The 57,671-nt window shown below is 54.0% G+C and carries 50 protein-coding genes (1 of these 50 running past the window's edge); 19 read left to right on the top strand and 31 right to left on the bottom strand.

Annotated elements, in window-relative coordinates; genetic code table 11:
- Window positions 1-50 precede the first annotated feature (50 nt).
- From RDV48_20005 to RDV48_20020, 4 genes are all read left to right on the top strand, one after another.
- Window positions 51-968: a hypothetical protein gene (locus RDV48_20005; GenBank protein ID MDQ7825096.1), complete on the top strand. Its 918-nt coding sequence runs from the start codon at window positions 51-53 to the stop codon at window positions 966-968.
- A gap of 112 nt (window positions 969-1,080) precedes the next feature.
- Window positions 1,081-1,428: a hypothetical protein gene (locus tag RDV48_20010; protein ID MDQ7825097.1), complete on the top strand. Its 348-nt coding sequence runs from the start codon at window positions 1,081-1,083 to the stop codon at window positions 1,426-1,428.
- Between the two features lie 118 nt (window positions 1,429-1,546).
- Window positions 1,547-1,771 (top strand): hypothetical protein, encoded by a 225-nt coding sequence (locus tag RDV48_20015; GenBank protein MDQ7825098.1) that lies wholly within the window; start codon window positions 1,547-1,549, stop codon window positions 1,769-1,771.
- Entirely contained in the window at window positions 1,765-2,121 is a 357-nt protein-coding gene (locus RDV48_20020; protein MDQ7825099.1) for a type II toxin-antitoxin system PemK/MazF family toxin, read from the top strand. The genes RDV48_20015 and RDV48_20020 overlap by 7 nt, the downstream gene beginning before the upstream one ends.
- Window positions 2,122-2,195: 74 nt before the next feature.
- Here the strand turns inward: RDV48_20020 and RDV48_20025 are convergent, their stop codons facing one another.
- The 4 genes from RDV48_20025 to RDV48_20040 all read right to left on the bottom strand — a co-directional run bounded on the left by RDV48_20025 (window position 2,196) and on the right by RDV48_20040 (window position 7,252).
- The gene (locus RDV48_20025; protein ID MDQ7825100.1) at window positions 2,196-2,333 is read right to left on the bottom strand and encodes an ice-binding family protein; all 138 of its coding nucleotides are present in this window, start codon (window positions 2,331-2,333) and stop codon (window positions 2,196-2,198) included.
- A gap of 33 nt (window positions 2,334-2,366) precedes the next feature.
- Window positions 2,367-2,564 (bottom strand): hypothetical protein, encoded by a 198-nt coding sequence (locus tag RDV48_20030; GenBank protein ID MDQ7825101.1) that lies wholly within the window; start codon window positions 2,562-2,564, stop codon window positions 2,367-2,369.
- A gap of 356 nt (window positions 2,565-2,920) precedes the next feature.
- Window positions 2,921-5,701 (bottom strand): Ig-like domain-containing protein, encoded by a 2,781-nt coding sequence (locus RDV48_20035; protein MDQ7825102.1) that lies wholly within the window; start codon window positions 5,699-5,701, stop codon window positions 2,921-2,923.
- 438 nt (window positions 5,702-6,139) lie between these two features.
- Window positions 6,140-7,252 carry a hybrid sensor histidine kinase/response regulator gene (locus RDV48_20040; protein ID MDQ7825103.1) on the bottom strand — a complete coding sequence of 371 codons (1,113 nt, stop codon included), beginning with the start codon at window positions 7,250-7,252 and terminating at the stop codon, window positions 6,140-6,142.
- A 489-nt stretch (window positions 7,253-7,741) separates the two neighbouring features.
- Between RDV48_20040 and RDV48_20045 the strand changes: the two genes are divergently transcribed.
- Window positions 7,742-7,987 carry a DUF433 domain-containing protein gene (locus RDV48_20045; GenBank protein ID MDQ7825104.1) on the top strand — a complete coding sequence of 82 codons (246 nt, stop codon included), beginning with the start codon at window positions 7,742-7,744 and terminating at the stop codon, window positions 7,985-7,987.
- Between the two features lie 127 nt (window positions 7,988-8,114).
- On the opposite strand, the gene RDV48_20050 is transcribed toward RDV48_20045, so the two are convergent.
- The 9 genes from RDV48_20050 to RDV48_20090 all read right to left on the bottom strand — a co-directional run bounded on the left by RDV48_20050 (window position 8,115) and on the right by RDV48_20090 (window position 16,118).
- Window positions 8,115-8,849, bottom strand: a complete 735-nt coding sequence (locus RDV48_20050) for a hypothetical protein (GenBank protein MDQ7825105.1) — start codon at window positions 8,847-8,849, stop codon at window positions 8,115-8,117.
- A gap of 583 nt (window positions 8,850-9,432) precedes the next feature.
- Window positions 9,433-9,816, bottom strand: a complete 384-nt coding sequence (locus tag RDV48_20055) for an STAS domain-containing protein (protein ID MDQ7825106.1) — start codon at window positions 9,814-9,816, stop codon at window positions 9,433-9,435.
- A gap of 165 nt (window positions 9,817-9,981) precedes the next feature.
- Window positions 9,982-10,323, bottom strand: coding sequence for a hypothetical protein (locus RDV48_20060; protein MDQ7825107.1), 342 nt, complete (start codon window positions 10,321-10,323; stop codon window positions 9,982-9,984).
- A 38-nt stretch (window positions 10,324-10,361) separates the two neighbouring features.
- Complete coding sequence (locus RDV48_20065) at window positions 10,362-10,511, bottom strand: lmo0937 family membrane protein (protein MDQ7825108.1); 150 nt, start codon at window positions 10,509-10,511, stop codon at window positions 10,362-10,364.
- Between the two features lie 60 nt (window positions 10,512-10,571).
- Window positions 10,572-10,841: a GlsB/YeaQ/YmgE family stress response membrane protein gene (locus RDV48_20070; protein ID MDQ7825109.1), complete on the bottom strand. Its 270-nt coding sequence runs from the start codon at window positions 10,839-10,841 to the stop codon at window positions 10,572-10,574.
- Window positions 10,842-11,100: 259 nt separating this feature from the next.
- Window positions 11,101-12,759 carry a copper amine oxidase N-terminal domain-containing protein gene (locus RDV48_20075; GenBank protein MDQ7825110.1) on the bottom strand — a complete coding sequence of 553 codons (1,659 nt, stop codon included), beginning with the start codon at window positions 12,757-12,759 and terminating at the stop codon, window positions 11,101-11,103.
- An 85-nt stretch (window positions 12,760-12,844) separates the two neighbouring features.
- Window positions 12,845-13,372 carry a hypothetical protein gene (locus tag RDV48_20080; protein MDQ7825111.1) on the bottom strand — a complete coding sequence of 176 codons (528 nt, stop codon included), beginning with the start codon at window positions 13,370-13,372 and terminating at the stop codon, window positions 12,845-12,847.
- 564 nt (window positions 13,373-13,936) lie between these two features.
- On the bottom strand, window positions 13,937-15,295 hold the full coding sequence (locus RDV48_20085) for a hypothetical protein (protein MDQ7825112.1): 1,359 nt from the start codon (window positions 15,293-15,295) through the stop codon (window positions 13,937-13,939).
- A gap of 70 nt (window positions 15,296-15,365) precedes the next feature.
- A complete protein-coding gene (locus RDV48_20090) occupies window positions 15,366-16,118 on the bottom strand; it encodes a DUF6263 family protein (GenBank protein MDQ7825113.1) in 753 nt (250 codons plus the stop codon).
- A 528-nt stretch (window positions 16,119-16,646) separates the two neighbouring features.
- On the opposite strand from RDV48_20090, the gene RDV48_20095 reads away from it, so the two are divergent.
- Window positions 16,647-18,167 (top strand): bifunctional UDP-sugar hydrolase/5'-nucleotidase, encoded by a 1,521-nt coding sequence (locus tag RDV48_20095; protein ID MDQ7825114.1) that lies wholly within the window; start codon window positions 16,647-16,649, stop codon window positions 18,165-18,167.
- A 5-nt stretch (window positions 18,168-18,172) separates the two neighbouring features.
- Here the strand turns inward: RDV48_20095 and RDV48_20100 are convergent, their stop codons facing one another.
- Window positions 18,173-19,228 (bottom strand): hypothetical protein, encoded by a 1,056-nt coding sequence (locus RDV48_20100; GenBank protein MDQ7825115.1) that lies wholly within the window; start codon window positions 19,226-19,228, stop codon window positions 18,173-18,175.
- Window positions 19,229-19,333: 105 nt separating this feature from the next.
- The gene (locus tag RDV48_20105) at window positions 19,334-20,452 is read right to left on the bottom strand and encodes a hypothetical protein (protein ID MDQ7825116.1); all 1,119 of its coding nucleotides are present in this window, start codon (window positions 20,450-20,452) and stop codon (window positions 19,334-19,336) included.
- A 202-nt stretch (window positions 20,453-20,654) separates the two neighbouring features.
- On the opposite strand from RDV48_20105, the gene RDV48_20110 reads away from it, so the two are divergent.
- Both RDV48_20110 and RDV48_20115 read left to right on the top strand, forming a co-directional pair.
- Window positions 20,655-20,879 carry a type II toxin-antitoxin system prevent-host-death family antitoxin gene (locus tag RDV48_20110; GenBank protein MDQ7825117.1) on the top strand — a complete coding sequence of 75 codons (225 nt, stop codon included), beginning with the start codon at window positions 20,655-20,657 and terminating at the stop codon, window positions 20,877-20,879.
- Window positions 20,876-21,304, top strand: a complete 429-nt coding sequence (locus tag RDV48_20115; GenBank protein ID MDQ7825118.1) for a type II toxin-antitoxin system VapC family toxin — start codon at window positions 20,876-20,878, stop codon at window positions 21,302-21,304. Before RDV48_20110 ends, RDV48_20115 begins: the two co-directional genes overlap by 4 nt.
- A 16-nt stretch (window positions 21,305-21,320) precedes the next feature.
- On the opposite strand, the gene RDV48_20120 is transcribed toward RDV48_20115, so the two are convergent.
- Window positions 21,321-24,890 carry a tetratricopeptide repeat protein gene (locus tag RDV48_20120; GenBank protein MDQ7825119.1) on the bottom strand — a complete coding sequence of 1,190 codons (3,570 nt, stop codon included), beginning with the start codon at window positions 24,888-24,890 and terminating at the stop codon, window positions 21,321-21,323.
- Window positions 24,891-25,206: 316 nt separating this feature from the next.
- Here RDV48_20120 and RDV48_20125 point away from each other — a divergent pair, with 316 nt between their 5' ends.
- The gene (locus RDV48_20125) at window positions 25,207-25,980 is read left to right on the top strand and encodes a lytic transglycosylase domain-containing protein (GenBank protein ID MDQ7825120.1); all 774 of its coding nucleotides are present in this window, start codon (window positions 25,207-25,209) and stop codon (window positions 25,978-25,980) included.
- 22 nt (window positions 25,981-26,002) lie between these two features.
- Here the strand turns inward: RDV48_20125 and RDV48_20130 are convergent, their stop codons facing one another.
- From RDV48_20130 to RDV48_20145, 4 genes are all read right to left on the bottom strand, one after another.
- Window positions 26,003-26,752, bottom strand: coding sequence for a hypothetical protein (locus RDV48_20130; GenBank protein ID MDQ7825121.1), 750 nt, complete (start codon window positions 26,750-26,752; stop codon window positions 26,003-26,005).
- 135 nt (window positions 26,753-26,887) lie between these two features.
- On the bottom strand, window positions 26,888-28,087 hold the full coding sequence (locus tag RDV48_20135; GenBank protein ID MDQ7825122.1) for a YgeY family selenium metabolism-linked hydrolase: 1,200 nt from the start codon (window positions 28,085-28,087) through the stop codon (window positions 26,888-26,890).
- Between the two features lie 11 nt (window positions 28,088-28,098).
- Complete coding sequence (locus RDV48_20140) at window positions 28,099-28,821, bottom strand: protein-L-isoaspartate(D-aspartate) O-methyltransferase (GenBank protein MDQ7825123.1); 723 nt, start codon at window positions 28,819-28,821, stop codon at window positions 28,099-28,101.
- Between the two features lie 11 nt (window positions 28,822-28,832).
- Window positions 28,833-29,636, bottom strand: a complete 804-nt coding sequence (locus tag RDV48_20145) for an ankyrin repeat domain-containing protein (GenBank protein ID MDQ7825124.1) — start codon at window positions 29,634-29,636, stop codon at window positions 28,833-28,835.
- A gap of 639 nt (window positions 29,637-30,275) precedes the next feature.
- Here RDV48_20145 and RDV48_20150 point away from each other — a divergent pair.
- Both RDV48_20150 and RDV48_20155 read left to right on the top strand, forming a co-directional pair.
- Window positions 30,276-30,917: a hypothetical protein gene (locus RDV48_20150; protein MDQ7825125.1), complete on the top strand. Its 642-nt coding sequence runs from the start codon at window positions 30,276-30,278 to the stop codon at window positions 30,915-30,917.
- A 51-nt stretch (window positions 30,918-30,968) separates the two neighbouring features.
- The gene (locus tag RDV48_20155; protein ID MDQ7825126.1) at window positions 30,969-32,135 is read left to right on the top strand and encodes a Gfo/Idh/MocA family oxidoreductase; all 1,167 of its coding nucleotides are present in this window, start codon (window positions 30,969-30,971) and stop codon (window positions 32,133-32,135) included.
- Window positions 32,136-32,163: 28 nt separating this feature from the next.
- Here RDV48_20155 and RDV48_20160 read toward each other — a convergent pair whose 3' ends face one another.
- Together RDV48_20160 and RDV48_20165 are read right to left on the bottom strand one after the other, a co-directional pair.
- Window positions 32,164-35,082, bottom strand: a complete 2,919-nt coding sequence (locus RDV48_20160; protein ID MDQ7825127.1) for a bifunctional YncE family protein/alkaline phosphatase family protein — start codon at window positions 35,080-35,082, stop codon at window positions 32,164-32,166.
- Window positions 35,083-35,579: 497 nt separating this feature from the next.
- Window positions 35,580-37,757 carry a carboxypeptidase regulatory-like domain-containing protein gene (locus tag RDV48_20165; protein ID MDQ7825128.1) on the bottom strand — a complete coding sequence of 726 codons (2,178 nt, stop codon included), beginning with the start codon at window positions 37,755-37,757 and terminating at the stop codon, window positions 35,580-35,582.
- 316 nt (window positions 37,758-38,073) lie between these two features.
- Here RDV48_20165 and RDV48_20170 point away from each other — a divergent pair, with 316 nt between their 5' ends.
- Complete coding sequence (locus RDV48_20170) at window positions 38,074-39,417, top strand: sigma-54 dependent transcriptional regulator (GenBank protein ID MDQ7825129.1); 1,344 nt, start codon at window positions 38,074-38,076, stop codon at window positions 39,415-39,417.
- A 12-nt stretch (window positions 39,418-39,429) separates the two neighbouring features.
- On the opposite strand, the gene RDV48_20175 is transcribed toward RDV48_20170, so the two are convergent.
- The 6 genes from RDV48_20175 to RDV48_20200 all read right to left on the bottom strand — a co-directional run bounded on the left by RDV48_20175 (window position 39,430) and on the right by RDV48_20200 (window position 47,915).
- Window positions 39,430-40,539 carry a hybrid sensor histidine kinase/response regulator gene (locus RDV48_20175; protein ID MDQ7825130.1) on the bottom strand — a complete coding sequence of 370 codons (1,110 nt, stop codon included), beginning with the start codon at window positions 40,537-40,539 and terminating at the stop codon, window positions 39,430-39,432.
- Between the two features lie 128 nt (window positions 40,540-40,667).
- Complete coding sequence (locus RDV48_20180) at window positions 40,668-43,178, bottom strand: response regulator (GenBank protein ID MDQ7825131.1); 2,511 nt, start codon at window positions 43,176-43,178, stop codon at window positions 40,668-40,670.
- Window positions 43,166-43,633: a response regulator gene (locus RDV48_20185; GenBank protein MDQ7825132.1), complete on the bottom strand. Its 468-nt coding sequence runs from the start codon at window positions 43,631-43,633 to the stop codon at window positions 43,166-43,168. Before RDV48_20185 ends, RDV48_20180 begins: the two co-directional genes overlap by 13 nt.
- Before the next feature lie 16 nt (window positions 43,634-43,649).
- A complete protein-coding gene (locus tag RDV48_20190; GenBank protein ID MDQ7825133.1) occupies window positions 43,650-45,452 on the bottom strand; it encodes a PAS domain-containing protein in 1,803 nt (600 codons plus the stop codon).
- A gap of 227 nt (window positions 45,453-45,679) precedes the next feature.
- Window positions 45,680-46,312, bottom strand: coding sequence for a response regulator transcription factor (locus RDV48_20195; GenBank protein ID MDQ7825134.1), 633 nt, complete (start codon window positions 46,310-46,312; stop codon window positions 45,680-45,682).
- Window positions 46,313-46,316: 4 nt separating this feature from the next.
- Window positions 46,317-47,915, bottom strand: coding sequence for a PAS domain S-box protein (locus tag RDV48_20200; GenBank protein ID MDQ7825135.1), 1,599 nt, complete (start codon window positions 47,913-47,915; stop codon window positions 46,317-46,319).
- Window positions 47,916-48,184: 269 nt separating this feature from the next.
- On the opposite strand from RDV48_20200, the gene RDV48_20205 reads away from it, so the two are divergent.
- From RDV48_20205 to RDV48_20220, 4 genes are all read left to right on the top strand, one after another.
- On the top strand, window positions 48,185-49,369 hold the full coding sequence (locus RDV48_20205; protein ID MDQ7825136.1) for a SpoIIE family protein phosphatase: 1,185 nt from the start codon (window positions 48,185-48,187) through the stop codon (window positions 49,367-49,369).
- Window positions 49,370-49,388: 19 nt separating this feature from the next.
- On the top strand, window positions 49,389-49,763 hold the full coding sequence (locus tag RDV48_20210; protein MDQ7825137.1) for a DUF1018 domain-containing protein: 375 nt from the start codon (window positions 49,389-49,391) through the stop codon (window positions 49,761-49,763).
- A gap of 124 nt (window positions 49,764-49,887) precedes the next feature.
- Window positions 49,888-51,465: an alkaline phosphatase family protein gene (locus tag RDV48_20215; protein ID MDQ7825138.1), complete on the top strand. Its 1,578-nt coding sequence runs from the start codon at window positions 49,888-49,890 to the stop codon at window positions 51,463-51,465.
- A 161-nt stretch (window positions 51,466-51,626) separates the two neighbouring features.
- Window positions 51,627-52,574: a hypothetical protein gene (locus tag RDV48_20220; GenBank protein MDQ7825139.1), complete on the top strand. Its 948-nt coding sequence runs from the start codon at window positions 51,627-51,629 to the stop codon at window positions 52,572-52,574.
- A 66-nt stretch (window positions 52,575-52,640) separates the two neighbouring features.
- On the opposite strand, the gene RDV48_20225 is transcribed toward RDV48_20220, so the two are convergent.
- Genes RDV48_20225 through RDV48_20235 form a run of 3 tightly spaced genes read right to left on the bottom strand, consistent with a single transcriptional unit; the run spans window position 52,641 to window position 54,380 of the window.
- Window positions 52,641-53,342 carry a hypothetical protein gene (locus RDV48_20225; protein ID MDQ7825140.1) on the bottom strand — a complete coding sequence of 234 codons (702 nt, stop codon included), beginning with the start codon at window positions 53,340-53,342 and terminating at the stop codon, window positions 52,641-52,643.
- A gap of 13 nt (window positions 53,343-53,355) precedes the next feature.
- Window positions 53,356-53,604 carry a type II toxin-antitoxin system RelE/ParE family toxin gene (locus RDV48_20230; protein MDQ7825141.1) on the bottom strand — a complete coding sequence of 83 codons (249 nt, stop codon included), beginning with the start codon at window positions 53,602-53,604 and terminating at the stop codon, window positions 53,356-53,358.
- A gap of 20 nt (window positions 53,605-53,624) precedes the next feature.
- Entirely contained in the window at window positions 53,625-54,380 is a 756-nt protein-coding gene (locus tag RDV48_20235) for a nucleotidyltransferase family protein (protein ID MDQ7825142.1), read from the bottom strand.
- Between the two features lie 186 nt (window positions 54,381-54,566).
- Here RDV48_20235 and RDV48_20240 point away from each other — a divergent pair, with 186 nt between their 5' ends.
- The 3 genes from RDV48_20240 to RDV48_20250 all read left to right on the top strand — a co-directional run.
- Complete coding sequence (locus RDV48_20240) at window positions 54,567-55,337, top strand: NTP transferase domain-containing protein (GenBank protein ID MDQ7825143.1); 771 nt, start codon at window positions 54,567-54,569, stop codon at window positions 55,335-55,337.
- Complete coding sequence (locus tag RDV48_20245) at window positions 55,322-56,059, top strand: MBL fold metallo-hydrolase (GenBank protein MDQ7825144.1); 738 nt, start codon at window positions 55,322-55,324, stop codon at window positions 56,057-56,059. The genes RDV48_20240 and RDV48_20245 overlap by 16 nt, the downstream gene beginning before the upstream one ends.
- 186 nt (window positions 56,060-56,245) lie before the next feature.
- Window positions 56,246-57,671 carry the 5' portion of a PQQ-binding-like beta-propeller repeat protein gene (locus RDV48_20250; GenBank protein MDQ7825145.1) on the top strand. Its footprint extends 2 nt past the window's final position, so the window shows 1,426 of its 1,428 coding nt (coding positions 1-1,426); its start codon is at window positions 56,246-56,248; the stop codon is cut by the window's right edge — 1 of its three bases falls inside, at window position 57,671.

A 57,671-nucleotide genomic window follows, 5' to 3' on the forward strand; every position in this document is an offset into this window, starting at 1 on the left:
CCACGTTGGTCTTGACAAAAAGTAGCCTTCTCATGTAAGAGTATCCCGATATGCTCGACCTCGCCAAGGAGGGAAAGCTCACCCCAGAGCAGGCGCGGCATCTTGCCAAAGTCTTCAATGAGGGGACCCGCGTCCAGGGGGCGTGGCTTGACTACGCCCAGGAGGTCCCGGTGGCCACCCTCATAGCTGCCGTCGAGGGGTTTCTCCGCTTCGCGAAGAGGGCTGTCCACAAAAAGTGGGATATCGCTCCCGAGGCTTTCGAGGTGGCCGTCACGGGGAGGTCCGTTAAAAGGGTTTCCCCTGCACTCTCTAATGCCACGGAACGCAGTGGGGATAAGGGTTTGGATGCGCCAGTCCAGAAATTCGCACACGAGGTGGGGGGACACTTTTCAGGGGAAGTCACAGTCTGGCAGGTCACCGGGGGCGGGGAGCATCCGGAGCTCCCCGAGATTCTGTCAATCCTCTCGGGAGAGACCCACAAAGCGGGGACCTTCGGATCAAACCTCTCTGAGAGAGGCGCCCTCATCCGCTTCTTTCTCAAAAGAGACATTGTCCCTCTCTGGAACCATGCGGTAAGGCTCTGGGCCGCCAACAGGACGGAAGCGGCCGCTCCTGGCGGAGAGGAACTCGCCCTCTTCATCGAGGCCCTCCTTGACGCCTTCCTCTCAACCTGGGACCACCCCGAAAAAAGAGACCTCCACCACCGCACCCTGGCCCGGGACCATTACCAGTGCCAGGCTCCCGGCTGCCGCTCGCGCCGCAATCTTCACTCCCATCACATCATCTTCCGCTCCCACGGGGGAAGCGATAAGCTTCACAACAGAATCACCCTCTGCATGGCCCACCACCTGAGGTGCGTCCACGAGGGGCACCTCATCATCAGGGGCACGGCGCCCCACCGTCTCACCTTCATCTTTGGCTCCCAATCAATGGCGGCGTTGGCGTTGTTGACGGCTGCCTGCCTGTAATCCCCCCCCGGCGCTCCTTTTGTCAATTTTGAAACGCAGGCCTGTAAAAAACGATGGATATACATTGACCCGGGCATGCATATCTGTTATTCTTATGGAGAGGGATTGAAATATGGACGATGTGAAAGAAATAGCGAGGAAAATGGTTGAGAAACTTGCAAGGAGTACGCTGTTAATAAACAGGTGGAAAGAAGGAGATAAGGCTCAAAGGTCACTGGACACACCTGAGCAGAGCAGGGAAAGAAAACAGAGGGAAGAAGATGCCCATGATGCGCGCCGGGCAGAAGAAGCCAGGGAGTCCAGGGAGAGGGTCAGACGCAGAACCCTGGAAGCAGAAAGTGAAGCGACCCAGGCAAGGCAGGGGGCGATAAATACTTTTTTTACTATTGTTATCACCCTGTTTGGAATTGCTCTTGTCATATGGTTTGTCCTGTGGATCTTCTCTTTATTTAAGAAATGAAGATGGAGCCGCCAGGCCGGCTCAAAATTCTCAGTAATCACGCGCTTATGGATCTGCACTCATTAAAAACGCATTGACATATTTATATGCTGTATAGTTTATACAGGAGATGATGCACATGAAACGCCTGAACATCACCCTGCCCGATGATATCGCGGCCGAACTGAAAACGCTACCCCATATCAGCAGGTTCATCGCAGACACACTGCGTGAGAAGCTGGATCGTGAAAGAATGAAGAAACTGGACGACGCGCTTGTCGAAGGATACAGAGCCGTCGCCGCAGAAGACCGCGCGCTCGATGGTGAATGGGAGAGCGCTACGCTGGAGGACCGGGGATGGTAGATGATTATCCGAAAAGAGCGGAGTTGTGGATGGTTTCTCTCGAAGCGGTCCAGGGGAGCGAGATAGGGAAAAAACGCCCGGCACTCGTTGTTTCCAACAATCGGAACAACCAGTTTGCAGAGACAATCACGGTGATCCCCCTTACCTCGAGGGCTGATAAGTCCTACCCTTTTGAGGCTTCCATCAAGCCGGGAACAAGCGGGCTTTCCGTCGAATCCAGGGCAAAGTGCAACCAGATAAGGACTGTCTCCGGGACACGTCTCCTTCATCGAATAGGCCATATCTCCCCTGAAGAGATGCAGCGCGTGGAGCAGGCTCTTCTCATACATCTGGCAATTTTTCTGCATTGAGTAATCCAGAAAAAGGGGACAGGCGGAATGCCTGCCCCCTTTTCCTGTCGTGCTTTTACACTGGATACCTCATCTTAAGGCAGATTAATGACGGTGTTCACCAGTGTGACCGCAGCGTTAAGGCCAATTGCTCTGCCATTAAGTGTCACTATATTGACGTTGTCGGCAGTAGAGAACGTGACTCCTGCTTCAGCAATGATGGTTCCCTCCATGGTGCCGCCCGGCAGGCTCAGAATTCGTGGTAGTCATGCGCTTTTAGAATATTTTCTTATCTTATCTGCCTCTGAGCTGATATACTCGCAAAAACTCAATCCCGCTTTTTCCGCCTCCATAGATATGATGCTCCTGGCAATATGGATCTGTTGCAACGCGGGGTCACAGGGGAAATCTTTTTCAGCAGCCTTTACGATGTCTTCGAGATCTTCATTTCTTCTGCTCTCCATAGTTCATCCTCCTACATCAGTTCTGGGGGGGGCATAATCTCAATCTGTTTAAGGCTCTTTAAAGTATTTATCATCCTCACAATATCTTTTGTTCTTCTCCTTATGATGAAAAGCATTGATGCCTGTAAGGATATTGTACATTGAGATATCAGGGAAGTCAATATTCCGGAGTCCACTATGATAATGGCCGAAGTTGGCGGCGGGCATTCTCTTCCCTCTTCTTCTCTCCCGATGGTGTCGCTCATGGGTGAGTGGGGATAAAGGGGCAGTAAAGAACATACGGAGCAGCAAAAAGGGGACAGGCGGAATGCCTGCCCCCTTTTCCTGTCGTGTTTTTACACCGGATACCTCATGCCTTACGGGAGAGGTATGTTAATGATGGTGTTCACCATGGTAACCGATTCAGTCAGGGTCATTGCTCTCCCATTCAGTGTCACTATATTGACACTGCCGGCAGTAGAGAAGTTGATCGCAGTTCCTGCGATTATGGTTCCCTCCAGGGTACCGCCCCCCCCGGGGTTAAGATATGCTCTGGTGCCGACCTGCCAGAAGATGTTCTTGGCCTTGGCGCCGTTAATCAGCTTGATGCTTCGAGGGGCTCCCGAGGCGCCCACGGTGAGCGTGGTCCCCATCTGGAATACCCAGACAGCATCTGCGTCGCCCCGGCCGTCGAGCGTGAGATCTCCTTCCGTCATAAGGAATCCCGCCGCAGCCTTATATATGCCCGGAGGAAGCGTTTTTCCGCCCAGCTGGTCGCCGGCAACTGCCACACCTCCCGCCAGATTAGCGAGGGTGGTAAAGGCTGTTTGTGTAGCGGCTGCGCCTGCTGCTGCCGGATCGCCGGTACCAAAGTATATCGTACCATTCACATACCCATTATTAAGATCTGTTACTGTATAATTAGCGCCCGTCTTGTCGTGGAGTCCGGTGATCTTGGTGGCTACCCCGGTGGTGCCGATATCCCCGTTAATCACCGTAAGAAGCCCCTCGTTGGTCAACCCGGCACCGCTGCCAAAACTCCCAAAGGGCGCCATTGCTCCAAGTGGCGGTGCCACGGGTACTGTCCTTGTACCGGTGGTAAAGGTCCACGTGTAATCTGCCGCCATTGCATTATGCGCAAGGTCCTGGACTCCAGTGGTGATCGTGGCGGTGTAGGTGGTGTTGGGTGCGAGATTGCTTGCCGGGGTGAAGGTTGCAATCTTGGTTATCAGATCATAGGTGACTGCAAGTCCTACTACGCTCGTGCCTGCTGAGTCTTTCACCGTGAAATTCAGGTTGGTGATCGTTAAAGGATCCATCTCCTCGCTGAAGGTCGCGTTGATTTTCTTGTTGATGGCCACATCTATTTCAGCATTAGAAGGGCTTACAAGAATCACGGTGGGTGGAGTGGTGTCGGGGGCCGCACCGGTGGTAAAGGTCCACGTGTAATTTGTGGCCAGCGCATTGCCCGCAAGGTCCTTGGCCCCGGTGGTAACCGTGGCAGTATAGAGGGTGTTGGCTGCGAGATTGCTGTCTGGTGTGAATGTTGCAATCAGGCCCACATAGGTCGCCTGGCCTGAAACAGGAGCACCTCCTTGACTCAAGGTATAAGTGAGGTTGGTGATCGTTGCAGGGTCCATCACTTCGCTGAAGGTTGCGGCAATTTTCTTGTTGGTAGCCACACCTGTGTCACCTTGAGCGGGGGAAGTGAAAGTCACGGTAGGTGCGGTGACGTCCGTGGACGCGCCGGTGGTAAAGGTCCACGAGTAATTTGCCGCCAGCGCATTGCCCGCAAGGTCCTTGGCCCCGGTGGTGATTGTGGCAGTATAAGTTGTGCTGACTGCGAGATTGCTGTCTGGTTTGAAGGTTGCCACCAGGCCCACATAGGTCACCGTGCCTGTAACCGGCGTTGCCCCTTGCTTCAAGGTAAAGGTGAGGTTGGTGATTGTCAAGGGGTCCATCGCTTTGCTGAAAGTTGCGGCGATTTTCGTGTTGATAACCACCCCGGTGTCACCTTGAGCGGGGGCGGTGAAAGTCACGGTGGGTGCGGTAGCGTCCGTGGAAGAACCGGTGGTAAAGGTCCACGTGTAATTTGCCGCCAGCGCATTGCCCGCGAGGTCCTTGGCCCCGGTGGTAATTGTGGCAGTATAGCTGGTGCCGGCTACGAGATTGCTTACCGGTGTGAAGGTGGCCACCAGGCCCACATAGGTCACCGTGCCTGTAACCGGCGTGGCTCCTTGCTTCAAGGTAAAGGTGAGGTTGGTGATCGTCAAGGGGTCCATCGCTTTGCTGAAGGTTGCGGCGATTTTCCTGTTGAGAGCCACACCTGTTTCACCTTGAGCGGGGGCGGTGAAAGTCACGGTGGGTGCGGTAGTGTCCGCAGACGAACCGGTGGTAAAGGTCCACGTGTAATTTGCCGCCAGTGCATTGCCTGCAAGGTCCCTGGCACCGGTGGTAATTGTGGCCGTATAGACGGTGTTGACTGCGAGGCTGCTTGCCGGTGTGAAGGTTGCAACCAGGCCCACATAGGTCACCGTGCCTGAAACAGGCGCTGCGTTGGGCCCTGTCACCGAAAAAGTGGTGCTGCTGATCGTTGTAGGGTCCATCGCTTTGCTGAAGGTTGCGGCGATTTTCCTGTTGATAGGCACACCTGTGTCACCTTGAGCCGGGGCCGTGAAAGTCACGGTGGGGGCGGTGGTGTCTATGGAAGAACCTGTGGTAAAGGTCCAGGTGAAATTTGCCGCCAGTGCAGTGCCCGCGGTATCCTTTGCCCCGGTGGTAATCGTGGCAGTATAGGCGGTGTTGACTGCGAGGCTGCTTGCCGGTGTGAAGGTTGCAACCATGCCAACATAGGTCACCGTGCCTGAAACAGCCGTGGTCCCGGGTCCTGTCACCGTGAAGGTGGTGGTATTTATTGTTGAAGCGTTCATCTCCTTGCTGAAGGTCGCGGCGATTTTCCTGTTGATGCCCACACCGGTGTCACCTTGAGCCGGGTCGGTGAAAGTCACGGTAGGTGAGTCTGGAGATGTGTTGCTTCCGGTTCCGACATAATAATATCCTGCCGAGCTTCCGCTTCCTCCCCCGCATCCGGCCATTAAAACAGCCATCAGCAGCAGCGCAATAAACCCCGTCCTTCCATACCCTTTGCATTTCAACATGCGAGTCCCCTCCTTGATTTAATTTAATATTTGAACATTTTACCCCATTGTTAATAATACCATGCATGATAGTAGCAAATTATCTGCCGGTTTTCTATAAGAAAAAGTCTAGTTTTTTATATCGGATGAAAAAAATTTTTTTAGAGGATTTTTCAGAAAATACAAAGTCCTGGTGACTGCGGATTAATGACTACCAGATAAATGTAGGGCTTCAGCGTGTTCTTCATCTTTCCCGCTGATGGCACAGCAGGAACTGACAGATTTATTAATGGTAATGCTATTGCGTGTAGCCGTATATCAGGCCCCCTCCCCTTTTATATCTGTGATACCTGATATATTGGCCATACGTGATATCATTTCCTTTTTTAACTTCTTTTCAATGATAAATCTTCCATGTTCTTTGCCAATGCAAGATCCTTAAGTGCGCCGGGTATTTACCTACATGATCACCAGTGAAAGATGGACTGTGGTCTCCTGGCCGGGTATGCTCTCGATATTCAATTCTCCCTCGTAGGTTTCGATCAGGCACCTCGCAATTTCAAGACCCAGTCCCACTCCCTGCTGCTCGTAAGTATCCCGCTCGAACTGCATATAGGCGCCGATGCGTGCGATCTGTCCCGCGGTCATGCCGCGCCCGTGGTCAGTGACAGAAAGTACGAATCTGTTGTTTTCGGAAACACTTTTCACATGGACGGGAGTTCCCGTCCTGGAGTATTTGAAGGCGTTATCCACCAGTTCCTTGACAATCTTGCTGAGATCCTCTTCCAGAATCTCAATGGCTGCCGCGGAAAGCACAAGATTCAAGTCTCTCTCCCTGGCCGCCTCCTGCGCGATCTCCGATGCAGTGCGTGAGATAACGGCTTCCGAAGGAATGCCTTTCCCTCTGAGCAGCTCACTGCGGCTTTTGCGGAGCGCTTCAAGCCTTACCGGGTTCTGTGCCGTTATCGCAAGCTGGGCGAACTGCAGGTAATTCTGTATAAACCTGTTAAGCCGCTCCGCAGAGGTATAGATGAGCTCTATCATGGTTTTGAGCTCATCCTCGCTGAGCGATTTATGACTGTCTCTGATGAGACTCGAAGCACCCATAATCCCCGAAAGGGGCGTCCGCAGCTCATGGGGCAGGGAGCGGGTGACATAGCTCTGCAGGTGATCAATTTTTTCCTGGAACTTTTTCATCAGGGCATTCTGTTTCGTTTCCTGAAAGGCAATCGCTTTGAGCAGCTCATCAGCGGTGAAAGGCTTGGTAAGGTAGTCGTCGGCTCCTAATGCCATATCATGGCGCGCACTGGACATCATCTCCTGCGCAGTAAAAAAAATAAAGGGGATCGTAGCCGTGAGGGGATCGCTTCGCAGCTCTCTCAGCACCTCGTAGCCGTCCATAATGGGCATTGCAATGTCGCAGATAATCAGGCCGGGGTAGTGAGCCCGTATCGCGAGCAGGCCTTCCCAGCCATTTTCCGCGGTCTCAACGGTGTATCCCTCGGATTTGAGTATCCTCATGACGGTTTCCCTTGAGGCTTCTTCATCATCAATGACCACAATGCGCTTCACCTTTTTGCCTCCTTAGCAGCTTTGCACCTTTCAATCTGAGTGTCAGACAAAATGAACAGTCACCGCACATAATAATCATACCAAATCAACTGCCCGGTTTTCTATAAGAAAAAGTCCGGTTTTTGAGATTTGTCACCATATTCCAGGCTCGGCGGCATCAAGGAGCTGCCATCTGAATTTGCTGTCCTTGACGTTCACGATGATTCCTCTTTCAATCATCTCCTCAGCCCCTTTATCTCCTTTACCATGGGATGAGCTGCGAGCTGATTTGACGCCATGAAGGCAGATCCACCGTAAAGGCGAATACCTACAGAGGCAAGTGCCCTGGCCACAGGAGAGAGAGCTTCAAAAATGGCAAAATGCTGTTGAAAGTCACAGGACATTTGACATCCCTCATTTTTCTGGTATGATGAATTCATATAAAGCCTTTCAAATGGAATATATTCCTGAGATAGTGCCTCATTGGATTATTACATGGAGGAAACAGATATGAAAGAGCTCGACAGGATTACCATTGATCCGGAAATATGCCTCGGTCAGCCGATAATCCGGGGAATGAGGGTGACAGTTTCCGCCATTATAAGACAATTCGCAAGTGGAATGACAAAGCAGGAAATTCTTGAGGCTTATCCTGAGCTTGAAGAGGAGGACATTGTTCAGGCACTGCATTATGCAGCCTGGCTTTCTTCAGAGAGAACAAAGTACATGCCGATGAAAGGGCTGAAAAGTGCCTAAACTCAGCTTTCTTGCAGATATGAACATATCGCCCCTCACCATAGAACAACTCAGAAGACTTGATTGGGATATCCTTCCCATTTTCTGAGGAAAAGACATGCGCTCTCCTTGTAAATATCAGTAGCGGTCACCATATTCCAGGCTCGGCGGCATCAAGGAGCTGCCATCTGAACCTGCTGTCCTTGATGTTCACGATGATTCCTCTTTCAATCATCTCGTCAGCGGTGACGGAATCGCCGGCTCTGATGACCTGTAAGAGCGGAGCGTGAGCATCTGCAGTATCACTGTTGACCGCGGAGGCATTCACGGGGTCATTCATCATGTCAAGCGGTACAAAGACGCGGAAAGAAGTGCCGTATTTGGTGATCTGGTCTCTTACCTTGTCGCTTACCTCTTCTCCGTTCCCGAGGGAGATTGAGATATGACCATGGATATGATAGTCGCTCCGGTTCCACACCACTATCGTGCCTTGAGGAAGCCCGCTCAGTTGTCCCGCCCTCAGTCCCTTTATCTCCCTCACCATGGGATGAATTGCGAGCTGATTTGACGCCATGAAGGCAGATCCGCCGTAAACATTGATGCCTGCAGAGGCGAGTGCCCTGGCTACATATTCATAACAGTAGCGGCCGCTGCCCAGGGCCCTGTTCTCGGCATAATCTGCAATTGCCGTACCCGTAGGTGACGAGTGCCTCAGCACGCCATTGCTGATCCTCTCAATTTCTCTCATTCCTTCGGTATCGCCCAGTACTGCGGCCCGGACCGCAAGAGTGCGAAGCCGGTACTGCACAAACTGGTCATAGGGATCGTAATTATTGAGGCCCATCAGCTCTCTGATCTCGCCGGGGAGCTGTTCTTTTATCATCCCTTCATAGTCTTCATCTATAATCTTTCTCCAGTATGCCCTGAGCTTTTCGCGGGCCTTTCTCGACTCTGCCCTGGAACCCGACTTTATGGCGAACTGGAGCTGTGCCTCCAGGAGAGCTTCCTCGGTAGAGTCGTGATAGAATATTCTCTGTTTTATGAGGGGCAGAATACTTTCCTCAACCGGTGGTATCGTGGTGTCATCTGAGCGCGGCGGTATTATGGGGAGTGCCTCAAGAATCTCCTGAGGCAGCGGCGTAGCAGAGAGCTCCGGAAGGACAGTGAAAGCTCCGGGCTCTAAGAAAGTTGTGCTGTAAGGTATTTTAGCATAATCGTAAAACGCAACCGCGCCCTTTCTGTTTTTCTATCCGAGCATTCCATGCAGTACCGGGAATCCTGAAGCTGCCGGAATTTATTTATTTCTCTGTCTCTTACTCTCATTATACCTCTTCAGGGTCACGATTGATATATGAAAAAGTCTCATAAAAAAACCAGGCTGGAACCATTGTTGAGGAACCTGCCTGGCGCACTCCCTGGACCCGAACTTAAATCTGATAAAAACCCGGGAGCTCCCCTGGCTTTCTCTAGTGACCTTCCGAGAATGCGCAAAGGGCATCAACTTCGTTCTCGAAAATCAAGAGGAATCCATAGAGCTTTGCAATGCTGAGCATTCTTTTCATAGAGCTTTGAGGAGAGCACAGGCCGAAAAAATTTCCTTTTTCACGCTGCTTTTTATGGAAAGCAATGAGAAGAGAAAGACCTATACTATCCATGTAGCAGGTCTTCAATAAATTCAAGAGGATATGTTTTTCTTTGCATATCAGCTTCTCGAGCTCCCTGCCCAGATATTTTGCACTATGTATATCCACATCACCCATGATTTCCAGCACGATTACCTTATCATGCTTTCTCATGGCAAGCATCATTTCTCCAGCCGCTAATTCTTCGCCCACTTCTTTGTACGCCATTTCTTCCAGCCCTCCCCATATAATGAGCGTCAGTATATATAATTATACTCTTATAACTACCGGTTTCATATAGGAAAAAGTCTAGAAAAAAAACCAGGCTGGAACCATTGTTGAGGAACCTGCCTGGCGCACTCCCTGGACCCGAACATGAAATTTAAAGCTGCCTTACCAGTATATCTGCTTTGCCTTGACGTGACCTCCCATTGTATAGCCGCCCTTCACCCTGATCATCATATCTTCGTGAAAGCTCCTCCAGGCCCCTGAGTGCGAGATGGACTGCATGTTATGGGAGAACCTCGTGTTATTGTCTATCTCCACATATTGCACATCCTTGTTTCCCCCCTCATGGACTCTTACCTGAAGGCGGTTGCTGTTCTTTTCCACCTCCACAATCTTCACCTTCATGTTGACCAGCACGAGCTGGGCGCTCACGGTGACGGAGAGAACAATGGATACCAGCAGAAGGGTAAGTATCGCATAGAGAAAAATGTTCCTTTTCCTTTTCATTGCATGACCTCCTTTTACTATTGACTATGAACAGGTAGTCATACGGCTCTTCGCCCCTGGATGACTCTGACCAGAAAGACCACAATCGCGACGACAAGCAAAACATGAATGAATCCGCCCACTGTGACGCCGCTGACCATGCCAAGCAGCCAGAGTACGGCAAGTATCGCAAATATTGTCCAGAGCATGTCCATAACCTCCTTTCACTTCAGAACATTAGTGAAGACCTGTAAATCCGGCACTGTCCGTTATCTTCTTCTCGTTATGAGGTTGAGCAGGGCTACGCATATAATCGCCCCTCCGATGGCCCAGATTATGGGATAGGCATGACCTCCCACCTGAAGGGCAAAAATGACAGGGAGGTGTAATTTTGCCGCAACAAAGCTTCCCACATAACTGCCGAGAAATCCGATGAATATTGCTCCAAGGCATCCAAGCCTGGAGCCGCCTCCGCCTGCAAGGCCGGCTCCTATTGAGCCGGTGATAAACGCTATGATGATACGTATCAATAGATCCATGGTATCATTCCTTTCTCCTGAAATAGCTGCCTGAAGACTGATATTCCTGATTGAAGAGGGCTATCTCTCTCTCCTGACTTCATTATACCTCGTTATTGCCGAGGTTTATATGAGAAAAAGTCCAGTCTTCGCGGTGAATAGCAGAGTAAAGAGGTTTCGGGATAAGAGGGGGGCGGTATGGCGTGATAGGGGCCGCCCCAGTAAATTACTGAGACGGCCCCTTGGGCGGGGGCTCCGGAAAGAGGGAAGCACTATGATCTTATCTCCTGTTCACCTTCAATGTCACTATTGAGGACTGCAGCCCCTGGGCATCCTGAGCCACTCCTGTGATCGTGTACGATCCGCCATTCACAGGAAACCAGTCGCTTATCGCGTATTGAAAGTTTCCTGCCTCGTTCGCCTGAACCTGGGATTCCATGAGCTTGTTGTCCATGCCGATACCCAAAACCCCCATGTAGACGCTTACATTAAGAGAGACCTTTGCATAGGGACTGGTCTGGCCGGAGATTGTAAAATTCTTGTCAACCGTTGATCCTGACTGCGGAGAGGTAATCTGAAGCCCGAGCTGGCTTGATCTCACCGAAACGGACGTGGTGGTATTGAGTGATATGGTGGAATGGCCGGGCAGCGTGAGATATCCTGTCACGGGAGCGTTTTGAAAGATATCACCCTGCTGAATCTGATAGTTGCCCATATATACTCCCGATGACGTCTCAGCCATTGCATTGTTCGTGCGGTAGGTGCCTATGCTATATGCTGCTGTTCCTCCAGGGTCGCCCTGCATCCTGACCTGCAGCACTTCTCCGACTGCAAGAGGCGCAGTCGCGCTGTGCGTGATTGATTGTATCCTGTCCATGGTCTGCACGTTGAAATACCAGGTCTTACTTACAGGATTCCCTGAAGTGTCGGTAGCCGAGAAGGCTATCGAGGTCTGCCCCTGCGGCAGGTCAAAGGGCACCGCATAAGACACGAGCTCATTGCTTACGGTGGGGTACCCGACGCGTTGATTGTTGATCATGAGATTCACTGATGAGCTCTGGAGAGATGAGCTCCCTGTGGACTCGAGCACAATGAGGATATTCGGGCGGTTTGTCTTTATCGTGCTGTTTTCATCAGGAAGGACTTTCATGATTTTCACGTACTTCGCATCAATTCCCACCCCCGACTGCGCCTGAAGCATGGTTTCGCGGCCGTTCCGGGTGAGCCTTCCAAAGATGGAGGCATTCCGGATATTTCCTGCAGACTCAGGAATTCTGAAGCTGCCTGAATATATTCCCTGCGAGGTCTCATTCATCAGGTTGTTCACCGAAATACCCGCGATATCAAAGGTTGCCGTGCCGCCGGAATCCCCGGCGAGAGTGACCGTGATGACACTCCCCGGCTGGATCGGTCCCGAGGCATTATGAGTCACGCTCGATATCTTCGGCCCCTGTGACGATTGCGTCTGGGGAGGCGTATACTGCTGGGAAGACGGATACTGCGGTTCAGCGCTGCCGGCTGTTGAGCTTATCATCACCGTTCTGGAGGCGGCCTGCCACTCCACGTCCGCCCCGAGAGCTTCGCTTATGAACCTCAGGGGCACTAATGTTCTTCCCCGCACCATGGCCGCCGGGGCGCTCAGCTGCTGTGAGTTTCCATTTACCGATGCAAAATTTGAGCCTATCTGGATGATGATCTCGGTGGAATCTTTTACGGCAGTGATGGTCTGTGTTGCTGACCTCCACTTCACATCAGCCCCGAGCTCTTCGAAGACTCCTCTCATAGGCACCATTACATTTCCATTGATCATCACCGGCGGCTGATCGAAGGAAATTATCCTGTTGTTGATAAAGACTCTTATTCCCTGCGCCATGACGGGACAGAGCATAATAAGAATGAGCAGTAGAGTGACTGGCAGTAAAATCCATAGTTTCTTCATCGGAGCACCTCTTTCTTGACAAATGGGAGCAGGAAATAAAAGCTTAAGAAGAAAGGGAGGTCTCCCTCCCTTTCTTTACGACTGGTTAGGGTTGCTTGATTGAGTCTATCGGGTAAGTGCCTTCTATGATACCTTTTGATATCGTTACTTTACCCGGTCTCTGCAGAACAATCTCCGCCTGAAGAGTAAATGCGTTTGACAGAACTTCTGAATTCACCGATTTGACGGGCGTGCGATCGCGTGCCACTGTCTCCCCCGCCTTGATTGAATCAATGTTTGTCCATTTCTGCAGCTCGTCCCAGTTGCCTGTAGTAGGATTCTTGACGCGAAGATAGACCACGAGATTATCAGCGAGGTTGCCTGCTGAAATGGTCCCGGTGTTCTTGACTCTTACTCTGAAATTGACTTCCGGACCCTCTCCGAACTTTCTGATCACGATATCCTGCAGCTCAAGATTGGCGCCTACTTTCGATATGAGCATTCTGCTGTCCTGAGGTGAGTCATCCTCTACCGTGGACAGAACCATTGCTGCAGACGCCACCTTTGCCGTCTGAAAGGCCGCAGCGACAATCAGAATTGCCAGGGCGATGATTAAAAGCTTTTTAATGTTCATTTTCACTATTCTCCTTTTGCTATGATTCTTCAATGCCGGATATGAACCGCATCTCATTTTCTGTCCTTACGCCTCCTCTCTTATCGATCCCGGGCCACTGGCTGATCTCTCATCGAATGAGCGCTCTCTGGCTTATACCGGGGAAACCTCTGCGGAACTTGGCGTTCCTGACCGCGAGTAACGGGAGAGACTATGATAGGCCATCATTGCACAGTGCCGGCACTTTGATTGAAGAGGGATATCTGTCTCCTGCTCTCATTATAGCTCTTTATGATCCCGGTTCATATAAGAAAAAGTCCAGTCTTCGGGGAGGTGGCATTTAGTTTACCGGAGGCTTCACCCCTTTGTGCCCTGCGGTACAGACTTCAGAGGGTCAGTCCTGTATAATAAAATCAGAGAAGGAAAACCGAGAGAGAGGAAAACAAAAAAGTCACGATATGGTCCTCCGAACCTGCACGCAAGCGCGTTGCCCCCACCCGGAGGACCTACATGGGAAGCAAGAAAAGTTCATATAAAAGCCTGCCGTCACCTCCGGGAAATGCGGCAGGCTCTTTCTGTCCTCATTTAAAGCACCTTTGACAACACCAGCGCGTAAGCTATCATTGTGGCTGCCGGCACGCACCACAAGGCCGCCACATAAGTCTTCCTCACGGCCTCTTCGTTCTCTTTCTCGTGTTGATTTATCATAAGCACGGTGAAAAGCACGGTGAGGAATATGCTCACATAGCTGGAGATGAAAATCTTGTCGGTGAGGTTGAGATGGTTCCCCAGGGGCGGGATTGAAGAGGTGCTGTTGATATGAGCCATCACGCATGCAAGCAGCATGCCGGAGACAATTGTCAGCCTGCTGCTCAGCACGGTGGACCCCAGGAACAGTGAAAGAAACGAGATGAGCATTATTATGACAAGGGGCATGAATATCTTTATGAATGATGCCACAGGGCTCCGCTCTATTGTCATGGGAAAAGTGAAGGTGGAAAACTTGTCTCCCATATAGGAATCCCGCCCGATCACAGGGATTCCCTCCTTTATCTTCCAGCCTGGAAGGATCACCCTGGAGCTGATTAAAGTGTTGAATCCTATGGAATTCAATATATTCTTGACATTTCTCTCCTTTTCATCGGATAAATCTCTCAATTCGTAGGAAGTCTTCTCGGCATTGAGCCGGTAGGCCTCGCTCAGCACCTCTTTCTCTTTCGGCTTCAGCCTGTCGGCAATTTCTTTTTCAAAGAGCTCACGGGGTATCTGAGCCGGCAGCATGACATAATTTTCAAGCGGCTTGAAGACTGCTTCAGTGACGAGATACTTACTGGCAAGGACTATCGAGAGATCCTGGCTGTCGAAGGGGAAGTCCCGGAAATTGAGCGACGAGGTGATTTCCGCATCAACGATGTAATAGATGAGGCCCGGGCTCTCAGGGTCCAGCTCCCTGCGCTCTATTTTGGCTTTCCCCTGCTTTTCATCGGTTTCCACCTTACCGTTCACAATCTCAAAGGGGAGAAGCCCCTCGTAGTAGCCGGCCTTGTTGAGCAGCGCAGAGATTTTTATCTGGTCATCGACCGGCAGAGCATCATTCAGCACATAGCTGCATTTTTTTTCGTCAGGGCGGTACCACTTCAGCAGAAGCTCCTTCAATTCTTTCCTGGTAATCCTCCTGAGGATCTTTTCCTTAAAAGTGTCTATATCAATCTCTTCAGGGATGTCTATATAGGGATATCTTACCACCACTCCAAATTCGACATTGTATTTTCCCGCGGCCATGTCGAATCTGCTGATGTTGAGTATCTCCATGGATATCTCAATGAGGGCGGGCCTGGGAGCCACATTTGCGCCGCCCTTTTCACCCTGCGCACATGGGGCTGATGCGGTGACGACAAGCATCATGCAGAAACAGAAGAATGCCTGTGCCATATTCTTTTTCATGAGCTTTGTTTTACCTTTCTCCTTGGGAGCAATTCCCGGGGCACACCACAATTTTAAACCGTTGAACTGTTCACTGGTATTGTACAGCATATTGCATGGTCAGGCCAGTCTTTACCTTCATAGTCTTCGCACCTTCGGAAATTGACATCACCCTCTGTGTTTCCGCCGATGATTCCATGATATTTCCCTTCTCAAGGTCAAACAATATCCATCCCTCAAATTTATCAGAATCAATGCCTGCTTTCACCGGCCCTGAAGAAGCCACCTTCAGGCTGCTCCTGCATATGGGCTTTATCACTGCCTGCTTTTTATCTCCTGAAACTGAAAGGATCCTGTAGCTCACGCTTGTGCTTATCTCCCCAATCTTTGCCAGGGGCTGCACGATTACTCCCGCGTCATAGGTATCGCCGGCCTTGACAGGATCGCGACACAACTGAATAAAGGAGCTCTTGGTCATGTATTCAATATTCTCACGGAGCTTGTCTTTCATCGCGGTATCAATGCCGCTTTCAAGAGCCTTGTAGAAAACCTGCATATCTATCTCTTTGACTTCTCCCCGGTCTGTCACTTTCACAGGGATGTCCTTACCGGTTATCAGCGACAATGAGGTGAATTGCGGGTTCTTCATATCGGCATCATTATCGGAATCGAAAGAGACCGGCGAGGGCTCCGTGCAGTTCATCGTAATCCTTGTGAAGCTCATGTCAAAGGAAGCCACGCCCTCCTTGCTTATTTCCTTCACTTTCATGAGGCCTTCCATCATCATATCCATGGAAATCCTGAGCTTTTTCTCACCGAGGGACATCTCATTCGACAATTTCACGCTGACCTTGCTTTTAAACTGCTGCCCCGGGCTGAATCTGTACCGGAGAAGCACTGCTTCCGGACTTGTGGACTTAAATGAAGGCATGCTTTTCATGAAGTCCGCAGCGGGGGTGGCTCCCTTTTCAGAAACAGGGCTCTCGCTGCCACGCAACGGCAAGGTTATTGGACCCATGACCGCACAGAGGAGAAGAATCACTACCAGCACCCTTTTCATCGGTCTCTGCCTCCTTTTCGACATTTCCTTTCCCTGCGGAATGGATACAAGACTCTTCTGCGTTGAAGAGGAGAATTCATCTTTCCCGGCTCACCGGCGGCAGGAGAGGAAGTGCTGTCACTCTTCTATCTTATTACAGCTTCAGCCTGAAATGCCGGGAAGTGATCACTTCGAGGGTGCCTTCGGCTATGACAATTATTGAAGGAGAGGGAGCAGAAACTCCACCGAAAGAATGGCAAGGGCAGGGAGCCCGGGCTTTGTGAAGAATTTATCAATAGTAATAACTATCCCTACTTTTGAGGAATAAGGTGTATGAAAAGGATTGTGCCGGCCCTTCTTGTTCCTGTACTCTTTATGCTGCTCTCATGCTGCCCTCTCCGGGCAGGCGGGCAGATTGAGCTTCTCATACTCCACACCAATGATTTCCACGGCTCCCTGCTCCCTGTGAGCGATATCCATATCGCTCCCCCGCCTGCGAAGATTGGCGGCGCCGCCTTCATAGCCGGAAAAATAAGGGAGCTTAAGAATGGGAACGCCGGCCGCACCGTGCTTGTGGACAGCGGCGACTGCGCCACGGGGACTGCCCTTTCCAACGCCTTTTACGGCATTCCCGTCATTGAGTATATGAATCTCGCCGGCTACGATGCCATGGCCCTGGGAAACCATGAGTTTGACTGGGGGGTGGGAAAGCTCATGGCCATGCGCACGCATGCGAAATTCCCCTTCCTGGCCGCAAATCTCATCGACAGAAGGACAGGAAAAGTCCCTCCCTATGCACAGCCTTACTCAATTGTTGAAAAAGAGGGTGTGAAGATCGGCCTCGTGGGACTCATCACAATGAATACCACAATCCTGCAGAATCCCAACAGGATAAAAAATCTCCTCTTTCTTCCCCCTGAAGAGCCCGCCAGGAAGGCAATCGAAGAGCTTCACCGGAAAGGTGTCAGGATAATCCTGGTGCTCTCGCACCTGGGCGTCGAGGACGACAAGGCGCTGGCCCGCAAAGTCCCCGGCATCGCCTGCATCATTGGCGGCCACAGCCACACCGCCCTGCAACAGCCCCTGAAAGTTGATGAGACAGTGATTGTCCAGACCGGCTGCCACGGAAGCTCTCTCGGGAAAGTGAAGCTCATCCTGGACAGCGACTCCGGCAGCGTCAAGAGCTTCGCCGGAGAATTGATCCCTGTAATCGACAGCATTATCCTGCCCGATAAAGAGGTCGAGGCCATGGTGGCGCCTTACCAGAAAAAAATCCAGGCCTCCATGGATGAAGTCCTGGGGACCGCCGAGGGCGATCTGCTCAATGAGCCCCTGGGGGATACGGAAAGCACCCCCCTGGGCAACTTCATCACTGACGCTCTTCGCATCACCTGCAAGGCCGATATGGCACTCTACAAATCGGACGGCATACGGACAGATATCCTGAAGGGGGCCATCAGGAAAGGTGACCTCTACCAGGTCCTCCCCTATGACAACAAGGTCATCAAGGCAGAGCTCACCGGCAGGGAGATCCGGGGGATGCTCGAATTGATTGTCGAATCGCCCTTTCTCACCCAGGTCTCAGGCCTCAGGGTGCTCTATCATGGCAGCAAACAAAAGGGAGAGAGAATCGAGGCCTTCCTCCCCGGCGGCGAGCCTCTCGCCGATGAAAGAAGCTACTGCCTTGCAACTACGGATTATCTTTTTTACCTCAACATGGTTGGCGGCGGGTTCGATGTGCTGAAGAAGAAGCACCGCAGCGAGCTTTTTTCCCGGGAAATCGTGGAACGCTACATTACAAAGCAGAAGAAGGTCGTGCCGTCACGGGAGGGCAGGGTGAAGAAGCTGCCCTGATTATTTTACTTATTGATGGAGCGGATTGTATGCCTGAGTGATTTGACGAGCCACTCCGTAAGGGGCCCGTCAAGGTTCCTGATCCTCACGATGAGATCGTCGCTCACGATGAGGAGATCGGTGCCGAAGGCCATTCTCACGTCTTCCACCTTGAGCAGGGGGATCTTCATCTCCTCTCTTCTCATTCCCAGAAAGAAACTGGCATAAACAACCTGCCGGGGGCTCACTGTGATCTCTCTCCCGGTGTACGCTTCAACGAGGGCGGAGCCAATCAGGGGAATGAAAAAGATGAGAGGTATTATCAGGAGCACCGCAAAGGGGGTAACGCTTTTCACCGGCCCGTGCATGAGGACTACCGGAGTTAAAAGAAGAAAGAATACTCCAAGAGTTATCGCCATCTTTCCAATCAGGGAGGCGCACTGGTTGAACCCGCCGGGAATAATGGTGTAGTGCCACTCCTCTCCTTGTATCTCTCTTCTTACCGGGAGGCCCGGCGGGGGATTTCCTCCCCCGCCGGGGTCCGCAGCGGCCATTTTGCGCGCAAGGGGAACATCAAGGCTGTCAGGCGGAGTGACTGTTTTGCCCGCGGCGGTCATCTCCACGAGGGGAAGACCGGTGAACCGGGCAATGTCTTCCGCGGCCTTCCTCATGGACTGATGGGAGTCCCCTTCAATGTCCAGGGAAAGGTCTTTCAGTTTCAGGGTGATCCCCCATTCCCTGCCCTCGCCCTTGGGGCTCGAAAGGTATATCTCCAGCAGGTCCCCCAGCGGGAAAGACTCCCTGCTTTCCCAGAAAGGGCTCCTGCGCAGAAGGAAGATTTTCATCTGCCTGCGGTCAATGACAAGAGAGACCCTTGAGAAAAACTGTCCTTTCCCATAGCACAGGGAGAGAATCCCCCAGAGAAGGGCGATGACGCCCGCGCTCAGATTGAGCAGCACCTTTGCCGCGCTGCCCGTCCTGGAAAAAGAGCCGTTGAGTGCTATGGCCTGATGGTCCCCCCTGAGGAAAAAGACAAAGAATACGATAAGAAAGGGGAACAGGAAAAACAGCGCTATCGCCACATACTCCGCCCCCGCCTTCCTGTCACCGGAGGAGCGGAAGCGGAGGATATCGCCGGTCTTCTCATCGAGCTGGGGGCCTCGGATTACTGTCCTGAACAGAGAAAATCACCTCCCCTGCTCTTTCAGGCCTTCTTTGTATTCCCCCGCCGTCCCGTTGCCAAGGACCAGCACGTAAGGGCCTTCGCCTCCATGATGCATCACCCTTATATGCACATAATAGGTGCCGGCGGGGAGCTCTTTCTCAAGAGTGAAATTCGCGCCTCCCTCCTGGCCTGCCCTCGCCATGGAGCGTCCCCTGGCATCCCACAGGTCGGCCACCAGGTCCAGGCTCCCTTGCGATGATGCTTTAAAATGGCCGCCCTTGAAGTCCACGCGGAACGTATCATAGTCGCCTTTATTGATATATGCCTTTACCTTGCAGTTATAGGGCACAACCGGGGCTCCGGTACCGGAGATGGGAGCCTCCTGAAGGAAGATGCCACCACCCGGGGGCGGGGTTGCCGGGATCACTGCGGTGGGCGTCGGCGAGGGCCCGTGTGTCGGCTTTACCGTCGGCGAAAGCTTCGGCGTTGCGGCAGGCTCTGATGTGCCCGGCACGTTTTTCAGCAGCAGCGGCTCTTTAAGGGCGACACCCCAGATCCGCTTTGAGGAGTCGCTGAGGCCCTCGTCGCTGTCGGCGGGGTGCTTGAGGGTGATATAGTTCTCGATGTCGGGCCTGTCGAAGACGGCGACCACATAGAGCGTATTGTGCCCGCTCCCGGGAGCGATGGTGAAATTGGTGCGGTAAGTATCCCATTTTGAGGGAAGCTTCCCCACCATTGACCGGTGGGTCGGAAACCGGCTCCAGTATTTGCTGTCTTTATCGGTATAAGCATCCTTGTCGGTGAAGGGCGTCTGTCCCATCAGGTGGATGTTTCTCTCCACGCCGTCACAGGGAAAGGTTTCATAGACCGTGTATCTCTGGCCGGGCTGGACCTTGAAGGAGTATACGCCGACGTATTTCCCGTCGTGAAAGCAGCGTGCGAGCATCTTTGGCACCTCCTTCTGCTTGAGAGGGCCTCGGGATGGCTTGAGGGCAACCTTTTCATTCAGGGGCAGCTCCTGGATGGTCCACTGCGCATATGCCGGGCTCCACGCCGCGGAAAGCAAAAGCGCCGCCGCGAGAAGCGCTTTGCCAAGGATCCGGGCCACCGACCTGAGAAAAAGTGATTTTTTCCTGTTCATATACCCCCCTTATCATCGCGATACCTGCTCCTAATTCTTTCTTCCGGATCATGGCAAATCCTTTTCATGGGGCTTAACGTTGTTGATTGCCGGCAGAGCGGAACTTTCTGTGCACATAGCTTTCTTATCTCTGTGCCCGTTTATTTTTCACTCTTGACTGTACACCTTTTTGTACATTATAATGTACAGAGAGGTGAAAGGCATGATCTCGGTCACTTTTTCTGAGCTGCGCAACAATGCAAAGAAATATATTGATGCCGTGGAAAAGGGTGAGATAATAGAAGTGTACAGGAGGGGGAAGCCTGTTGCGATGCTGACGCCGATAAGCCGGAGGTCTTCGGTATGGTGGAAAAAGAGCTCCCCGCTGAATTTGAGCGGCATTGCACTGAGCGGCATCATAATCGCCCAGCGCGAGGAGCGCCCATGAAGAGGCTTTTTCTTGATTCTTCGGCGCTGGCAAAACGGTACGTAAAGGAATCAGGCACGGAAAGGGTCCTGGCTCTTTTGAGCAATGCCGACGAGGTTCTCCTCTCGGTGCTGGCGGTGCCGGAGCTTATTTCCGCCTTCAACCGCCTGCGCAGGGAAAAAAAGATCTCCCACGGGCAATACCTCTCTCTTAAGAACAGCCTGGCAGCAGATATTCCCCAGGCAACGTTGATTGACATAAGCACCGCGGTGATTGAATGCGCGGTGCGCTCCCTGGAAGAAGCTCCCCTCAGGACTCTTGACGCCCTCCACATAGGCTCTGCAATCATCTCTTCGGCAGATCTTTTCGTTTCCGCTGATGCGCGCCAGTGTGAGTCAGCTGAGGCCATGCACCTGAAAGTGGAACATGTGGGGGAGCAAGCGTGAGGAGCAGAGAGCTGTTTTACTTTCCAATTACTATGAAGGGAGCCCAGTGAAAGGGGTGAGGATACTCCGTCATTACTTTCAGCTGAGCCTCTCGAAGAGCATCCGCTCTTGATTTTCCCTCCTTCAGGGATCGGTAGAACTCCTTCATCAGCTCTGCTGTTGATTGATCGGAGACGCTCCACAGGGAGGCAATCACTGTGGGAGCTCCTGCATACATGAAAGCTCTTGCGATTCCTATGATCTCGTCTCCGCCTGACATACTGCCGATCCCTGTATTGCAGGCAGAGAGCACTACAAGGTCTGCCTTCATTTCCAGGCTGAAGATATCTGTCATAGACAGGATTCCATCATGGAGGACAAGTCCGGAAAAGAGAGGGTGCCCGCTGTCAAGGATCCCGTGAGTGGCAAAATGGACCAGAGTGCCGGTGCCCACCGTTTCCCTGACTTTCCTGGCGGTCATCTCCCTGCCTGTCAGAACGGTGTTTTCAGGATACTGGCGCGCTATCTCCTTTACTTCTTCCTCAGTTGACGGCAGCGGAGCAAGCCGGCTTCGAAGAGTATCCCGGGAAGACAGCACTGTTCCAGGGGTGCTTTCTTCTTTGCTGTCAGAAAATTGCATCTGCGTCGAGCCGAGAGCATAGGCTGCAAGAAAGGCTCCCGGGGGGCTCTTTTTTTCGTGACAGAGCTTCCACACTGATGCTGACGGCTCGGTGAGAAGGGAGTGATTTCTGATCAGGCTCTCTCCCTTTTCATCGACCAGAAGACAGAAGGGAAGGTAATGCAGAGTTTTATGCGGCACAATGATGAGCTCCTTTGCACTTCTCATTTTTTCAAGTGCGGCAGGCGGAAGGAGCATCCCTGAAAGCTTCTTCAATTTTTCATCACAGTTTCTTCTCAAGGCAATGCTTTCTCTCAGCCTTGTTATTTCTTCTTTTATCTGTTTTTCCGTAAAGGGAATCTCCATTGCCGTCAATTTGTCCTTCTGCAGTATGAAAAGGGAGCTTTTGTTGCCCAGGCAGTATTCCAGCAGGACAGATTGCTCTCCAAGCAAGGACTGGATGTCGTGAAGAGAGGAAACCTGCACGGATCGCAGAGATGCGTATTCGGGATTCGATGATTTAAGCTCTTCCAGGACCCCTTCATAGAGCATCTGCAGCTTGCCCATGCTTTCGGCCATCTGTTTCAGCTTTGTCTGGTCTTCTACCTGCTCCATGAGGCTTCTCAGGGAGCAGATCATTCTCTCGATCTCCTTCTCCTGTGCAAGCAACCCGGGAGAGCCCTTGGCCCGGTAATCGATCTTATGAGTTCCCAGCATATCCAGAAAGGCCCGTGCCTTGGCGCTCTCCAGACAGTGCCAGGCATCTTCGGGGCGCCCTTTTTTCAGCAGCAGCTCTATGAGCTTCTCATAATAAACCAGCTTGTTCTGCACATACCAGACCCTGTGCTCTTCCGTTCCAAGGCTTCTGCGCAGAGATTCCCATCCTTTCACCGCTTCCATGAGGTATTCTACGGCCTGGTCATCCTGGTTCATCATCTCACAGGTCAGGCCCAGGGACCCGAGAACAAGGGAGAGTGACTCCGCCTCGCCAAGCTCCCGGGCAAGCTGCAGCGAAGTGCGGTAGTATTCCATGGCCTTCCGGTACCCGCCTTGACGTCCATAAAGGGCACCGATATTGTGGGTTATCTGAGCCTCCATGCTCTTATCGCCCAGCTCGCGGGCAGACTTCAGAGCCTTCTCATAGTGCTCCAGAGCCTTGCCGTAATCTTCCCCGGTGTAATAAATGATGGCCAGATTATTGGAGCTCGTCATCTGCCCGTCTTTATCACCCATCTCCCGGGCAAGCCGCAGAGATTCCAGGTAACACTCAGCAGCTTTCACCCAGTCACCTTGATGACGACAGGTCTCACCCATATTGTTGAACGCCACCTGGAGTCCTTTTTTATCGCCCAGCTCCTTTGCAATCATCAGCGATTTCACAAAGAGCGCCCGCGCTTTCTCGTAATCTCCGAGACACAGATAAATGGTCCCCATATTGTTGAGAGAGATTCCCAGGCCGCTCTTTTCCCCGATCTCTTCCCTGATTTTGAGTGAGCTCTGATGGTACTGGAGCGCTTTCTGGTATTCTCCGAGGGTGCCTGAGAGCACCCCCATATTGTTGAGGACCACCGCCTCATAGTTCCGGTAGCCTGACTTTTGTGCAATCTGCAGCGCTTTTCCATAGCACTCCCGGGCATTGTCATAGTCTCCCTGTTTTTCATGAAGGGAGCCAAGGCAGGTGAGGGCCACTGCCATATTGCGGTTATCTCCCATTGCCCCGGCGATTTCGAGAAATTTCTGATAATATTCCCGGGCCTTCCCGTACTCTCCGCGGCCTTGAAAAACGCCGCCGATGCTTTTGTCCATCAATGCCTCAATCCTCTTGTTGCGGGACTCCAGGGCCAGCTTCAGGGCTTTCTGGTAATTCTCCATCGCTTTATCGCTGTCTCCCTGGACACCAGCCATATCACCCATGGATCCCAGCAGCAGCGCCTGGGTGTTTTTGTCGCCCAGCTCCCGGGCTATCTGGAGGCCTTTTACGCAATTCTGCTGAGCATTCCCGTAATCTCCCAGTTTATAATAAAGTGCCGCGATGCTGCTGAGCGCCTCGGCCTCGCTTCGCCTGTCTCCCATCTCACGGGCCATCGCAAGTGATTTTTCATACTGATCAAGGGCTTTCCTGTAATTCCCCTGACTGGCGTGGAGCTGGCCCATCTTCATGGCGCAGGAAACCTGGCCCCGCTTGCTTCCAATCTCCCGGGCCATCGCAAGTGACTTTTCATACTGATCAAGGGCTTTTTGGATATCTCCCAGGCGGTAATAGACCTGGCCCAGATGGCTGAGGGCGGCTGCCTGCATGCCTTTATCTCCGAGAGCCCCTGAGCAGGCAAGAGATTTTTCAAAGCACTCCAGCGCCTTCTGATACTCTCCACGATAGGAGTAAATGACGCCGATATTGGCGAGTATAGTTCCCTCGCTCCTTCGGTCTGCCATCTCCCGGGCCATCCCGAGGGCCTTTTCATAATGGTCCCGGGCCTTCTGAAGAAGCCTCAGATTCCAGTAAATCTCACCCAGGTTGTTGAAAAGCACTTTCTGGCCCTCTCTGTCTCCCATCCCCCGGGCTATCTCGAGCGCCTTTTCATCATAGTCCAGGGCTTTTGCATAGTCTCCCTGGAGGGAATAGATCATGCCAAGGGCTCCCATGGCTTCCCGCTCGCCTTTTCTCTCTCCGATCTCCCGGGCAAGCTTCAGGGCCTTCTCAAAATTCTCCAGTGCAGCGCGGTAATCTCCCAGGCTTGAGCAGGCATAGCCTGTCCTGATAATGAAAGTAACCATGCCCTGGCTGTCCTGCTGTGCTTCGCATAGTCTGAGCCCCTCTCTGAAAATCACCAGGGCCTCTTTGAACCTGCTGCCATTGAGCAGGCTCTGCCCCTGATCCAGCAGCTTTCTGCTGTCTTCCGCCTTCTGAGCAAGGGCGCCTGGCGTGAGGAGAGAGAGAAATATCAGGAATGGAAGCAGGATAGAAACAGATTTCTTATGGCGCGCCATAATAAGCTCCTCCCCTCCCCTTGTCGGACAGCGGGAGTATTTCGCCGTCTGCAGGATTCGGTCAGTATAAATACCGGAGGGACCTGAGAATAAAGTGATTTTTCCATGTGAGTTACTTTCTTCTTAAAATAGGGTAACCCTTTTGGCTGCCGTCATGGGGCTTGGAAGAGACGGGCCTCCCGGCACACTCAGGAAACATTTCGGTAACATTTGTAAACTTATGATAACTTTTTTTCAAGCCTTGCTGTGGTATAATAGGTGAGAGGAACCAGGAGAAGCGGGGGAGTCATCTCCGCACGAAAGCCAAGGAGAGCCGGTGAGCAACAATCAGGAAGAGACTCAAATCTCCGCAGCGGGCTCCATAGATGCCTCCCAGGGCAGGCCGCTGCAATGGGAAGGGAACTCTTGCAGGAAAGCCGCAGCGTCAGAGAAAAGCTCTGCGGACTCGCCACAGCGCGGAGAAGAAGAGCCTTCGCCGCGGCGCCCCGGCAAGGAGCCGGAAGACACCGCGGAGATTTCAAAAGGGCTTGAGCGGGAGAATTCAGGCCATGCTCCCGGCGGGAGCGGTTCTGACTCGCTCCGTGCCTTCGAGTCCGCTCTGAAAGACCGGATCAATACCAGGGACGCTGCGCCGGCGGCAGAGAAGGCTCCCTCTCCGGAAAAAGGCCGGGAGCCCGTAAAAGACAGCCTTCCGCAGGAAGCGAAGAAATACCAGAAATACGTGGAGGAGGCGGCGGCAAAATACGGAATGGATCCTGCCCTGATCAACGCCGTCATCAACCATGAATCGGGCTTCAACACCGACGCGGAATCACAGGCGGGAGCGCAGGGGCTCATGCAGCTCATGCCCGAGACGGCTGAATCGCTGGGCGTCAGCGACCCTTCCGATCCCCGGCAGGCCATCATGGGCGGGACCAGATATTTGAAGCAGCTCTCCGACCGGTTTCAGGGTGACCTTAAAAAAACCCTGGCTGCATATAATGCCGGGCCAGGGAATGTCAGCCGCTACGGAGGGGTCCCCCCCTTCGCCGAGACAAAGCGATATGTGGAAAACGTAATGAAGACCTTTCAGGAATACAAAGGCGAGTGATCCCCCGCCGTGCCTGTTTATTTTACCATCTTGCCCAGTTGGGGAAGATATAGGGTGCCATGTTCCACATGTGGGTCGTCACTGCTTTTTTCATAAACTCTTTGCGATAATCTGCGGAATAACCGGGAGCCCGGCCTCCGCCCGGGGAAGGAGCACTCTCAAGCCTGGCGCCCTGCCGGGCAATACTGTCGGGCACGATAATCACCGGCTGGCCTGGAACGGCGCTGTGAAACCTGATGCTCTGCATCACATAAGAGAAAAGAAGAAATGCCGCCTGGGTGTTGAATATCTCGGGTTTCCCGTAAAGATCGGCCCATACTGCCTTGCTCCCCTCGGCAGCCGATACTGCGAAGCCGGCAAGAACTGAAGAGCCTGAGGTGTAGGCAAACATTACCCCGCACATGTCAGGATTCTTATTGAACTGGCGCGTTTCAAGGATCCTGAAGTCGGGATACTGCTTTTTCATCTCCCTGGCCATCATGGTGATAAGCTCCATGCTTGAGAGAGATTTCCTGAGAGGAACTGCAAGGATGTCAATCTTCGCAGCAGACGGGTCATCAGGGTTTTCCTCGAGAGTCACCGAGTATTCGTTGACGATCACTTTCCAGCCTCTCGGGTAATAGAGGGAAAAGGCATCACCCGGGGCAGTATATATCTCCATATGAGGGGTGATGGAAGAGGCCAGGTTCACCTCTGCCTCTGCTTCACTTCTCAGGATACCTCCCAATACCAGAATCACACAAGAGATAAGAAAAGCTGTTTTTTTCACCATAGAGCCTCCTTGAAAGTGAGATGCCATATTCCTCACCCGGGCGAGGAAGCGGGAATTGAGGGCCTCTTAAATTATACCAGAAATATCCCTGCACCTGCAATTTCACCAGAGAAAACCTGCAAGCCATCAAGCTCATTAAGATGAGAGTCTGTCCCCGGTTATCGCCGACGGGAGAAGGGCATAGAACATGGCAGCTTTCAGAAGGTCCTCGACAGGAGTCTGCTCATCAACGGTATGGGCATGCTTTTCATCAGAGGGCCCGAAGCCGATGGTGGGGATTCCCCTTGCTCCCGCCGTGGCAACGCCATTCGTGGAGAAGAGCCAGCGGCTGATTCCCGGCTTCACCCCAAGGGCGGACTCTCCGGCTTTTACTGCTGCCCTCACAAGCATATGGTCTTCCGGGAGCACCCAGGAGGGGAAGAAGTCTTTCTGCTCAATCTCAAAACCCTTCCAGGAGCGGGCATGATGAGTATAGAGCTCAACCCGGGCATTGCACTTTCTGACTGACGGCAGATCCCTCACTTCCCTCAGCGCGCCCTCCAGCGTCTCTCCCGCGGTGAGCCTTCGATCAAGGCAGATGGTGCAGAGATCGGGGAGCGCATTCTCCGAGGGGGTCTGGCATCCAATTGACGTGACGGCAACAGTCCCCTTCCCGAGAAAAGGATCACAGGCGAGGCGGTGGTTCAGCTCGTCCACATCGAGGATCACAGAGGCCATCCCCGATACCGCGTTGACGCCACGCTCTGGCGCCGAGGCGTGGCATGAGCGCCCCGGCACGGTGACTCTCATCTTCATGCGCCCTCTCTGGCCCCTGTGAATTTTCAGGCCGGTGGGCTCGGTGATAACCACGAAGTCCGGCGCGATCCTCCCATGCTCAATGATATGATTAAGGCAGAATCCTTCACAGTTCTCCTCTTCACAGGTCCCTGTAAGATAAAGAGTATAATCCCCGGAAAGATCGTGCTCCCTGATGAGCTTTACCGCATAAAGCATTGAAACCATCGCGAGCTTCTGGTCTGTCGCGCCCCGCCCGTAAATCACTCCCTGCTCGCAGCGGCCTTCAAAGGGGTCCCGCTTCCAGGCTTCTCTGCGCCCGGCTCCCACCGTATCCAGATGAGCGTCGATCAGTATCTTCACCGGCCCCTCTCCTGTAGATCCGATGAGGTTTCCCATATCGTCTGTCCACACCTTCGCGCATCCCATCCTTCGCATCTCGTCGGACAGGAAGGCTACGAGCTCCCCTTCGCTGCCTGACACGCTGGGAATCGCAATGACCCTCTGCGCGCAGTGGACGAGCTCCTCTTTCAAGGAATTGATGGTATCCTGTAATGTCATTTGTGAAATCCTTATTTCTCTCTGGTAAGGGGCACGAAGAGGACCTCGGTGATGCAGGTCTTCTCTATTGAGCCGTCGGCTCTCTTTGTGAGAAGCATGAGCTTCTGCACCTCTTTCTGGGGGCCCACGGGTATGGAGAGGCGCCCGCCTGGCTTGAGCTGGTCGATGAGGGGCTGCGGAATCTTCTCGGCTGCGGCCGTCACTATGATGGCGTCAAAGGGGGCATGCTCCTTCCACCCGGCATAGCCGTCGCCGCACTTCACTGTCACGTTTTTGTACTTCTGGCTCTCCAGGGTCTTTTTCGCCCGGTCGGCAAGCTCCTTGATTATCTCGATACTGTAAACTTCTTTGACAATCTCTGCAAGGACTGCCGCCTGGTAGCCTGAGCCTGTGCCTATCTCAAGCACGCGGTCGCTTTTGCTGAGCTTCAGGGACTCGGTCATGAGGGCCACCACGTAAGGCTGGGAAATGGTCTGGCCCGAGCCTATGGGGAGCGGGTTGTCTTCGCAGGCGCGCGTTTTCAGATTCCCGGGGACGAAGAGGTGGCGGGGGATCCTGCGCATCGCATCGAGGACAGCCTTATCCTTGATGCCCCTGTTTTCAAGCTGGGTCTTTACCATGGCTTCTCTCATCGCTTCGGGGGTGGCGGCCTCATTCTGCTGCGGGCCGGCCTGGCAACCAGGGATTGCCAGGGAAAAAAGGAATATAAGGGCGAGAAAGAGAGCGCGCGGCAAAAGAGTGGCCCTCATTTGCCGGCCGCCGCCGCTTTTTCCAGGATCTCCTCAATGTCTTTGTATCCTGCCTTTTTCGCAATATCCAGGGGTGTCTCTCCATCTTCACTTATCGCCTTGAGGTCCGCGCCTTGTGCGACAAAAAGCTCTGCCATTTCTTTGTTGTTGATGCTCACCGCCCAGAGAAGGGGCGTCCAGCCGGCATTGGTTTTCACATTGACATCGGCACCTTTATCCATCAACATCTTCGCCGCTTTCTTATTTCCGCACCGGACTGCGAAGTGCAGAGGGGTAGCTCCTTCATCAGATTTCGCATTGATTGCGGCACCTTTGTCCAGAAGCGCCTCAATCCTTTTGACAGATCCCTTTGAAGCTGCATCATGAAGGGCCGTAGAGCCGAAGCTGTCTCGCTTTTTCACATCAACTCCTTCCATGAACGCTCTTTCTTCCTCAATGGTAGAGACATAGTGAGCGCTCCATGTACTTCCGTGCCAGGCGCCTCTGCAGGAAAACGTGTATTCAGTTCTGTCGGCTGAAACCTGATATGACTTGCTGTAAGTATCTTCCCCTGCAGCCGGGCAGACTGGCAGCTCATTGAGATAAGGCTTTCCATCTGGCGCCAAGGCAAGAAGCTCTTTAAGGGTTGCGGGGTAGAGCCCCTCATGATTCTCTGCGAATACTTTAAGCTGAAAGCTTATTGTCTGCAGATTATTGAAGCACCGGCTGCGGTCCTTCTGTTCCCTGGGAGGCTGATCTATTTCAAAGCATCCTGCAGAGAGGAACAGCGATAGCCAGAGGACAACAAAGAGCTTTTTCATTTTTCTGCACCTTCCCGCTGCATCAGATGGAAACCAGTTCCTATGGCAGATCCAGTCTCATGGCTGTCCATGTCTTGCATGAGAGCAAGAATGCTGCCAGGCAACCCAGAAGCAATTATACCCCAGAGCTTGCCCGGTGGTCAATATCTTTTCCCGCCATGGCCATTCAGCCTCCAGAGCAGACAGCGCCCGCCGGCGCCGAGGGGCCTGAAAAAAATATCTGGCAGGCCGTATCCTGCCTGAAGCACCTGCAAAGATCGCCGCAGGCCCCTAAAACAGGCCGCGGGTAAGGCATAAGGCACCCTGGGCACATCCTGATGGAGTCCCAGACCGACGAAGAACCGGGCAGGCATATTGTCTCTCACATAGTTCTCTGTCTGTTTGTCGCTTAAATTGGAGAGGAAAGAGAGAACGGTCATTTTCAGTAATGCTGCGATAGGATAACCGTGGGGGCCGTACTCCTTTTCACCTGCGTTATCGTTAAATTTTCAAAAGAATTCGGGTCCATGAAGGCTTTCTGCCTGTCCTGTGGATCCTCCGCAGGCTGCTCCGGATTCCACAGGACAGGCACTTCACAGGCTGCAGGGCTCCCGGGCTGAGCAATTGATAATTACCGCATTTCATGGTATACTCTGGAATATGCCGGACCACCTCATTGAAAACCCTGAAGCAACCGTTGATGCAGGATCTCTGACTCCAGGGAGCGCTGCCCCTGGCGTTTTCATCGATCCCGAAAGAATCAGCCTCGTGAGGATTGCGTCAGTCGATGATCCGCTCTTTCCCATGGTATCCCGGCTGCTTGAGCAGTCATTCGTGGCGGATGAGAGAGGGGACTTTGACGAAGCCCTGCTGGCGAACGGCAGGTTTCATCTCCACGGGGTCCTCTCATCAGGGGACTTTGTAGCCCTTCTTTCGTGGTGGCGCTTTGATGAGTTCCTTTTTGCAGAGCATTTCGCCATCGATGAGAAAATCCGCAGCAGGGGCCTGGGAAGCGCAATCGTCCAGAATTTCCTGAGCATGCATCCCGGCATCCTGATAGTGGGAGAGTGCGAGCGGCCCGAGACCGAGACAGCCTCAAGACGCCTGGATTTCTTCAGGCGCCTCGGCTTCTTCGTCAATGAGCACCAGTACATGCAGCCTCCCTATTCCGAAAGCAAATCCCCGGTGCCGATGGTTATTATCTCGCACCCCCGCCCCATAAGCGGGAGTGAGTTCACTGCGATAAGGGACACCATATACCAGGGCGTCTATGGCTGTTCCGGGCCCGGAGCAGGCGCCTGATAAAAAATTGAGGAAAACCAAAATAGAAATGCGGAGCAAAGGGGGAGAAAAATGAAGCGTTACAGGGTGGGACTCATCGGCTACGGGGGCTTCGGGCAGTTTCTCCATACCAGCTGGAAAGCTCTTCCCCGTGTGGAAGTCGCTGCGGTCTCCGATCTCCGGCTTGAAAAAGCACCTGCCGAAGGGCTGCTCTTTTTTCGTGACTGGAGAGAGCTGCTTTCCTGCAGGGACATGGATATCATCTCTATCGTGACGCCTCCGTCAACCCATGGCGAGATCGCCTGTGAAGCCATGGAAAAAGGCTTTCACGTGCTCATTGAAAAGCCTCTCGCGGTGACGACGGAAGAGGCGAGGCGGATCATCCGGGTGCGCGATCAGTCCGGGAAGAGAGCCTCGGTCAACTACGTCATGCGCTATAATCCCCTTCTCCAGGCGCTGAGAGCCCTGGCAGAGACAAAGAGCTTCGGTCCTCTGCGCCGGGCAGATGTGGAAAATTACGCCCAGGACAGCGGACTCCCCCTTTCTCACTGGTTCTGGGACAGGCAGGTTTCCGGAGGGATCCTCATCGAGCATGCCGTCCATTTCATCGATTTCATCCACACGCTCACCGATGAGCATCCCATGGAGGTGACAGGCGCTTTTCATGAGCGCCGCCAGGGGCAGGAGACCCAGGCGATGGCCTCGGTCCTCTATGACAGGGGGCTCATTGCAACCCATTATCATCATTTTGCCTACCCGGGATTCTTCGAATCCACAAGCATCCGCCTTGCCTTTGACTGCGCCGTCATCGACCTCGAGGGATGGATTCCCCTTAAAGGACGCCTCAGGGCTCTCGTGCAGAGCGAGAGCGAAAAAGCTCTCTCACTTCTTCCGGGATTCGTCATGGAAAGCCGCCTGCGCATAGACGAAGCGGACGACCTCTCAAGGCCCATGGGCTGGGGAAAGGGTGAAGAGGGCTCTTCCCCCCGGGGGCTCCATTCTTTCGGGAATCACTACGATGCCACCCACATGGTGACGGCCACGTTCGGGCTCTCTGAGTCGAAGGGCGAGGTCTACTCGGCGAGCGTTGCGAGAGCCATGGACGATCTCATTGCATCTATTGACGATCCGCGGCATAAGAGCACGGTGACGCTTGAAGACGGCCTCTCCAGCCTCGAGATCGCTGAGAGAGCCACACTGGCGGGGCATAGAAGCGATCCCTGCACCTGCAGAGATTGAGGAGAGGTGTCGTGCTGCAGCGTCTCGCTCAGTCGTCGTCACGCGGTGAGCTTTGCCCCTGCTTGTTTTCAAGGTACTTTAATTTGCTGATGCGGAGCTCCGGCGCCTTCGACTCCGGGCCCTTGACACTTTTCCAGAGGATCTCGTTGAGAAGCCGGTATGGAGCAGCGTCAGCGACCTTCCAGTTCATCCTGCTGGACTCAATGGCCAGGCGGCGGCGCGGGTCTTTCCGGTCAAGCGACGCAGTCGTCGGATTTACCTCGCTGATTATATCTGCAGGGGGCAGAATGGCGTCATATTGAGCGCTGTTGCCGGGAGTGGTATCCCAGCCGCCGGTGATGGGATTGGAAAGGGCGTCGTACTGGCTCATGGGAGTGAGCCCGAGCAGGAGCTCCATGCTCTTGAGGACGCTCACCGTATCATAGAAATTGGAGTCCAGGGTCCCCTTTCTGATCCAGGGACTTATCACCAGGCAGAAGGAGCGGTGGGTGTCGATGTGATCGGGACTGAACTGGGCGTCGTCTTCGATGACGAAGATCACGGTGCTTTTCCAGATGGGGCTCTTGCTCACCGCCTCCACCAGCTGTCCCACGGCGTAGTCATTATCGGCCATCATGGCCTTCGGGGAGCCGAATGACGGGTTGGTCCCCATAGTGTGATCCCTCATGAAGCGCACCATCATAAATGTGGGAACAGTGCCGCCTGTAGGATCCTGCGCCAGCATCGCCTGAAACTCGCGGTTCCACTCCGAGAATCGGCTGGGCATCGCTGGAGTGGGTGAATTGGGCGAATGGTAATAGCCGGGGGGTGACCCGGTGGTCAATCCTATGCTGGAGGCCGTCAAGTTGTGCTTTACCCAGGCGTCGCTGTCGGCATAGCTGAAGTCGAACTTGCGGTAATCATAGTCGCTGTAACCGGCGACCTGGCCGGGGGGAGTCGGAATATGGCCGGGAGGGCAGAGATTGGCCACGTTGGGATAGTTGTCCGGAATCTGGTAGGGGGGGCCCGTCGAGGGGACTCCCGTCGAGAGATAGAACCCATAGTTTCGGTAGGTGAGGCCCGCTTCGCGGACCTTGTCCCAGATATATCCGCCTGGCGCTTCTGCGATATTCGTGATGGGCGGGGATGCCTGGTGCGAGGTGGAGAGCCAGTTCCCATCCTGATCCTGGGCCGGGTAACCGCCTGTGATATAGTTGCTGTTCTGCCCTTCGAACTGGTAATTGAGATTGTAGGTGGCGGGCTGGAGCCTGTATATGTAAGGAATGGCCCTTATGGTGAATGCATTTGCCAGGCTCTGGGTGCACCATACCCAGCCTTCTCCGCTCACCGGGGCATTGTTGTAGTAATTGTCCAGAAGGGTGAAGCGCTCCGCGAGAGCATGCTGATTCGGGGTAATCTGCCGCCCGAACAGGGTCAGCGAGGGGTCGCCGTTGCCCCGCGGGAGGTCGCCGAGAACCTGATCGTAGCCGCGGTTTTCCTTGATCACATAGATGACATGCTTTATCTTGCCGCTCTTTACGCCAAGCCGGGCCAGGGTGTCCCCGGCATTGCTCCCGATTGCCGTGGTGTGCTGGTTGTTCTGGATCACCTGTTCAGTCGATTGGATCAGAGCAGGGAGCGCCTCGGTCAGGTCGATGCGGGAGACGTTTCCCGGAATGGAATCCAGCACATAGCCCGGGCCGGGCTGATTCGCCCAGGTGGGGGGATTGGTGCTGGAGTTGATTCTCACCACGTCAGGGTCGAGATAGTTAAACTGGGGGTTGGGGTTCATGGCGGTAGTGCCCCACCCGTTGACAACCAGCAGTCCCTTGTTGTCGGGAGTGGCGGCCAGGGCCGTGGGATACCAGCCGGCAGGGATGTAGCCGCTCAACTGGCTTGTCCCGGTATCTATGACGGCCACCGCGTTAAAATCGCCAAGCGAGGCATACAGGGTTTTCTCATCCGGTGAGAGCGCCAGGCCTGTAGGCGAGACACCGGGCAGATTGCTGACATTTGTCGGCCGCAGCAGCACCGTAGCTGCCACCTGATTACTGGCGGTGTCAACCACCGAGATGGTATCGCTCCCTGCATTGGCGATGAACAAAAGGGTCTGCGCTTTGTTGAGCAGCAGCGCCGAGGGATGAGCGAGGTCCGTGATCGTGGACGCCAGAGCAGGATTCTTCGGGTCAGAAGTGTCCAGCACATAGACGCAGCCATCCCGCTGGCTTGCCACATAAGCTCTGGTGCCGTCTGATTTCACGGTCACCGCCAGAGGGAAGCAGGGTGTGTCGGTGTGTGCCATACCCGGGAATGTATAGCGTCCAAGAAAAGAGCCGTCGGTCTGATAAATGGAGAACGAGGACTTCGGGGGATGGGGGGGCGCCAGATCGACGGGAAAGTAGTTGGCGAGGTAGAGGTTCCCCTTGGCCAGTGCCAGGCCGGCCGGCTGGTCATCAGGCATGTAAGGCCTGGGCTTGGAAGGAATGGTGCCCGTCTGGGTGAGGGACCCGTCTGCGCCCAGCGTGAGCACCGCGACAGTGCCGTAGACTCCCTGGGAGGCATAGAGCGTGTAAGTGCCGCTTTGGGGAGCGGGATCGAAGGCAAGTCCATAAAAGAGGCCGTTGTTGGGGTTATTGGCATCCATCGTGGGAAAGGAGAACGAATTTACCACCGTGCCGTCACTTACCCGCAATGTGCAGAGAAGCGAGGATATGGCGCTGGATGTCGTGACGGCGTATCTGCCATCGGGACTGAGGGCTATGTTCAATGGCATGCCTCCCACGGGGCCGCTGGCGGTGCCTGCGGGGGTAATCGCCCGGCCGTTCACCAGGACATTGGAGGAAGAGGCGGATTCCCCGGAAGATACAACGGGGGGCACAGTGGACGAGGATTGAGGGCATCCCGCGGAAAAGGCGGCACATAACGCCGCCAGCACAATGATTGGACAATAGGACCAGAATCTGCTCATGCGCTCATCCTCCAAAGTGGTCTTACCGGGGCAATTCGTCCAAGGCTTTACAGCCATTCCCATCTCAAGTCAGGAGGCTTTACGAAAGCTTCCGGCGGGCTCCATATATCGACTATGGGCCAGCTCTATCTTCAGGTGCTTCTGCGCGTTCCTGTCACATTCCTGCCGGGTCTCGCCCATCGGGACCATAGCAACCTGGAGGAAGAGCTCCACGGCCAGGAGCTCGCGATAACGGAGCCATTGCTTTCCTCAAGAACCTGCTCCGCAATAAAAGCCCCTATGCCGACTACTATTTCCTCGACGTGGTCCTCGGACGCAACTGGAGATTTAATGGGCGGGGCTGATGGGCTCTGGTTTTGTGTTTACAGATAAGGGCTTTCAGCCCGATATCCCGCCTTTTTCCTCGCACCGACTCACTGTTCCCGAAATTTTTATCTCTTTGGCCCCTCTCACCGCAGATCAATGAGACACTACTCCTTTTGTACAGACAAGGTGGGTCATGGAGCCAAGGTGGCCCGGCCGATTTTCTTCAGCCCGCCAGATGCCTGCGCGGTATAATACATTTTGAGCACACCCGTTCCGTCGTCAATGACGGAAGGGGTGCAGACTCGCGAGTTGCGGTAGCTCACTGCGTAGGCGTCGCTGATGTGGAAGATGTGGCTGGGGTTCTTAGTCCAGGCCTTGCCGTCGGTTGAGAACGCGTAGCCGATGCCTTCATTAAGAGTAGTGACTCCGCCGCTATACCAGAAGTGATAACCGGCAGCATCATGGTACACCGTACCAAAGGTGGAGTATTTGGAGTCCCACGCAGGGCTTGCAGAGGGAGACAATACGGGATTTACGGTGTATGCCTTCCAGAACAGGCCATCGGCGGAATATGCGAGTCCTGTTGCTTCAGGGCCGCCAGTTGTGCCGTCGTAATACATTACATAGCTATAACTCCAAGGGTCGGTGCCGGAGTCTGCCGCGCCCGGCTGGTAAAACAGGTGTACGGGACCATAGGAACCGCGATTCCAATCCGTCACTGGTCCTCCGGTCACTAACTTGGCCGATGCGTCTTGCGTCAAGGCGGTATAACTATCCCAAGTGACTCCATCAACGGACCGGGCAGTGGCTATTGAGGAAATGCTGTATAAATCAGCGTTATTGTCCCAATACCATATCCTGTACTTTGGTCCAGAAGGGCCGAGCCCGAAGCGATCTGCATCGTAAAGCACCTGCGCGTGATTCGGTTTACCACCGAGGCCACTCATAGTAGTCGGAGCGCTCCATGACGTGCCGTCTGATGAGGTGACGAGAAAAACTGCCCCACTGCCGTCACTATACCACAGTGCATACTTTTCACCTGCGTCTTCGAATCCATTCGCGTCGTAAAGCACGCAGGGGTAATATGCGTTTCCTGCTGCCGGTGCGGTATAGACGATGCCCTGGTCGGTCCAGGCAGTGTAGTCCCGCGACGTCACATTGAAGGTGCCGCTCGTCGCTTCAGTGAGGGCGCCGGATGTGGCCGTCAATGTGTATCCTTCGCCGGCCTTGTCGAGGCTCAAATCATCAAAGGCCGCCACACCGGCGACGGCAGAGAGTGTTGTGGTGCCTGAAAGGGTAGAGTCACCTGGATTGGTGCCGATGGCGATGGTAATGTCTCCGGTCGCTGTTGCCACGGTGTTACCTGATGCGTCCTGAATGGCCACTTCCACAGTTGGGGTAATGGCCACGCCTGCCGTCACATCAGTGGGCTGGACCTTAAAGCCGAGCTTGGCAGCCACAGGTGTTCCGCCACCGCCGCCGCCACCGCCGCCTCCAGGCGACTGCGTGGGCGTGGGCGAGGGCTGCGGCGATGCAGTGGGTGAAGGCGATGAGGTTGGAATGGGGGTCGGAGTGGGGGTCGGGGTTGTGGTAGGATCAGGCGCAGGGGCCGTTGCCAGGACGCTGTAGTTCTGAATAGTGCCGCCTGATGACGGCAGGATGCTCAGGCTTGCGAAGATAGTGCCGGGTGAAGTAAACGACAGGGTATACTGAAGGCTGGACGTAAGGTTGTAAAATATGATCCCGCCATTCTGATAAGTTGACGTGGCGCTCCAGTCTATCGTGGGGGGAGTGGCATCGGTGAGGTAGCCTATCTGGACTCCGCCTGAAGGCGTTATCGTCGCCGAGATGCCTGCACCTCTGAGGCCCTTTGAAGGGACATCGGCCTCCACAATGATGTAGCTCTTGCTTTCATCAAAGGGGTGATCGGAGCCTGCCATCTGGTTCCACTGCAACGTCTGCATGATGGAGCAGTCCTCATTGGCAGTGTCCTGCGTTATCGAGAGGTCATTTGTCTCATAACTGATATAATTGTCCTTGGTGATGGTGAGCGAGTAGGTCCCGGCGGGCACGCCGGTGAGATTATACCGCCCATTCTGGTCAGTGATGGCTGTAGTGATGACGACCCTGGCTTTAGTCTGTGAGAGGGTGCACGTGGCGCCCTGCACAGGCTGATTGCTCGTGGCGTCCCTGAGCGTGCCCGATACGGAGTAAGCCTGTACCGCTCCTCCCCCGCTGCCTCCACCCCAGTATGAAGGCCCCGCAGCACCGCCGCCTCCCCCGCTGCCTCCCCCGCAGCCACCCATTATGAGGGCTGCGGAAAGAAATACTGCCCAGAAAAATAATAAGTGAAGCTCCGCCTTTTTCATTGTTTTCTGCTCCTTATACTCTATACTTTCATTATAAGGGGCCGGGCGGTTTTTTGCTGTAAGTACCCTTCCCGGGTTTTTGTAGGACTTACACAACTGATTTATCGTTTTCAACCGGCGTTGAGGAATTTTTCTCCGCTGGTGACAGACCGGGGAGCGCCTGTCATTTCATCAGAAGAGCTTCCTTTTTATCCCTCCTCTTACATTGTGAAAATCTTTACGAGCCTTTTACAAAACCCATGGCAGGGAGAAGAAGGAAAAGCGGCATTCCATGGAAGAACTATCGGCATGACTGTGAAAGGCGAAGAACATCACCATGCCCCATAAGGAAGAGAAAAAGCGCATTCTAGTCGTTGATGATGAGTTTTCCATCCTGAAATTCATGGAGAAGGCACTGGGCAAGTCGGGGTACCATGCCCTTATTGCCTCGAGTGTCTCCGAGGCAATTAAAATCCTGGAGATAACGCCGGTGGACCTTGTGATCACCGACTGCAAGATGCCCAGGATGAGCGGAATGGACCTTATCAGGCATGTGAAGGAGAACTTCAGGTTCACCGCTGTGCTCATGATAACGGGCCACCCTTCTATCGAGGGAGCGGTGGCAGCCGTCAGGATCGGCGCCGAAGATTACCTCACCAAGCCTTTTACCGTCAATGAGCTTCTCACGGCCGTGCGGCGCGCCATCGAGAAGCTCAGCACCAGGAAGCTCGGCGCAGGCGAAAATAATGATCTCTCACCGGCTCCTTACGGCATCATCGGGCGCTCGGAGGCGATGCTCAAAGTTTTCGATGCCATTGGGAAAGCCGCCAGAACGACTGCCACGGTGCTCATCACGGGAGGGAGCGGCACCGGGAAGGAGCTTGTGGCCCGCGCCATCCATTACTCGAGCTCCAGGGCAGCGGCACCTTTCATCCCCGTGAACTGCGGCGGCATCCCCGAGGAGTTTCTCGACAGCGAGCTCTTTGGCTCAACGCGCCACGAGGAAGATTCAAAATCAAGCCTTTTCGGCGCGGCAGACAGCGGCACCATTTTCTTCGACGGTATCGGCAACCTCACGCACACCATGCAGACAAAGCTCCTGCGTGTCATCCAGGACAAGGAGATCTCTACCACGGCCTCAGGGGGCACAAGAAGGGTTGATGTGCATCTGCTTGCATCCACGAACAGGGATCTCCTCTCATTGGTGAGCAGCGGCGCCTTCAGGGAGGATCTTTATTACCGTATCAATGTCGTTCCCATCTCTCTCCCTCCCCTGAGAGACTGCGGCGGCGATATTCTTATAATGGCGAGCCATTTCGCCGCAAGGTACGCGAATGAGCTTGGGAAACCGGCACCGCGCTTCAGCGATTTCGCCCTCCAGGTTCTCAAGAGCTACCCATGGCCGGGAAATGTGAGGGAGCTTGAGAACCTTATGCAGTCACTCGTGGTGATGGGCGACAGGGACCTCATCGACGTGACGGACCTCCCGCCGCATATGCGCTTCACGGCCTTCGCCGAGGGGGGGCGCATCAAGAGCCTTGCCGAGATCGAGAATGAATACATCCACTTTGTCCTTGCGAGCATGGGGGGAAACAAGTCACAGGCTGCCGATATCCTGGGGATGGACAGGAAAACCCTCAGGGAGAAGCTCAAGAAGATGGGCGTGGTAGACGCGGAGTAATGGGAATTTGAGCTACGTCTTAAGCATAATGGTAACTGTGGTCCCTTTTAACGGCATGCTCTCTATCTTCAGCTCCCCGTCATAAAGCGCTGCAAGGCGCTTCGCTATTGACAGGCCCAGCCCTGACCCCTGCTGCTCAAATTTCTTCCTTTCAAACTGCATGAAGGCTCCTGTATGTGCAATCTGTTCGGAGGTCATCCCCCGCCCCCTATCAGTTATAGAGATTACATAGCCATTATTATCCACCTTTCCTTTCACCGTCACCGGCGTGCCGCCTCTGGAGTACTTGAAGGCATTGTCTGTCAGCTCCTCCACCATCTTTTTAAGGTCATCCATGACTACAGGAATCGTGGCTTCCTTCAGTTCAAGCTCAAGGTCCCCCTCCCGCTGTGCCTTAAGTGCTACTTTCCTGGCAGCAGAGGAGATACTATGGGAGACTATGAAAGGCTCCCTGGCCTGTAAAAGTATGAGGCTGTTTTTCCTTTCCTGGCGGGCCCGTGGATCCTCTGAAAGCGCCTCAAGCTCTCCATAGAGAATATAATTCTCTATGAGCCTGCTCAGGCGCTCCGCCGCGGAGTATAAGAGCCCCGCTATTTCACGTACCTGGTCTTTCCCAAAAGACATCTTTTCATCTTTGAGTAATGAGGCTATGCCAAAAATTCCGGTGAGGGGTGTCCGGAGCTCATGGGGAAGAGTGGTAGCAATGTTTATCCTGAGCTCGTCCATCTTTTCCTGGTAGAGCATTCTCCAGGCAGCCTGCCTGGCCAGCCTGGCCTCGACGGCTTTTAAAATCTCGTCATTGGTGAAGGGCTTGACAATATAATCATCAGCTCCACGCTCCATCCCCCGCCTCATCTCCTGCTTCTCTCCCATTCCTGTGAGAAATATGAAAGGTATGGCAGCCAGGGCAGGATCACTCTTGAGCTTCTTCAGGACGCCGTATCCATCGAGTCCATCCATGGTGATGTCGCACAGCACGAGATCAGGGTGAGTGTCCTGTACCGCCTTTACCGCTTCCCACCCGTTTTCGGCCAATTCCACTCTGTACCCATGTGCCTTCAGAATTATGGAAAGTAACTGCCTTATCTTGATCTCATCATCTGCCACAAGGATCTTTTTCATTGCTCTTTCCTTTCTTGCTATACTTCCGGCAGCATAACGCTTCTCTTGCCGCCTTACCGGCTTCTATTCTATGAGATTGAAACCGTGCCTCACCGAGCACTCTCAGCCGTATCGTATGCATCTGGAGCCTATTGACCGGAGAGCACCTCGTGCACTTTCCGGGCAAGCGATTTCACAGAAAACGGCTTCTGAAGGAAGTGGACGTCCGCCTCAAGGACGCCGCGGCGGGCGATGACGTCGCTGGTATAACCGGACATGAACAGGCATTTGATTCCAGGACGCATGGCAGTAAGACGTTTCATGAGGTCGCGGCCGTTCATTTCCGGCATGACCACGTCGGTCAACAGCAGATGGATAAGGTCTGGATACTCCTCAGCCAGCTTGAGTGCATTGTTGGGGCTGCCGGCGGCCAGCACGTGATAGCCCAGCTGCTCGAGCAGCCTTCTGATGAGCTTGAGCAGCGATTCCTGGTCTTCGACAATCAGCACGGTTTCCGTGCCGGTCGGCGCCTCAACCGATGGGAGCCTTTCGCCGGTTACGGCATTCTCCGGCTCGTGCCGTGGCAGACAGATCCTGAAAGTAGTGCCCTTTCCGGGCTCACTCTCTAAATCGATGAAGCCGTGGTTCTGCTTCACGATGCCATACACTGTCGCCAGCCCCAGACCGGTCCCTTTTCCCATTTCCTTGGTGGTGAAGAAGGGCTCGAAAACATGCGCCATTATCTCTTTGTCCATGCCGCACCCATCGTCGTTGACCTCAAGCACTACATACCGCCCGGGGGCGAAAAGAGGCTGGGTATCGCAGCAGGCTTCATCGAGCTCCGTCGAGCCGGTTTTAATGCTAATCCTGCCGATGCCGCCGATCGCATCGCGTGCATTGATAGTCAGGTTGGTAAGAATCTGGTCGATCTGCGCGGGGTCCATTTTCACCGGCCACAGATTGGGGGCGGGCTTCCAGATAAGGTTGATATCCTCTCCAATCAGGCGCCTGAGCATTTTGAGTATGCCCTCGACAGCGTCGTTGAGATCGATGATCTTCGGGGCAATAGTCTGCTTGCTGGCGAAGGCAAGAAGCTGCCGGATCAGCGCGGCCGCTCGATCAGTATCATGCAGGATCTCCTGAGCGAACTCATGGGACTCGTCCCCGGCGGGCAGGCACTCCAACAGCAGCTGGCTGTAGCCCATCATGGACTGCAGGATGTTATTGAAGTCGTGGGCCACACCACCGGCCAGCTGCCCCACAGACTCCATCTTCTGAGCCTGGGAGAGCTGGGTTTCCAGCTTATCGCGGGCATCCTCCGCCTGCCTGCGCTCGGTGACGTCCCGGAATATGCCCATGGTGCATCCCAGGCCATCGAAAGTGAGCTGGGCCGAATTGACATCCGCATAGAAGATCGTCCCGTCTTTCCTGATGCATGGAATATCGGAATTAAGGGTTTTATCTCCGCGGACCAGGGCTTCGAATTCGAGCATGACGGACGGCAAAGCATCTTTCGGGTGGATATCCCCCAGGCCCAGTGTTTTCAATTTTTCCTCGGTGTATCCAAGCATTCGGCATATGGATTTGTTTGCGTACATGAACTTTCTTTCTTCATTGTCGGCAATAAGGATTCCGTCGGCGATGGTTTCAAAGAGCGTGTGGTATCTTGCCTCGCTCTCGCGCAGCTTCTCCACGGTCTGCTTGTGCATAAGGGCGATCCCGATGCTCGCGCCCAGCCCCTCGAAGAAATGGATCATTTCCGCCGTGAAGCGGTTGCGCCGGCGGTCGTTGAACTGGAGAAGCCCGATGATCTCCGTGCCCGAGCGCAGCGGTATCAGGGCCACGGACTCATAGCCTTCGCCATTGCAGCGGTTACGGGTGCGGGATTGACGCTCTTTCTCAGTGGTCGAAGCGAGAAGGTCCGTCGTGCAGTTGCTGTAGAAGCTTCCCCCCCTGGTGAAAAATGGAAGCGAGGCGTCGGTCCGGCCACGGAGAATGTTTCCACACATGCATTCAAGCACCGGATCTCCCTGCGCGTCACGCATGATCTCGCCAGCCTCGTCGCGCCCGCAGAGGTATCGCTCGGCCTCAATGAAATCTTCAGGAAAACCTTTGGTCTCAAAGTATGGAAAATCGTCGCCCTCACGAAGACGTATTCCTATGGCTTCGAAGTCCATGCTTTTATTGAAGAGCAGCAGGATGGAGCGGATTATTTCCGACGCGCCTTCCGTCCGGTTCAGAAGCTCAAGCACCTCGCGGGCAAGCCGTTCACGGGCCTGCGCCCGCTTGCGCTCCAGGGCGTAAAGGATCGACCGCGCCAGCTGATTCCCCGTGACCCGGCCTTTCACGAGGTAGTCCTGCGCGCCTTCCTTCACGGCAGTGACGGCCAGTTCCTGGTTATCGTTCCCCGTCATCACCACGATCGGAATACCGGGCTCTGCCTCCTTCATTCTGTGGAAGCTTTCCAGTCCCATGCTGTCGGGCAGCCCGAGGTCCAGCAGCACCAGGTCGAATTTTTCAGCTCCCAGGCGGGCCAGCGCCTCCGAGAGGCGCGTCGCGGAATCGATCCTGAAAGAGCCTGTTTCGGCCAGCAGCTCCCGGATCAGGTCGATGTCGGCCGGGTTGTCCTCGACCAGAAGGACGCGCCTTATTTCACACATGGCTTCATTCCATTCGCCGGCAGCCTGACGATGGTAAACCAGAAATCCTCGATGGACTTCACGATCACCATGAACTGGGCGAAGTCGATTGGCTTGGAGATGTAGCAGTTCGCGTGAAGGTTGTAGCTCTTCAGGACATCCTGCTCTTCCCTCGATGTGGTGAGGATCACAACGGGGATGCACTTCAGGTCATTGTCCGCCTTGATCTCGGCCAGCACCTCACGGCCATCTTTTTTTGGCAGGTTGAGGTCCAGCAGCACCAGGTCGGGACGCGGGGCGCCCCCGTGCTTCCCCCTGCGATGCAGAAAATCCATGGCTTCCACGCCGTCTGTGACCACGTGCAGCCTGTTGTGCATCTTGCTCGTGTCCAGCGCTTCCCTGGTCAGATCGGCGTCCCCTGCATTGTCCTCGACCAGAAGGATTTCAATGGGCCTCACATGAGACGATGATTTCATCTTCCTCTCTCCTCTCTCACTTCGGAATGGTGAAGAAAAAGGTCGAGCCCTCTCCGGGTGAGGACTCGAGCCAAATCCTGCCGCCGTGGCGCTCCACGATGCGCTTGCACACTGCAAGCCCGATGCCCGTTCCCGGGTATTCCTGCTGCGTGTGCAGCCGCTGGAATATCACGAACACTCTGTCCGCGTACTTGGATTCCATTCCGATGCCGTTGTCCTTCAACGAAAAGCACCACTCGCGGCCGAGATCCCGGGCGGATACATGGACACGCGGCGGATCGGCGCCGTGGAACTTGATGGCATTTCCGATGAGGTTCTGGAACAACAGGGCGATCTGCCCGGCGTCGGCGCGTACCGTGGGCAGATCGTCGTCGGTGACTATTGCCCCGCTCTCTTCGATGGCGGTCTGCAGGTTGCGACAGGCTTCGCTGAGGACCGGGCGCACGTCGATGGGCTCGGGCTGCCTGCCCTGCGTGCCGATGCGCGAGTAAGTCAACAGGTCATTGATGAGCTGCTGCATACGCACTGCGCCGTCAACAGCATAGTCGATATACATATTCGCCTTCTCGTCGAGCTGTCCCTTATAACGGTCTGCCAGGAGCTGCGTGTAACTTGCCACCATGCGAAGAGGCTCCTGCAAGTCGTGCGAGGCCACGTAGGCGAACTGCTCGAGATCCTTGTTGGAGTGCTCCAGGTTCCTGTTGGAGCGCTCCAGGTCTGCCAGGACACCATGAAGCCTGTCTTCATACTGCTTTCGCTCCACCAATATTCCAATGAGCCTCGCTGAAGCATAGAGCCGGTTCCTGGCCATCTCGATAATGTAAGCCGGGCGGGAGTCATACGCGCCGGCTACCCTGACAAGGTCATCATAGTCCACATGATACGCTTCCGCCAGTTCTCGAAGCCTTACGGGATCTTTCGGAGGGTCTTCATGGCCGACATTGATGGCCCCGATGACTTCACCGCCGGCGAATATCGGGACCGCGCAGAGCCGCATACCGCCATTGCATTCAATGTCCACCGGCGCTCCTTTGGCGATGGCCTCCTTGGAGCAGCGCGTCCAGCAGGATTCGTGGCACAGCCATTTCCCGGAGCTCAAAGCCGCGGCATTGTCATCGCAGGCGCAAAGGTTCCTCGATGCCCGGTCCATCATGCGGCACCACTTTGAGGAGAATATTCCGCAGGCATAGTCGCCGTTCTTCTCATAGACGGCGGAGGAGGTCTCCATCAGATCCAGGAATTCGCTCGAGATGCTCCTGAGCATCTCCTTGCCAACGGACCTCAGGATGAGCCCGCCATGGTTCAACTCGGTCAAATCCCCATAGCCCTTATCGACGGCTGAATCCTGAGCTTCATCTATGGCGGCGGACGATGGTTTTGGGGACAGCATCCACTCGATCCGTTCCAGTATCTCCTCTGTCCGCTTTCGTTCGGTGACGTCCGTGACCGTTCCGATCCATCGGACGGGTTTTCCGTCGGGCCCCCTTGCGGCCACGCCCCGAACGGCCCACCACCGATACACTCCGTCTTTCCTTCGAATACGGTACTCGATGTCAAAAGGCGCGCGTCCCTCCAGGTGGGATTGAATCGCAGACATCGTGCGGTCGTGATCTTCCGGATGCAGCGAGTTTTCCCAGGCATCCAGGGTTCTCGGGAACCCGCCCGGGCCGTAGCCGAGCATCTCGTCAATCCTGCCGAACCACTGGATGCTCTTCTTCAGGTCCCATTCGTGAATCAGGTCGTTTGATGTTTCGGCGGTGATGCGAAACCGCTCCTCTGCTTCGCGCAGCCTCTCCTCCGCCTGCTTCTGTTCATTCATTTTGAGAATCCCCCATCCGCCTGCCGCTCCTGGCCGCCGCCTCCCCCGCAGCCACCCATTATGAGTGCTGCGGAAAGAAATACTGCCCAGAAAAATAATAAGTGAAGCTCCACCTTTTTCATTGTTTTCTGCTTCTTATACTTTCATTATAAGGGGCCGGGCGGTTTTTTGCTGTAGGTACCCTTCCCGGGTTTTTGTAGGAATTGGGGATAGTTGGGGCAGGGCTGCTACACCACAAGGTCCTCTTTTATGGCATAGCAGGTTATCTCGGCATTGTTCTTGAGGTTGAGCTTTTCAAGAATTCTCGTCCTGTAGGTGCTCACCGTCTTTGCCGACAGGTGCATGGCATCGGCCGCTTCTTTCACTGTTTTGCCCGACGCGATAAACTGAAGCACCTGGAGCTCCCTGTCAGAGAGGCTCGTGTGGAGCTTTTTATGGGAGAAATCGTCAATCTCGAAGGCAAGCTTCTGTGCAAGAGAGGGGTTGATATACTTCTCGCCGCCCATGATGGTTCTTATGGCAGACACGAGCGCTTCGGGGGCGATCTCCTTGGTGAGATATCCCGACGCTCCTGCCCGCAGGGCTCTTATGGCATAGAGCTCCTCGCGGTGAATGCTCAGGATGAGCACAGGCAGGCAGGGGTGAGTTATTTTTATCTGTTTCAGGATGTCAATGCCGTTCATGTCAGGCATGGAGAGGTCCAGCAGCACTATATCATAAGGCTTCCTCGCAATATGCTCGATGACACCGCACCCGTCGGACACCTCGTCAGCCTCGACAGTATCAACTATCTCCTCGAGGATATGCCGTATCCCTCTCCTTATGACAGGGTGATCGTCGGCGATGAGCACTCTGAGCATGACCTTACTTCCTCTTTTCCAGCGGGAATGTGGCTTCTAACGTGGTGCCTTTCCCTTTCACGCCATGGATAATCACTTCGCCGCCCAGGGAATAGGCACGCTCTCTCATCCCCAGGATTCCAAGCGCTGCGGCCCCCCGTGACTGTTCCCCGGTGATTCCCCTCCCGTTGTCTTCAATGGCAAGCGTGATAGTGCTCCTTTTCTCCATAAGGCTAACTTTCACCTCGGTCGCTCCGGAATGGCGCGCCACGTTGGTGAGGGTTTCCTGGCAGATGCGGAAGAGCGCCGTGGCAATATTACCCGGAAGGGAAATCTCTTCAGATGAGAGAGATAAAGAGCAGCTTATTCCCGTGCGGGCCTGCCAGTCGCCTGCATGCCATATGATGGCGGCGGTTATACCGAAATCGTCAAGAATGACGGGCCGCAGCCTGGTGATGACATTATGCACGGTGTCGATGGCCGAATCAATATCCCCAAGCATCAGGGATGTTCTTGAACGAAGATGCTTCTGCGCTTCAGGGAGCTTCCCGCAAAGCCACGTGAGATCCATTTTCAGGGCGGTAAGGAGCTGCCCCAGGTGGTCATGGATCTCCCGGGCGATGGAAGCCCGCTCCTCTTCCCTCACGTTCTGGAGATGGGACGAGAGGATGCGAAGCTCTTCCTTCGACTTTCTGCGCTCGGTGATATCACGGGCGATTCCAGTGGTGCCTGTCACAATGCCATTCCTATCCATTATCGGTGTCTTGATTGTCTCCATCCAGTGCAGCTTCCCCTCGTGATCTGTCAGGGGCTCTTCCACCTTCTTTCTCATCCCCGAGGCCATGACATCCCGGTCATCGGCCCGGTAGCGCTGGGCGAGCTCGCCGGGCCACAGGTCCAGGTCGGTTTTCCCCACAAGATCCTCAGGCTTTCTGCCGCAGGCATTTCCAAAGGCCTGATTCACTTCGACATAGCGGCTCTCACTGTCTTTCAGCCACACCATGTCGGGTATATTGTCCACGATGGCTCTTGTCTGGATCCTTGCCTTTTCCAGTACCTCTTCAGCTTTATTGCGGGTCGTGATGTCGATAAGAGAGCACCTGCAGAGGGGAATGTTTCTTGCATCAAGGAAAAAACTGCTCTGCATGAGGGCAGGGAAAGGAGTCCCCCCCCCCCGGGGCGTGATGAGAAGCTCACAGACTCCCTTATCTCTTGTGCTGATAACCTTTGCGAGGTGGGAGAGAAAGGGAGAGAAGCTTGAGTTATCAATAAAAGCCTGGAAAGGTAACTTCATCAGAATACATCTTTCCAGGCCCAGCAGCTCTGAGGCAGTAAGATTCGCCTCTTCAATGCATCCCTTGTCGCTCAGCACGAAACTGGCGATGGGCGATGAATCGTAGAGATCGCTGAACCTGGACCGCGACTCCTCAATAAGGATCTGACTGTTCCTGAGCTCCTCGTTCTGCATATCAAGCTCAAGCTCGTGGGCGTGAAGATCGCGCAAAAGCAGCGCAATCTTTTCATTGTCCTCTGCCGCGGCTATGGCGGCGGGCTTATTCGACTGCTTTGCCGCAAATGACGAATAACTCTGGGTGGCATGCACCGGGCTCTTTTTCTTTTTCATAAGGGATGCCTGACTATTAAACAGGATCTGTTCAATGCGGAGGGATGCAGATGGTATTATAAGGTGATTGTAATTATCTGATGGAACCCCACCCCTCCCGAGTATAGCACAGCGCACAAAATTTGTCCATCACAGGCCTGCCTGAGCATTCTCGTGATAGCAGAAGTCTGTGAGGTCATTATCGCCCTTTGCCTGCTGCAATAAGGAAAATTTCAAGTGAGCCATACTCCCCGATCTGTGATATAATAGTCAAAAAGGACCAATCAAGAATGAAGAAAACTCTGACAGAGGACAGGATCACGCTGCTGCTCATAGAGGATCAGGCAGGCATTGGAGAAGCCGTTCGATTGATGGTATCCGGCGAGAGCGACATCTCTTTTCACTACTGCAGGCATGAGGATGAAGCAGTCTGCCTCGCAGGCGGGATAGCGCCCTCAGTCATCCTCCTGGGCACTGTCATGCCGGAAATTGATGGCTTGACGCCGATCACCTACTACCGGGATAATCCTGCGACTGGCGACACGCCTATAATCATTCTTTCAGATCAGGATAATCCTGAGGTAAAGGCCCGGGCCTTTACCCTCGGGGCAAGCGACTATCTCATCAAGATGCCTGACCGCAGGGAGTTTCTTGCCCGGATCCGTTATCATTCGAGGGCTTACTGCAACCTCCTGCAGAGAAACGAGGCCTACCACGCTCTTGAAGCGAGCCGGAAAGCTCTTGCTGATGAGCTTGCAAAAGCAGCAGAGTATGTAAGAGCATTGCTCCCTGATTTTCTCGATGGACCGGTGAAGACATGCTGGAAGTTCATCCCCAGCAGGCAGCTTGGCGGCGATTCTTTCAACTATCACTGGATAGATGATGAGCACTTTGCCATATACCTTCTGGATGTGAAAGGGCACGGAATCGGAGCGACACTGCTTTCCCTCGCCGTGATGAATATCCTCAGGGCGCAAAAACTGCCGGGTGTCAATTTCCGTCATCCCCACGCAGTCCTGAGAGAGCTGAACGAAGCCTTCCAGATGGATCAGCACAACAACCTGTTTCTGTCTCTATGGTACGGAGTGTATAACCGATCTCTGCGCACCCTGGTGTGCTCAAGCGGCGGGCATCCCCCGGCACTGCTCATCACGGGAGCACAGGAGGGAGCTCTCACTGTCCGGGAGGCATCGAGCGAGGATTTGATTATTGGTTTTGCTCCTGGTGAAGAATACAGGAGCGTCTCCTTTTCAGTCGGGGAAAATGAGAGGCTTTATATTTACAGCGACGGGGCATACGAAATCAAAAAAGCCTCCGGAAGCTTCTGGACCATAGAGGAGTTCATACAGGCGCTTATCCTGGCCCGCCGGTCCGAGGTGCCGGTTCTGGATGCCATGCTCGCTCAGGCCCGCGCCATCAAGGGCAACGATCTCTTTGACGATGATTTTTCCCTGCTGGAAGTCCAGTTCTGCTGATCGCCCGCGGAGTGATTTTATGGGTATAGATAATAAAAAGCTGGCCGTCATCCATATTCTGAAAAAAGAGCTGAACCTGGATGACGCCGAATACAGGGACATTCTTGAGCAGGCAGCGGGCGTGAGAAGCGCAAAGGATCTGGATGAGGCAACATTCAGGCAATTAATGAGATACTTTGTCCGCAGCAAATATTACCGGATCAATCCCCTTGGCCTTACCTTGAAACAGAAGCTCTATATGAAATATATTGCCCTGGAGATGGGCTGGGATGAAGCTCACCTCACCAATTTCATCCACAAGTATTACCATAAGTCCGGTGTTGATGAGCTCACAAGAAAAGAGGCCGCAAAGGCGATTGAATCTCTCAAGAACGCGAGGCAGCATCAAAAATAGCTGCAGCCGCCCGGCATGTCCCTCTTTATTAACAAAATGATAACAATAATCCCTTTACTCCCGCTGCATATCCTATTATAATGGTAAGTAGTGCTGATACCAGGCATGACAGGGGGAAAAAGCGATGAATATCAATTTTGATCCGAACAGTCCGAATGCTTTCAATCCCGCGGTGAATCCGCCGGTAAAAACGCCTGCTGCCGCCGCCGAGCCGAAAGACGGCTTCGTTCAGTCAGCCGGGGGAGATGAAGGCACACAGAAGCACAAGCTTGTCATGCTCCAGATAGACGGCCTTTCAAGACCGGCGCTTGAAAAAGCCATGGCCGACGGATATGCTCCCCACCTCAAGGCCATGATCGAAAATGGCTCACACATAATGCGCTCTTTCAGCTCCGGCATCGCCGCGGTCACCGTACCCATTCTCTCCTCAATTTTCTACGGGATCGAGCTTCCCGCAAATGACTGGTATGACAAGCGGCAGGGCAAAATGATAGATTCCATAGCCACAGAGCAGAGCATCCAGGAGGAATTGGCCAGGAAAGGCCAGTCCGGCATACTTACCGGCGGGGCTGCCTATTCAAGCCCTTTCAGCGGCGGAGCTGAAGAGACCGGGGCAGTGGTCAGCGTGCTCAAGCAGGAGGCAAAAGAGCACGGCTACATAAAGACTTTTCTCAAGGAAGCGAAAAAGGAGATATCGCTGCTGAAAAAGGGGGGCTACAGCCTTACCAGGGCGGGATGGCATGTGGTAAGGGATATTTTCAAGCTGAGCCGGAAGCTTATCAAGGCAGGTGAATTTAATACCGCCACGGACAGGCTCGGCACCATCCTGATGTCACTCAATGAGAATGTAATTCCCCAGGTGGCCACCGAGGGAATCAAAAAGGCCATCGATGACCATAGGCCCACTGCCTACGTGGATTATGCAGCCTATGACGAGCAGGCCCATTTTTTCGGCCCCGAATCCAAGGATGCCTTTCTCGCCCTGAAAGAAATAGACGGCCTCATCGGGCAGATAATGGACAAGGCTTCCTCGAGCGGGGACAAGTATGATGTCATTGTATTTTCGGATCACGGCCAGACCCCGTCGAGCCTGTTTAACAAGCTCTATGGCAAGCCGGCGGGAGAAGTCATCAAGGACCTCGCCGAGCAGTGCAACCCCTCGGGATATGAAAGGGGAGACATAGAGTTCTCCGATGCCTATTCGCTGGGCGATATCTATTTCACCAAGGACAAGAACAAGGCAGTCCAGATCCGGGAGATAGAAAAGAAGTTTCCCGGTTTCACCGATAAGCTTGTCGATCATCCCGGGATAGGCCTGGTCGTCACCAGAGATAATGACTCATATGTCATGAGAGGCAAAGAAGGCACTTTAGTGGTTGACAGGGAAGCCCGGGCAGTGAGGCAGGATGGCTCAAGCCCTCTTGCCCATTTCGGCGATGAAGAGCTGCTCAGGAAGCAGATATCGAGCTACATGAACCTTCCACAGACCGGTGACATAGTCATCTTTGGCGAGTATGACGGTGAAAAAGTCGTTGATTTCAACAAAAAATATTCCCTTGCCTCCCTCCATGGCGGAATCGGCGGAAACCAGACGAAGCCTTTCATCCTGACCGATCCCGCCCTTCCCCTGGCCCGGAAGGAGATAGTAGAAGCCACGGACCTGAACAAGCTCTACCATGATAATGAGGATCACATAGGGTGAGAGCTGCACTGGCTTCTTCATTCATGCGCAGGGTAATGAGAACAGATGGAATCCCCGGGAATCCCGGGATACATCTGCATCGTAAAAAATAAGCTGCCGCCGCGAAACAAAATTGCCTTTCCGCAGTCTAACAGGTCATCACCATAAGAGGAGGAAGCACTATGAGGTGGAAATTCTTCGTCTGTTTTTTTCTCGGGGCAGCGCTCTGCCTGGCTATAATGGCGCCGATATTCTCCGATGACAAAGACGGGTTCCCGCAACAGATAGATGCGCTGAATGACCAGATCCAGATTGGCAATCTTCTCACCGGGCTCTATCTTACCGATGCACAGGTGGCAGAGATTATTCCTCTTTCCAGGCGGGCCGGCGCCCTGCGGGAGAATGTCCGGAACCTGAGGGACTCGATGGTGAAGAAACACGGCGCAAAATATGTCAGTCTTCTCACCACCATGAGGGAAGAGATTTTCAAAACCGGCGATGCCTCTGAGGAGTCAAAAAAGGCCTTCTTCAATGTGGAATCGCAGGTCCGGGACAAGAAGAAAGAAATGAATGAGGAGCTGCAAAGCCTCAATAAGCAGGTGCAGGCCATCCTCACCGACAACCAGAAAGTTATCGTGGCCGAGTATCAGCCCTGCGTGGTGCCTGTCCAGAGCATCACTCACCCGGAAAGGATCGGGGCCTCGCCTGACAACTCCGGCGTGATAAAGCACCTGGAGGACATAAGAGAAATCAGCGGGGAGGACTGGCCGGAAAAAAAGGCCGCGATCCTCGCCAAGCTCACGGTCAAGCTTAAAAACAAGCTCATGAAGGACGAGGTCCCGTCCATGCTTGAGAAGATAGGCGCGGTAATGGAAGAAGCCCGTGCAATGAGCGCTGATGAGTTTGAGCTGGAAAAGGAAAAGCTTGCCGCCAGGGTAGTGCCCGCCCATGAAAAAGAGAGCTTTGACTCGGCGCTCAAGTGGAAGATTGATAAGTTCCTGCTCCACAAATCTTTTGCAGAAGTGGCGGAGATGAAGTCGGGTTACGACAGGACCGCAGCCCGCGGGCGGCAGAAGGACAAGCCCGCATATCAGAAAAAAATCCGCCCGGTGAGCTCTCCCGAGCCCTGAACAAAGTAAAAGAGGCACCGTGTGTGCCGGATCCCTTCACCCCTGGGAGGTGCTCAGAAGGGCCATTTATTTCAGCGTGAATGTCACGTTCAACCAGCGCCTCCGGTCGGCCGGGATATCCCCCGGGTACTCGGTCCACTTCCCGTCATGCCGCTTTACCTTCGACAGGTCGAGGGCAGGCCACGCAACGCGCAGCAGGCGCTCTGCATCTGCCGGGGCCTTCACCTGCATCCGGATGCCGTCAAAGGGGACGATCCCGTCGAAACGCAGCCGGCCTTTCTCCTCATAGCGGGCCGACCACTGCAGGCGCACGCGATCCGGCGCCGGGAAGCCGATGATGCGGAACACATTAGCGGTCAATTCGGGCGCATCATTGCCGTAGTATGCCTCGAATGATGCCGCCTTTTCGTCGAATACCATATCAGGAAGGCTTACAAGCGCGGGGAGCGGGCGGATCGGCACGATACCGCAGTCAGGCGCAAGGGCTCCATCCTCGCCTGAGCGCTCATCGACCATGATCTCAAGGGAGAGCATTACATGGGGCGCCTGCCCATAGACCCACTGCTTCTTTTCCTGCACCCAGTCCTCCGTCACCACGATCATCTCAAACCGCGCAGACTGAGGGTCATATGTCCTGCCATCAACCACCAGGGCACTCCTGCGGCTATCTGATTCCTTATGCGTCGCCCGGGCTTCCTCTGCGGCGGCACCGCCCGCGGAGAAGAGACTCAGCACCGCACCGATTAGAATCACTGTGAGAAACTTCATGTATCTTTCCTCCTTACCGCAGAAACTCATATTTTCGGTGACCATGGAGGATTCTTCTCATCTCCACGGCCTTGCCTTTGATAACATAGAAAACAAGATAGGTTCCCACTATCAGTATCCGATAGCCCATTCGCCGCAGGCGCAGATCTGCAGGTATCTTGCCACTTTCAGGGTAATCCTCCAGGCTCGAGATGGCCCTGTCTATATCATTCAATAGTTCTGCCGGTGCTTCAGGCCTGTCCACACTGATATATACAAGCATATCGCCCAGGTCTTTCTCCGCTAGAGGATCTTTTCAACCAGATCAATATCGGAGGGTTTATCGACATCCATGGCGATTTCCGGGTGACTGCTGATGATGCCCCTGCACCGGCATTTCAGCAGCGCGCTTATTTTATTTTCAACCCGGCCTATGGTGAGAGTTCCCAGCAGAATCCCTGAAAGTATCTCCCATCCCCATAGCGATGCGAGACGGAAGACACTCCGGCGGGACTCCATGACCATTTTCAGGTTCTGCCATTTTTCCCGTATGGTGCTTCTCTTGAAGAGGAACATGCTGCTCCCGGTGAAACGGCCTTCTTTGAGCCTCACATAAATCCATTTCCGGGCGGGGAATTTTTTTTCTATATCCTTCTTCTCCACAAAGGGGTAGCATATATCGATCCCGTCGGGGCACGATGAGATGAACTCTTCCAGCATCGCTCCGGTGACCAGGGGAAGGTCAGAGGTTATCATCAGGATGCGCTCGCTCTGCTGCAGCGCATCAATTCCCTTCAGAATGTTCTCTGTTTCGTCTTTTCCTTCGGGCAGCAGGAAGTCCACGTCCTTTGAACAATGCAGCTGAGTGAAACATTCGGGACCCACCAGCGCTATCTTCCCTATGCTGCGGCACTCCCGGAGAGCCCTGATAATGTATGAAACCATAGGGGCTCCGTGGATCGGGAGGAGCGCCCTGCTGGTGACACCCTTGCACGATTCACCGAACTGCGCTCCGAGCCCGCCCCCTGCGATGATTATCGAGTCTGCCTGCATAGCCATCTCAACACTCCCCGGGCTTACCTCTGCACTGACCGCTGGAATATGGAAAGTGCCGCCTTTACTCACTTAGTGTACTATATCGAGAAGATGAAATCAAGATCGGCATTCCTTCACCTCCATGGGGAAGGGTAAAGATGGGCACCGGAAGAAGTCTTGTGGAAAGTATTTCTCGGGAAACACAGTGCCATGCAGACGGATGCCATAGTTCTTGCCGGGGGAAGGACCGGAGGGCTTTTGAAAAGGCGGGGAGAGACAGACTACAAATGTTTCCTGTCAACAGGAAAAGGCAGCCTTCTTGAAGCTATGGTAAATTCCCTCAAAGGATGTGACCTTGTCAGCAGTATCCATGTCCTTGCCCCTTCCTCGCTGAAAGACCTCATCGCAATTGAAAATATTGACAGCGTCCATGGCAAGGATTTACCGGTTATTGAAGGCATCGTAAGCCTCCTGGAGCACCTCGGCCGGGAAAGCAATCACCGCAAGGACAGATATCTCATCTGCGCTTCCGATCTTCCCTTCGTTTCCTCAAGGGGGATAAGAGATTTCCTGAAATTGTGCCCCGGGGGCATCAACCTCTGCCTCCCCGTGATTGAGAAGAAGGATTTTTTCAGGAGGTTTCCCGGCACGATAAAATTTCCCGTGCCCCTGAAGGAAGGCTCGTTCACTGCCGGGGGAGTGCTCCTGCTCCAGGGACAGGGGGACATTGGAAGATTGAAAGCGTTCATGCAGAAGCTCTTCGACGCCAGGAAGAACCTGCCTGAACTGCTTGGAATGCTGGGAAGGGGCTTTGTATGGAGATTTGTCACGCACTCGCTCTCAGTCTCAGATATTGAAAAGAGGATTGAGGTGCTCTCGGGGATGTCCTGCAGGGCAGTGAGAGGATGCGACCCTGCCCTTGCATTTGATATAGACAATATTCTGCATTTTATACAGGCAAAAAGATGCATAAGGGTTTGACAGTCACCTATATCGGCCATGCCACCACTTTGATTTCCATGGGAGGCACGGCGATTCTTACCGATCCCTGGCTTGGAAAAACATTGTTATTCCTGGAAAGAAGAAGGCTTCCTGTGTGGGAACAGGAGATGGTAAGGAACGCTGATATTGCGGCAATCTCCCATGAGCACCCTGACCATTTTGACCTGCGGAGCCTCGGGTTGCTCTCCAGGAAAACTACAATTCTTGTACCCGAATTGCTGGTCAAGGACCTCAGGAAGCTGGACTTTGAAGACGTCAGACCTGTAAAAGAATGGGACAAACTCGCCATCCACGGGCTTGAGATAGAAATTGTGCCTGTTCCTCACCGCTCGAGAAAAAATCTCGGGTATGTATTCAAATCTTCAGGGAATGTGTTCTTCGCAGGCGATATGGCCCCCTCATCAGCATACGGTGAAATCCTTAAAAAGCTTCCGGGAATCGACATCGCGCTTATGCCGGTGGGAGGCTTTGCCTTTGGGCCGGAATTCCTGAGAAATCACCTGGCCATTAACGAATTGTGCGAGGTTTTGAAGGGTATGAAGCCCAGAGCGGTTATTCCCATTCACTGGGGGCATAACCCGATCTTCCCGTTCATGGAAAGATTGGAGGGCACTGGAGAAATGCTCAGGAAAAGGCTCCGGGAAGTCTGCCCGGAAGTGGCGACATCTCTTTTAAATGAGGGAGAGTCATACCGATTCTAAGGATAAACGCAAGGAACGGGTGGAGTCCCGCTTCAGCCGCTCTTGTCATTTAAGATATGCGCGCACATGCGTTGCCCCCGCCGGGAGGGCACCTCTCATCCCCCTCGTAGTGCAGCTTGCCGGGGAACCGTTGCTGCCGGCGTGGAATGATGATATCATATATCCTGATCCGCTCAGGAGGTGCTCATGGATAAAATTGATTCAGCCTCGATGTCTCAACAGAACCGCCCCGGGATTCTTCCGCGCCCGGGGGGCTCTGAATCGTCAACAGCCCTTCCTGAGGACCGGATCAGCATCACAGGGCGCAGGGCGAAGCGTGCTTTCTCCAATTCAGCGGCAGAGATGGCGCAGAAGCTCTTCGAGCCCTCCACCTATTCCTTCAGAAAAAATGCCGATGACCACGCCGTGGTCTATGCAGGCCCCTTTGTCGGGAAAGACGGAGCCTTCCAGGTGCTTGATTTCAAAGAGCTCCTGCGCTATGACGGGGCAAGCCTCACACCGGAAGTTGCGCAGCAGTTCGAATACGACAAGGAAGGACCGGATCATTCCGGCGCAGTGTTCACCGCTGAGGGGACCTGCGTCTTCCTCAGCCACGACAGGCGTCTGAGGGCTTTTCGTGACGGTCATGAGCTTTTTTCGGTTCCCATCGGGGAGCAGCCCAACTCCCCCGTGGCAGCCACCGATTCTCTCATCGCCTATGCATCCAGGGACGGAAAGGTGAACGTGCACGGCTCCGATGGAGCTCTCAGGGAGTCATACACTGTTCCGCTCAAGCAAGGCGAGAAAGAGGACACCTGGGTGAAGCCCCGGCATGTCTTCATTGATTCCCGCGAGAGAGTCTACCTGCTTACCTGCGACAATGAGCTGATGCAGCTTAAGAACGGCGGCGCCGCCTGGAGCGCCGGGCTTGGCGCAATGCCCCGGGACCAGTTCAGGAAGTTCCTGCTTGAATCCGGTAACGGCGAAACTGTTTACTGCCGTGCGGAAAGGGGCCTGGCTGCCGTCGAGTGCGATTCGGGAAAGATACAGTGGTCCGCCGACCTGGGATCGCTTCCCGCGGTCTCACCCGTAACCGACGACAAAGGAAATCTCTACGTCCTCACGAAGGATGGAAAAATATCGGTCATCTCACCGGATGGAAAGAAGCTCCGTGACTGGGACACGGGGATAAAGCCCGACATAGTAAACAGCGCCAATCCACGGCTGCTCATTGACTGCAGGGGAAACGTCTGCATCACTCCCAACCCCTGCAGCTTTCACGTCTACACTGCAGAAGGTGATCCCATTGTGAAGCTGAAATGCGGGGACCTCTTCCGCGAGGTGGACTACATCCAGGACTTTTCCCTGACCCCTGACGGGAAAAAAACGATACTCCTCGCGGGCTCCTACTTTGTGGGGGAAATGGAGCTTCCCTCCACGAGCGCCCAGAAATACAGGGAAGCGCAGCAGAATGGCGCGGCATCTGAGGCGGAATCCGCGGACATCATTCAGGAAGATGAATACGTAATCATCGGCGGCATCCGCCTGGACACGAAAAAAGAGTATCATCTGCTTTCACTGATCGCGTCAGGATATCCAGATCCACACAAATCAAAAGAGTTTGGCGTGCACT

The organism is Candidatus Eremiobacterota bacterium (genome assembly GCA_031082125.1).
Classification (GTDB): Bacteria; Vulcanimicrobiota; CADAWZ01; order CADAWZ01; family Ess09-12; genus Ess09-12.

Bases quoted from the DNA above. Each gene is read 5' to 3' on its own strand.
- RDV48_20005 (MDQ7825096.1), top strand. From the start codon at position 51: ATGCTCGACCTCGCCAAGGAGGGAAAGCTCACCCCAGAGCAGGCGCGG.
- RDV48_20010 (MDQ7825097.1), top strand. From the start codon at position 1,081: ATGGACGATGTGAAAGAAATAGCGAGGAAAATGGTTGAGAAACTTGCA.
- RDV48_20015 (MDQ7825098.1), top strand. From the start codon at position 1,547: ATGAAACGCCTGAACATCACCCTGCCCGATGATATCGCGGCCGAACTG.
- RDV48_20020 (MDQ7825099.1), top strand. From the start codon at position 1,765: ATGGTAGATGATTATCCGAAAAGAGCGGAGTTGTGGATGGTTTCTCTC.
- RDV48_20025 (MDQ7825100.1), bottom strand. From the start codon at position 2,333: ATGGAGGGAACCATCATTGCTGAAGCAGGAGTCACGTTCTCTACTGCC.
- RDV48_20030 (MDQ7825101.1), bottom strand. From the start codon at position 2,564: ATGGAGAGCAGAAGAAATGAAGATCTCGAAGACATCGTAAAGGCTGCT.
- RDV48_20035 (MDQ7825102.1), bottom strand. From the start codon at position 5,701: ATGTTGAAATGCAAAGGGTATGGAAGGACGGGGTTTATTGCGCTGCTG.
- RDV48_20045 (MDQ7825104.1), top strand. From the start codon at position 7,742: ATGAAAGAGCTCGACAGGATTACCATTGATCCGGAAATATGCCTCGGT.
- RDV48_20050 (MDQ7825105.1), bottom strand. From the start codon at position 8,849: ATGATAAAAGAACAGCTCCCCGGCGAGATCAGAGAGCTGATGGGCCTC.
- RDV48_20055 (MDQ7825106.1), bottom strand. From the start codon at position 9,816: ATGGCGTACAAAGAAGTGGGCGAAGAATTAGCGGCTGGAGAAATGATG.
- RDV48_20060 (MDQ7825107.1), bottom strand. From the start codon at position 10,323: ATGAAAAGGAAAAGGAACATTTTTCTCTATGCGATACTTACCCTTCTG.
- RDV48_20065 (MDQ7825108.1), bottom strand. From the start codon at position 10,511: ATGCTCTGGACAATATTTGCGATACTTGCCGTACTCTGGCTGCTTGGC.
- RDV48_20070 (MDQ7825109.1), bottom strand. From the start codon at position 10,841: ATGGATCTATTGATACGTATCATCATAGCGTTTATCACCGGCTCAATA.
- RDV48_20075 (MDQ7825110.1), bottom strand. From the start codon at position 12,759: ATGAAGAAACTATGGATTTTACTGCCAGTCACTCTACTGCTCATTCTT.
- RDV48_20080 (MDQ7825111.1), bottom strand. From the start codon at position 13,372: ATGAACATTAAAAAGCTTTTAATCATCGCCCTGGCAATTCTGATTGTC.
- RDV48_20085 (MDQ7825112.1), bottom strand. From the start codon at position 15,295: ATGAAAAAGAATATGGCACAGGCATTCTTCTGTTTCTGCATGATGCTT.
- RDV48_20095 (MDQ7825114.1), top strand. From the start codon at position 16,647: ATGAAAAGGATTGTGCCGGCCCTTCTTGTTCCTGTACTCTTTATGCTG.
- RDV48_20105 (MDQ7825116.1), bottom strand. From the start codon at position 20,452: ATGAACAGGAAAAAATCACTTTTTCTCAGGTCGGTGGCCCGGATCCTT.
- RDV48_20110 (MDQ7825117.1), top strand. From the start codon at position 20,655: ATGATCTCGGTCACTTTTTCTGAGCTGCGCAACAATGCAAAGAAATAT.
- RDV48_20115 (MDQ7825118.1), top strand. From the start codon at position 20,876: ATGAAGAGGCTTTTTCTTGATTCTTCGGCGCTGGCAAAACGGTACGTA.
- RDV48_20120 (MDQ7825119.1), bottom strand. From the start codon at position 24,890: ATGGCGCGCCATAAGAAATCTGTTTCTATCCTGCTTCCATTCCTGATA.
- RDV48_20130 (MDQ7825121.1), bottom strand. From the start codon at position 26,752: ATGGTGAAAAAAACAGCTTTTCTTATCTCTTGTGTGATTCTGGTATTG.
- RDV48_20135 (MDQ7825122.1), bottom strand. From the start codon at position 28,087: ATGACATTACAGGATACCATCAATTCCTTGAAAGAGGAGCTCGTCCAC.
- RDV48_20145 (MDQ7825124.1), bottom strand. From the start codon at position 29,636: ATGAAAAAGCTCTTTGTTGTCCTCTGGCTATCGCTGTTCCTCTCTGCA.
- RDV48_20150 (MDQ7825125.1), top strand. From the start codon at position 30,276: ATGCCGGACCACCTCATTGAAAACCCTGAAGCAACCGTTGATGCAGGA.
- RDV48_20155 (MDQ7825126.1), top strand. From the start codon at position 30,969: ATGAAGCGTTACAGGGTGGGACTCATCGGCTACGGGGGCTTCGGGCAG.
- RDV48_20160 (MDQ7825127.1), bottom strand. From the start codon at position 35,082: ATGAGCAGATTCTGGTCCTATTGTCCAATCATTGTGCTGGCGGCGTTA.
- RDV48_20165 (MDQ7825128.1), bottom strand. From the start codon at position 37,757: ATGAAAAAGGCGGAGCTTCACTTATTATTTTTCTGGGCAGTATTTCTT.
- RDV48_20170 (MDQ7825129.1), top strand. From the start codon at position 38,074: ATGCCCCATAAGGAAGAGAAAAAGCGCATTCTAGTCGTTGATGATGAG.
- RDV48_20175 (MDQ7825130.1), bottom strand. From the start codon at position 40,539: ATGAAAAAGATCCTTGTGGCAGATGATGAGATCAAGATAAGGCAGTTA.
- RDV48_20180 (MDQ7825131.1), bottom strand. From the start codon at position 43,178: ATGTGTGAAATAAGGCGCGTCCTTCTGGTCGAGGACAACCCGGCCGAC.
- RDV48_20185 (MDQ7825132.1), bottom strand. From the start codon at position 43,633: ATGAAATCATCGTCTCATGTGAGGCCCATTGAAATCCTTCTGGTCGAG.
- RDV48_20190 (MDQ7825133.1), bottom strand. From the start codon at position 45,452: ATGAATGAACAGAAGCAGGCGGAGGAGAGGCTGCGCGAAGCAGAGGAG.
- RDV48_20195 (MDQ7825134.1), bottom strand. From the start codon at position 46,312: ATGCTCAGAGTGCTCATCGCCGACGATCACCCTGTCATAAGGAGAGGG.
- RDV48_20200 (MDQ7825135.1), bottom strand. From the start codon at position 47,915: ATGAAAAAGAAAAAGAGCCCGGTGCATGCCACCCAGAGTTATTCGTCA.
- RDV48_20205 (MDQ7825136.1), top strand. From the start codon at position 48,185: ATGAAGAAAACTCTGACAGAGGACAGGATCACGCTGCTGCTCATAGAG.
- RDV48_20210 (MDQ7825137.1), top strand. From the start codon at position 49,389: ATGGGTATAGATAATAAAAAGCTGGCCGTCATCCATATTCTGAAAAAA.
- RDV48_20215 (MDQ7825138.1), top strand. From the start codon at position 49,888: ATGAATATCAATTTTGATCCGAACAGTCCGAATGCTTTCAATCCCGCG.
- RDV48_20220 (MDQ7825139.1), top strand. From the start codon at position 51,627: ATGAGGTGGAAATTCTTCGTCTGTTTTTTTCTCGGGGCAGCGCTCTGC.
- RDV48_20225 (MDQ7825140.1), bottom strand. From the start codon at position 53,342: ATGAAGTTTCTCACAGTGATTCTAATCGGTGCGGTGCTGAGTCTCTTC.
- RDV48_20230 (MDQ7825141.1), bottom strand. From the start codon at position 53,604: ATGCTTGTATATATCAGTGTGGACAGGCCTGAAGCACCGGCAGAACTA.
- RDV48_20235 (MDQ7825142.1), bottom strand. From the start codon at position 54,380: ATGGCTATGCAGGCAGACTCGATAATCATCGCAGGGGGCGGGCTCGGA.
- RDV48_20240 (MDQ7825143.1), top strand. From the start codon at position 54,567: ATGCAGACGGATGCCATAGTTCTTGCCGGGGGAAGGACCGGAGGGCTT.
- RDV48_20245 (MDQ7825144.1), top strand. From the start codon at position 55,322: ATGCATAAGGGTTTGACAGTCACCTATATCGGCCATGCCACCACTTTG.